48 protein-coding genes, 1 tRNA gene and 1 pseudogene are annotated in these 57,498 nt (G+C 66.7%); 18 read left to right on the top strand and 32 right to left on the bottom strand.

Features of this window, described 5'->3' with window-relative positions; translation table 11 throughout:
• Nucleotides 1–25: 25 nt before the first annotated feature.
• The 3 genes from C6P61_RS08420 to C6P61_RS08410 all read right to left on the bottom strand — a co-directional run bounded on the left by C6P61_RS08420 (nt 26) and on the right by C6P61_RS08410 (nt 5,856).
• Nucleotides 26–2,476 (bottom strand): UvrD-helicase domain-containing protein, encoded by a 2,451-nt coding sequence (locus tag C6P61_RS08420; protein WP_105729488.1) that lies wholly within the window; start codon nt 2,474–2,476, stop codon nt 26–28.
• A gap of 75 nt (nt 2,477–2,551) precedes the next feature.
• Nucleotides 2,552–3,727, bottom strand: a complete 1,176-nt coding sequence (locus C6P61_RS08415; protein ID WP_146115005.1) for an SGNH/GDSL hydrolase family protein — start codon at nt 3,725–3,727, stop codon at nt 2,552–2,554.
• Nucleotides 3,728–3,954: 227 nt separating this feature from the next.
• Complete coding sequence (locus tag C6P61_RS08410; RefSeq protein ID WP_105729486.1) at nt 3,955–5,856, bottom strand: DEAD/DEAH box helicase; 1,902 nt, start codon at nt 5,854–5,856, stop codon at nt 3,955–3,957.
• 432 nt (nt 5,857–6,288) lie between these two features.
• Here C6P61_RS08410 and C6P61_RS08405 point away from each other — a divergent pair, with 432 nt between their 5' ends.
• Both C6P61_RS08405 and C6P61_RS08400 read left to right on the top strand, forming a co-directional pair.
• On the top strand, nt 6,289–6,936 hold the full coding sequence (locus C6P61_RS08405; RefSeq protein WP_105729485.1) for a DUF47 domain-containing protein: 648 nt from the start codon (nt 6,289–6,291) through the stop codon (nt 6,934–6,936).
• A gap of 15 nt (nt 6,937–6,951) precedes the next feature.
• Nucleotides 6,952–7,965 (top strand): inorganic phosphate transporter, encoded by a 1,014-nt coding sequence (locus C6P61_RS08400; protein ID WP_105729484.1) that lies wholly within the window; start codon nt 6,952–6,954, stop codon nt 7,963–7,965.
• Between the two features lies 1 nt (nt 7,966).
• Here C6P61_RS08400 and orn read toward each other — a convergent pair whose 3' ends face one another.
• Nucleotides 7,967–8,578, bottom strand: coding sequence for an oligoribonuclease (orn, locus tag C6P61_RS08395; RefSeq protein WP_211296947.1), 612 nt, complete (start codon nt 8,576–8,578; stop codon nt 7,967–7,969).
• Between the two features lie 58 nt (nt 8,579–8,636).
• On the opposite strand from orn, the gene C6P61_RS08390 reads away from it, so the two are divergent.
• Together C6P61_RS08390 and rsgA are read left to right on the top strand one after the other, a co-directional pair.
• Entirely contained in the window at nt 8,637–9,908 is a 1,272-nt protein-coding gene (locus C6P61_RS08390) for a M48 family metallopeptidase (RefSeq protein ID WP_105729482.1), read from the top strand.
• A gap of 12 nt (nt 9,909–9,920) precedes the next feature.
• Nucleotides 9,921–10,835, top strand: coding sequence for a ribosome small subunit-dependent GTPase A (gene rsgA / locus C6P61_RS08385; RefSeq protein ID WP_105729481.1), 915 nt, complete (start codon nt 9,921–9,923; stop codon nt 10,833–10,835).
• Between the two features lie 15 nt (nt 10,836–10,850).
• Here rsgA and C6P61_RS08380 read toward each other — a convergent pair whose 3' ends face one another.
• Nucleotides 10,851–11,810: a CobD/CbiB family protein gene (locus tag C6P61_RS08380; RefSeq protein ID WP_105729480.1), complete on the bottom strand. Its 960-nt coding sequence runs from the start codon at nt 11,808–11,810 to the stop codon at nt 10,851–10,853.
• Nucleotides 11,811–11,853: 43 nt separating this feature from the next.
• Nucleotides 11,854–12,516 (bottom strand): CoA pyrophosphatase, encoded by a 663-nt coding sequence (locus C6P61_RS08375; protein ID WP_105729479.1) that lies wholly within the window; start codon nt 12,514–12,516, stop codon nt 11,854–11,856.
• Between the two features lie 222 nt (nt 12,517–12,738).
• Here C6P61_RS08375 and C6P61_RS08370 point away from each other — a divergent pair, with 222 nt between their 5' ends.
• Entirely contained in the window at nt 12,739–14,025 is a 1,287-nt protein-coding gene (locus C6P61_RS08370) for a Glu/Leu/Phe/Val family dehydrogenase (protein WP_105729478.1), read from the top strand.
• Between the two features lie 12 nt (nt 14,026–14,037).
• Here the strand turns inward: C6P61_RS08370 and C6P61_RS08365 are convergent, their stop codons facing one another.
• From C6P61_RS08365 to tsaD, 24 genes are all read right to left on the bottom strand, one after another.
• On the bottom strand, nt 14,038–14,646 hold the full coding sequence (locus C6P61_RS08365) for an NUDIX domain-containing protein (RefSeq protein WP_105729477.1): 609 nt from the start codon (nt 14,644–14,646) through the stop codon (nt 14,038–14,040).
• 96 nt (nt 14,647–14,742) lie between these two features.
• On the bottom strand, nt 14,743–15,042 hold the full coding sequence (locus C6P61_RS08360) for a DUF2818 family protein (RefSeq protein WP_105729476.1): 300 nt from the start codon (nt 15,040–15,042) through the stop codon (nt 14,743–14,745).
• Between the two features lie 13 nt (nt 15,043–15,055).
• On the bottom strand, nt 15,056–16,540 hold the full coding sequence (gene nuoN, locus C6P61_RS08355) for an NADH-quinone oxidoreductase subunit NuoN (protein ID WP_105729475.1): 1,485 nt from the start codon (nt 16,538–16,540) through the stop codon (nt 15,056–15,058).
• Between the two features lie 36 nt (nt 16,541–16,576).
• Nucleotides 16,577–18,055 carry an NADH-quinone oxidoreductase subunit M gene (locus C6P61_RS08350; protein ID WP_105729474.1) on the bottom strand — a complete coding sequence of 493 codons (1,479 nt, stop codon included), beginning with the start codon at nt 18,053–18,055 and terminating at the stop codon, nt 16,577–16,579.
• 13 nt (nt 18,056–18,068) lie between these two features.
• Nucleotides 18,069–20,129: an NADH-quinone oxidoreductase subunit L gene (nuoL, locus tag C6P61_RS08345; protein WP_105729473.1), complete on the bottom strand. Its 2,061-nt coding sequence runs from the start codon at nt 20,127–20,129 to the stop codon at nt 18,069–18,071.
• Nucleotides 20,130–20,159: 30 nt separating this feature from the next.
• On the bottom strand, nt 20,160–20,468 hold the full coding sequence (gene nuoK, locus C6P61_RS08340; RefSeq protein WP_105729472.1) for an NADH-quinone oxidoreductase subunit NuoK: 309 nt from the start codon (nt 20,466–20,468) through the stop codon (nt 20,160–20,162).
• Nucleotides 20,465–21,100, bottom strand: coding sequence for an NADH-quinone oxidoreductase subunit J (locus C6P61_RS08335; protein ID WP_105729471.1), 636 nt, complete (start codon nt 21,098–21,100; stop codon nt 20,465–20,467). Before C6P61_RS08335 ends, nuoK begins: the two co-directional genes overlap by 4 nt.
• A 14-nt stretch (nt 21,101–21,114) precedes the next feature.
• Entirely contained in the window at nt 21,115–21,639 is a 525-nt protein-coding gene (nuoI, locus tag C6P61_RS08330) for an NADH-quinone oxidoreductase subunit NuoI (RefSeq protein ID WP_105729470.1), read from the bottom strand.
• A gap of 15 nt (nt 21,640–21,654) precedes the next feature.
• Entirely contained in the window at nt 21,655–22,731 is a 1,077-nt protein-coding gene (gene nuoH, locus C6P61_RS08325; RefSeq protein ID WP_105729469.1) for an NADH-quinone oxidoreductase subunit NuoH, read from the bottom strand.
• Nucleotides 22,728–24,851 (bottom strand): NADH-quinone oxidoreductase subunit NuoG, encoded by a 2,124-nt coding sequence (gene nuoG / locus C6P61_RS08320; protein ID WP_105729468.1) that lies wholly within the window; start codon nt 24,849–24,851, stop codon nt 22,728–22,730. The genes nuoH and nuoG overlap by 4 nt, the downstream gene beginning before the upstream one ends.
• A gap of 12 nt (nt 24,852–24,863) precedes the next feature.
• The gene (gene nuoF, locus C6P61_RS08315; protein WP_105729467.1) at nt 24,864–26,216 is read right to left on the bottom strand and encodes an NADH-quinone oxidoreductase subunit NuoF; all 1,353 of its coding nucleotides are present in this window, start codon (nt 26,214–26,216) and stop codon (nt 24,864–24,866) included.
• Nucleotides 26,213–26,737, bottom strand: coding sequence for an NADH-quinone oxidoreductase subunit NuoE (gene nuoE, locus C6P61_RS08310; protein WP_105729466.1), 525 nt, complete (start codon nt 26,735–26,737; stop codon nt 26,213–26,215). Before nuoE ends, nuoF begins: the two co-directional genes overlap by 4 nt.
• On the bottom strand, nt 26,734–27,987 hold the full coding sequence (locus tag C6P61_RS08305; RefSeq protein ID WP_105729465.1) for an NADH-quinone oxidoreductase subunit D: 1,254 nt from the start codon (nt 27,985–27,987) through the stop codon (nt 26,734–26,736). The genes nuoE and C6P61_RS08305 overlap by 4 nt, the downstream gene beginning before the upstream one ends.
• Nucleotides 27,988–28,013: 26 nt before the next feature.
• Complete coding sequence (locus C6P61_RS08300; protein ID WP_105729464.1) at nt 28,014–28,637, bottom strand: NADH-quinone oxidoreductase subunit C; 624 nt, start codon at nt 28,635–28,637, stop codon at nt 28,014–28,016.
• A 19-nt stretch (nt 28,638–28,656) separates the two neighbouring features.
• Nucleotides 28,657–29,136: a NuoB/complex I 20 kDa subunit family protein gene (locus tag C6P61_RS08295; RefSeq protein ID WP_105729463.1), complete on the bottom strand. Its 480-nt coding sequence runs from the start codon at nt 29,134–29,136 to the stop codon at nt 28,657–28,659.
• A 25-nt stretch (nt 29,137–29,161) separates the two neighbouring features.
• Nucleotides 29,162–29,521 carry an NADH-quinone oxidoreductase subunit A gene (locus tag C6P61_RS08290; protein ID WP_105729462.1) on the bottom strand — a complete coding sequence of 120 codons (360 nt, stop codon included), beginning with the start codon at nt 29,519–29,521 and terminating at the stop codon, nt 29,162–29,164.
• Nucleotides 29,522–29,561: 40 nt separating this feature from the next.
• A tRNA-Leu gene (locus C6P61_RS08285) sits at nt 29,562–29,646 on the bottom strand.
• Nucleotides 29,647–29,771: 125 nt separating this feature from the next.
• On the bottom strand, nt 29,772–30,107 hold the full coding sequence (secG, locus tag C6P61_RS08280; protein WP_105729461.1) for a preprotein translocase subunit SecG: 336 nt from the start codon (nt 30,105–30,107) through the stop codon (nt 29,772–29,774).
• Between the two features lie 11 nt (nt 30,108–30,118).
• Nucleotides 30,119–30,889 carry a triose-phosphate isomerase gene (tpiA, locus tag C6P61_RS08275; RefSeq protein ID WP_105729460.1) on the bottom strand — a complete coding sequence of 257 codons (771 nt, stop codon included), beginning with the start codon at nt 30,887–30,889 and terminating at the stop codon, nt 30,119–30,121.
• Nucleotides 30,890–30,917: 28 nt separating this feature from the next.
• Nucleotides 30,918–31,913 (bottom strand): NAD(P)H-quinone oxidoreductase, encoded by a 996-nt coding sequence (locus tag C6P61_RS08270; RefSeq protein ID WP_105729459.1) that lies wholly within the window; start codon nt 31,911–31,913, stop codon nt 30,918–30,920.
• A 7-nt stretch (nt 31,914–31,920) separates the two neighbouring features.
• Nucleotides 31,921–34,050, bottom strand: coding sequence for a polyribonucleotide nucleotidyltransferase (gene pnp / locus C6P61_RS08265; RefSeq protein WP_105729458.1), 2,130 nt, complete (start codon nt 34,048–34,050; stop codon nt 31,921–31,923).
• A 223-nt stretch (nt 34,051–34,273) separates the two neighbouring features.
• Complete coding sequence (gene rpsO, locus C6P61_RS08260) at nt 34,274–34,540, bottom strand: 30S ribosomal protein S15 (protein ID WP_105729457.1); 267 nt, start codon at nt 34,538–34,540, stop codon at nt 34,274–34,276.
• Nucleotides 34,541–34,670: 130 nt separating this feature from the next.
• A complete protein-coding gene (locus tag C6P61_RS08255) occupies nt 34,671–35,990 on the bottom strand; it encodes a branched-chain amino acid ABC transporter substrate-binding protein (protein ID WP_105729456.1) in 1,320 nt (439 codons plus the stop codon).
• Between the two features lie 68 nt (nt 35,991–36,058).
• A complete protein-coding gene (tsaD, locus tag C6P61_RS08250) occupies nt 36,059–37,102 on the bottom strand; it encodes a tRNA (adenosine(37)-N6)-threonylcarbamoyltransferase complex transferase subunit TsaD (protein WP_105729455.1) in 1,044 nt (347 codons plus the stop codon).
• Between the two features lie 82 nt (nt 37,103–37,184).
• On the opposite strand from tsaD, the gene C6P61_RS08245 reads away from it, so the two are divergent.
• From C6P61_RS08245 to C6P61_RS08225, 5 genes are all read left to right on the top strand, one after another.
• Entirely contained in the window at nt 37,185–38,198 is a 1,014-nt protein-coding gene (locus C6P61_RS08245; RefSeq protein WP_105729454.1) for a nitrate- and nitrite sensing domain-containing protein, read from the top strand.
• The gene (locus C6P61_RS08240; RefSeq protein WP_105729453.1) at nt 38,195–38,818 is read left to right on the top strand and encodes an ANTAR domain-containing response regulator; all 624 of its coding nucleotides are present in this window, start codon (nt 38,195–38,197) and stop codon (nt 38,816–38,818) included. The genes C6P61_RS08245 and C6P61_RS08240 overlap by 4 nt, the downstream gene beginning before the upstream one ends.
• 183 nt (nt 38,819–39,001) lie before the next feature.
• Nucleotides 39,002–40,246: a CmpA/NrtA family ABC transporter substrate-binding protein gene (locus tag C6P61_RS08235; RefSeq protein WP_105729452.1), complete on the top strand. Its 1,245-nt coding sequence runs from the start codon at nt 39,002–39,004 to the stop codon at nt 40,244–40,246.
• 25 nt (nt 40,247–40,271) lie between these two features.
• Entirely contained in the window at nt 40,272–41,201 is a 930-nt protein-coding gene (ntrB, locus tag C6P61_RS08230) for a nitrate ABC transporter permease (RefSeq protein WP_105729451.1), read from the top strand.
• Nucleotides 41,202–41,221: 20 nt separating this feature from the next.
• On the top strand, nt 41,222–42,028 hold the full coding sequence (locus C6P61_RS08225) for an ABC transporter ATP-binding protein (protein ID WP_105729450.1): 807 nt from the start codon (nt 41,222–41,224) through the stop codon (nt 42,026–42,028).
• 22 nt (nt 42,029–42,050) lie between these two features.
• Here the strand turns inward: C6P61_RS08225 and C6P61_RS08220 are convergent, their stop codons facing one another.
• Nucleotides 42,051–42,683: a TetR family transcriptional regulator gene (locus tag C6P61_RS08220; RefSeq protein ID WP_105729449.1), complete on the bottom strand. Its 633-nt coding sequence runs from the start codon at nt 42,681–42,683 to the stop codon at nt 42,051–42,053.
• 134 nt (nt 42,684–42,817) lie between these two features.
• Between C6P61_RS08220 and C6P61_RS08215 the strand changes: the two genes are divergently transcribed.
• The 4 genes from C6P61_RS08215 (at nt 42,818) to C6P61_RS08200 (ending at nt 49,436) form a co-directional block, all read left to right on the top strand.
• Nucleotides 42,818–44,104 (top strand): efflux RND transporter periplasmic adaptor subunit, encoded by a 1,287-nt coding sequence (locus C6P61_RS08215; protein ID WP_105729448.1) that lies wholly within the window; start codon nt 42,818–42,820, stop codon nt 44,102–44,104.
• Between the two features lie 12 nt (nt 44,105–44,116).
• Entirely contained in the window at nt 44,117–47,272 is a 3,156-nt protein-coding gene (locus C6P61_RS08210) for an efflux RND transporter permease subunit (protein WP_105729447.1), read from the top strand.
• Nucleotides 47,265–48,668: an efflux transporter outer membrane subunit gene (locus tag C6P61_RS08205; protein ID WP_105729446.1), complete on the top strand. Its 1,404-nt coding sequence runs from the start codon at nt 47,265–47,267 to the stop codon at nt 48,666–48,668. Before C6P61_RS08210 ends, C6P61_RS08205 begins: the two co-directional genes overlap by 8 nt.
• A gap of 75 nt (nt 48,669–48,743) precedes the next feature.
• Nucleotides 48,744–49,436, top strand: a complete 693-nt coding sequence (locus C6P61_RS08200; RefSeq protein ID WP_105729445.1) for a substrate-binding domain-containing protein — start codon at nt 48,744–48,746, stop codon at nt 49,434–49,436.
• A gap of 94 nt (nt 49,437–49,530) precedes the next feature.
• On the opposite strand, the gene C6P61_RS08195 is transcribed toward C6P61_RS08200, so the two are convergent.
• Nucleotides 49,531–50,793 (bottom strand): nitronate monooxygenase, encoded by a 1,263-nt coding sequence (locus C6P61_RS08195; RefSeq protein ID WP_105729511.1) that lies wholly within the window; start codon nt 50,791–50,793, stop codon nt 49,531–49,533.
• A 502-nt stretch (nt 50,794–51,295) separates the two neighbouring features.
• Between C6P61_RS08195 and nirB the strand changes: the two genes are divergently transcribed.
• The 4 genes and pseudogenes from nirB to C6P61_RS08175 all read left to right on the top strand — a co-directional run.
• Nucleotides 51,296–53,755, top strand: a complete 2,460-nt coding sequence (gene nirB, locus C6P61_RS08190) for a nitrite reductase large subunit NirB (RefSeq protein WP_105729444.1) — start codon at nt 51,296–51,298, stop codon at nt 53,753–53,755.
• A gap of 23 nt (nt 53,756–53,778) precedes the next feature.
• A pseudogene (nirD, locus tag C6P61_RS08185) lies at nt 53,779–54,154 on the top strand (nitrite reductase small subunit NirD).
• Nucleotides 54,103–56,877: a nitrate reductase gene (locus C6P61_RS08180; protein WP_105729442.1), complete on the top strand. Its 2,775-nt coding sequence runs from the start codon at nt 54,103–54,105 to the stop codon at nt 56,875–56,877. Before nirD ends, C6P61_RS08180 begins: the two are co-directional and overlap by 52 nt.
• Before the next feature lie 155 nt (nt 56,878–57,032).
• Nucleotides 57,033–57,498 (top strand): chromate transporter (locus C6P61_RS08175; protein WP_146115004.1); only part of this gene is annotated, 466 nt, incomplete at its 3' end.

Here is a 57,498-nt window from a genome sequence, read left to right as displayed (position 1 = left end):
GCCAGCCGCCCCTGCTGCCCGCCACTCAGACCGGGGTCAGCTTGGCGATCGCCAGCGCCAGCCACTTGGCTCCATGGCGCGGGAAATTGACCTGGGCCCGCGCGTCGTCGCCCTGGCCCTCGACCGTCAACACCTTGCCTTCGCCGAACTTGTTGTGAAACACCTGCATGCCGACCCGGATGCCGTGCGCAGGCGCGGACTTCTGCGCCGGCACGCTGCCAGCGCCACTGTAGGCCGCCTCCTTGCCGCCACGGCCTGAGTCACCGAGCCCGCTGCGGCCCCAGGCCGGCTGCGCCGCAGCCGCAGCCTGACCGGACCCGCTGCGCCCGAGTCCCGTACCCCAGCCACCCTGCTTCGGGCTGATCCATTTCAGGCAGGATTCGGGCAGTTCGTCGAGGAAGCGACTGCTCAGGTTGTAGCGGGTCTGGCCATGCAGCATGCGAGTCTGCGCGTGGCTCAGGTAGAGACGCTTCCTGGCGCGCGTGATCGCGACATACATCAGGCGGCGCTCCTCCTCCAGCCCGTCGCGGTCGCTCTGGCTGTTCTCGTGCGGGAACAGGCCTTCTTCGAGTCCGGTGATGAAGACCGCGTCGAACTCGAGCCCCTTGGCCGCATGCACCGTCATCAGCTGGACCGCGTCCTGGCCGGCCTGGGCCTGGTTGTCGCCGGACTCGAGCGCCGCATGGGTCAGAAAGGCCGCCAGCGGGCTCAGCGTCTCGCCGCTGTCAGGCTGGACAGACCAGGCACCCAGCGACCCGACGGCTGATGCCGCATCGAAGCCTGGCGCCTGCGGGTCCAGCCCCTGGCTGGCGGGCGACTGGGTCAGGCCCGGGCCGGCCGGCGCGGTCTCGTCGAGCGGCAACGCCACCGCATCGCGGCCAAATCCCTGCTGCAGCACGAAGCTTTCGGCCGCGTTGACCAGTTCCTCCAGGTTCTCGACCCGGTCGGCGCCCTCGCGGTCGGCGCGGTAATGCTCGAGCAGGCCGCTGTGCTGCAGCACCAGCTCGATGATCTCGCGCAACGTCCGGCCCTCGGTCTGCTCGCGCAGCACATCGATCTTGGCGACGAAGGCCGACAGCTTGGTGCCGGCTGCGCCGCCCAGGCTGCTGGCCGCATCATGCAGCGAACAGCCCAGGGCGCGCGCGGCATCCTGCAGCTGCTCGACCGAACGCGCGCCAATGCCGCGCGGCGGAAAATTGACCACGCGCAGCAAGCTGGTGTCGTCGTTCGGGTTGTCGAGCAGGCGCAGATAGGCCAGCGCATGCTTGATCTCGGCGCGCTCGAAGAAGCGCAGCCCGCCGTAGACGCGGTACGGCAGGCCGGCGCGAAACAGCGCGGTCTCGATAACCCGGCTTTGCGCGTTGCTGCGATACAGCAGCGCGATCTCCTGGCGCGACCAGCCTTCGGCCAGCAGGCTCTTGATCTCGTCGATCAGCCAGTCGGCCTCGGCGAAGTCGCTGGCCGCTTCAAAGACCCGGATCGGCTCGCCCGCGCCCTGCTCGGTGCGCAGGTTCTTGCCCAGGCGGCCGCTGTTGTGCTCGATCAGCTGGTTGGCCGCTTCCAGGATATTGCCGTGGCTGCGGTAGTTCTGCTCGAGCTTGATCTGGTGCTGGACCTCGAACTCGCGCACGAAGTCGGCCATGTTGCCGACGCGCGCGCCGCGAAAGGCGTAGATGCTCTGATCGTCGTCACCGACCGCGAGCACGGCGTTGCCGGCCGGCACGAAGCGGCCGTTCTCGTCATGGCCCGCCAGCAGCTTGAGCCAGGCATATTGCAGCTTGTTGGTGTCCTGGAACTCGTCGACCAGGATATGGCGAAAGCGCCGCTGGTAATGCTCGCGCACGGCGTCCTGGTCGCGCAGCAGCTCGTAGCAGCGCAGCATCAGCTCGCCGAAGTCGACCACGCCCTCGCGCTGGCATTGCGCCTCGTAGAGCTGGTAGAAATCGATCTTGCGCCGCTGATCCTCGTCGCGCGGGCTCATCTGGTGCGCGCGCAGTCCGTCCTCCTTGCAGCCGGCGATGAACCACTGCAGCTGCTTCGGGGGATAGCGCTCCTCGTCGATCTGGTGCTGCTTGCACAGGCGCTTGATCGCGCTGAGCTGGTCCTGCATGTCGAGGATCTGGAAGCTCTGCGGCAGGTTGGCCAGCTTCCAGTGCGCGCGCAGCAGCCGATGGCACAGGCCGTGGAAGGTGCCGATCCACATGCCACGCACATTGACCGGCAGCATGGCCGACAGGCGGGTCAGCATCTCCTTGGCCGCCTTGTTGGTGAAGGTCACGGCCAGCAGGCCGCCCGGCGTGACCTGGCCGGTCTGCAGCAGCCAGGCAATGCGCGTGGTCAGCACGCGCGTCTTGCCGGAGCCGGCGCCAGCCAGGATCAGCGCGGGCTCGGGCGGCAGCGTGACGGCAGCCAGCTGCTCGGCGTTGAGGCCTTGCAGCAGCGGCGACTCAGCAAATAGGGATTGAGTTTCAAACATGGACCGATTGTAGGAAGGCGCGCTGCATTCGCGCCTTGCTGCGATCCGATCGAGCTGACAGACCCGACCGAGCGCTCAATACCAGCCGCGGCTGCGCAGGGTGTCGAGCACCAGCTCGGCCATCAGCTGGTTGGTCCTCGGGCTGCCGTGGAAGTCGTCGGCGAAGACATGGCCGCTCCACCAACCGGGGTTGAGTGCTGCCTGCGGCAGCTGGCGCGACAGATCGGCGGCGAAGCAGCTGCCGAGGAAATAGGACGGCAGCCCCATCGCATCAGTCCCGGTGGGGGCACAGGCCGGATCGGTGGTGTTGGTGAAGCCGTAGGGGTTGGGCTGGCCGGCAACGGCCGCCGGCGTGACCCACAGCCGCAAGGCGGCATGGAAATCAACCACCGCCACCCGCGCTTCAGTGGCAAAACTGGCCTTGAGGCGGGCGTTGAAGGCCTGGATCCAGCCGTCGGCCATGGCCTGTACCTGCAGTGCGGCGGCCTGGCCGGCATTGCCGCCGCCGTTGGCCTGGGCCACCGCCGCCAGCATGGCCTGGAAGTAAGGCGTGCGAGTCAGGTCGGGCATGGTCAGCAGCACGACGCGCTGCGCGCCACGATCCAGGGCCTGGGCCCGGATCTGGGCGCTGAAGCGGTCGGCCAGGGCCAACATGTACTGGCCGCCAGCCTGGGCCAGATCGGTCGCAGCAGTGCTCGCCGGGACGATGCCGAGTTCGCCCAGCAGCTTGACGAAGCGGGTGTCGGCGAAAGGCAGCGGCGCCTGCAGCTCGGAGCCCAGCGTCAGGAAGCCGCGCATCAGGTCGGCCAGGTCGTTGCCACCCCCATCGAGCAGCAGCAGCTCCTCGGGGTCGTAGCGGGTAACGGACAGGTCCTCAAGCTGCTGCAGGATCGAGAACGGGCTGTCGTCGCCGGCCGCCATGTCGGGCGGCACGTTGATGCGGGCCCGCACCACCGCATGCGAGCTGCAGGCGGCAAAGGCAGGATTCGTGTTGAGCGCCACCTGATTGGCATCGGCCGCCAGGTAGCGCGGGCAAAGTGCCCCGACCCCGAGCGCGCTGGACACATGATCGGTCCAGATCCAGGTATCGGCCAGGGTGCTGCCCTGCACGGTCGCCTTGAAGCCGAAAGTGCCGCTGTCGCTCAGGCTGTCGCCCGCGACTCGCACCGCACGGGTGTCGGGCCCACCATCACCGCAAGCGGCCAGCCAGGCCACGAGAGCGAGCGAAACCAGTCGCATCCTGTATTGCATTCTTGTTCTCCCTTGTAGCGGTCACGCCGACCGTGCCCATCATGCCAATGGCGTCCACGGCAGCGATCACGCCGCCGGTGTCGCCTGTGCACGCCATCGGTCCGCTTCGATGCTGGGGCTGCGATGACAGGCTGTCAAGGCTGATGAGAGGCAAGCAACGATGCAGGCCAGACGTGAAAAACCCGACCAAGGCCGGGTTCTTTCGGGAGTGGGCCTAGGCCCAGTGCTCAGCGCTTGACGAAGCGCGGCTTGCCGGCGCCGCTTTCAGGGCGCGGACGACGGTCACCGAACGACGGTGCGCCGCCGCCATGGCCGCGCGACTCGTTGCCGCGGCGCTCGAAGGCCGGACGGTCACCGAAGCTGCGCTCGCCGCCGGCCGGACGGCCGAAGGACTCACGGCGCTGCTCGCCACCGAAACCACCCTGCGGGCGCTGCTCGCGGCCAGCAAAACCGCGCGACTCGCCGCGGAAATCACCACGCGGCTCGGAACGGTCGCCACCACGGAACTCGCCGCGACCTTCCGGACGGGCATCGCCACGCGACTCGAAGCGCACGTCACCGCGCGGCTCGGAGCGGAACTCGCCACGGGGCTGGAAGTCACCACGGCTGGCCGGACGACCGGAATTGCCGCCGAAGCCGCCTTCGCTGCGACCACCCCAGCCGCCGCCGCCAGCGCCACCGCGGGAGTTGCCACCGCGCGGGGGAGCACCGCGACCGTTGCCGCCACGGCCAGCCGGGCGACGGTCGTTGAATTCGTAGACCTGCTTCTTGGGCTCCAGGCCCGGAATGGTGGCGGTCTTGATGACCTGCTGGCTGTAGGCCTCGATCTCGCCGATCTTGCGACGGTCACGGAACTCGGCCATGGTCACGGCCAGACCCTTGCGACCGGCACGGCCGGTACGGCCGATGCGGTGGGTGTAGTCCTCGGCCTTGAGCGGCAGGCCGTAGTTGAACACGTGGGTGATCGTCGGCACGTCGATGCCGCGGGCGGCGACGTCGGTCGCGACCAGGATCTGCACCTGGCCGTTGCGCAGCGCCATCAGGCGGCGGGTACGCAGACCCTGGCTCAGGGCACCGTGCAGCGCCACGGCCGAGAAACCGACTTGCTGCAGCTCTTCAGCCAGCGAATCGCACTCGATCTGGGTGCTGGCGAAGACGATCGCCTGGTCGATGGTCGCGTCGCGCAGCCAATGGTCAAGCAGCTGGCGCTTGTGTTCCTGGCTGTCACACCAGAACAGCTGCTGCTCGATGCTGCTGTGCTTGTCCTGCGGCGAGTCGATCTGCACCTTTTGCGGCGCACGCATCACGCGCTGGGCCAGGCTCTGGATGCGCGGCGCGAAGGTGGCGCTGAACATCATGGTCTGGTGGCGCTGGATGGTCAGCTGGTTGATCTCGGCCAGGTCGTCCGAGAAACCCAGGTCGAGCATGCGGTCGGCTTCGTCAACGACCAGGAACTGGACCTTGTCGAGCTTGATCTGGCCGTTGCGTTGCAGGTCGAGCAGGCGGCCCGGGGTCGCGACCACCAGGTCGGCGTTCTGCAGCTTGGCGATCTGGACCGGGTAGGGAATGCCACCGACCACGTTGGCGATGCGCATGCCGCGGCAATGCTTGACCAGCTCGATCGCATCCTGGGCGACTTGCTGCGCGAGTTCGCGCGTAGGGCACAGGATCAGGGCGCCGGGCACGGCCGGGGTGAAATGACGCGCCAGCAGCGGGTTCTTGCGCTTGGGCTTCTTCGGTGCCGGCTGGCCGGCAGCTTCGGCTTCGGCGACCTGGCGGTCCCAGTCGGCGCGCTCGGCGGCCTCGGCGGCAGCCTGCTGCTCGAGCAGGGTGTGCAGCACCGGCAGCAGGAAGGCGGCGGTCTTGCCGCTACCGGTCTGGCTCGACACCATCAGGTCGGTGAAGCCTTCGCTATGGCCACCGTTCATGGCCTTGGGGATGGTGGCGTTCTGCACCAGGGTCGGCTGGGTGAAGCCGAGGTCGGCGACGGCCTGCACCAGCTCGGGCGCCAGGCCCAGGGCGGCAAAGGCGTTCGGCAGTGCAGCGGCTTGCGGCGCAGCTTCAGCAACGTCGGTGGTGATGGAGGAATCGAAACCGGTTTCGACCGGGAATTGCAAAGAGTCAGTCATGTCTATCGTCCAGGCGCCAAAACAGCGCGCAATGAGCAAAGCAGGACGAGCCGGACTAAAGAGTCCGGGCAGCGTGCCCGATCCGATCATGGTCAACAAGAAACATCAACCATCAAACAGATCGGCATGCCGCGTGCCCATGAGTGGGCCGACTGGTATGCGTGGGGCCCTGAATTCAAACCCTGTGAAGGGTCGCCGGTTTACACCGTGAGGGGCCAGAGTGAGGCAGATGCACGTAAAAGTCGCCGCTCATGCGGCCGACTGATTTCAATTATTGCACAGTTGCGGGTTTTCCCCAAGCTTTTTTTATTTCGACGCCATGGAGCGCGTCAAGCCGCGCCACAGACACAAGGCATGGCGGGCGCCTACAATCCGCGCCTACATCATTATTGTGTCAATTTTTTGACATTTTCACCCACCACAGGAGCCGACATGATTTTTGGGAAACTGCTGCCCCGAGAGGGCAACTTCTTCGAACTCTTCAACCTGCATGCCAAGCACATGGTCGAGGCCTCGCACGCCTTCGCCGAGCTGGTCAAGAACTACGCCGATCCGGTGCTGCGCGACAAGTACAACCAGGAAGTCGATCGCGCCGAGCATGCCGCCGACCGCGTGACGATGGAAGTCAACCGCCTGCTGCACAAGACCTTCATCACGCCGATCGACCGCGAGCAGATCCATTCGCTGATCAACACCATGGACGATGTCGCCGACCTGATCCAGGACTCGGCCGAGACCATGGCGCTGTACGACGTGCATCACATGACCGAAGAGATCAGCCGCCTGACCGATCTGGGCGTCAAGTGCTGCGAGCGCCTGCAGGCCGCGGTCGCCCTGCTCGACAAGATCGCCGATGCCAAGACCGCCGAAGCCGCGCTCAAGACCTGCGAGGAAATCGACCGCCTCGAGTCCGACGCCGACCGCGTGCTGCGCAACGCGATGAGCAAGCTGTTCCGCGAGGAAACCGATGTGCGCGAGCTGATCAAGCTCAAGGCCATCTACGAGCTGCTCGAGACCATCACCGACCGCTGCGAGGACGTGGCCAACCTGATCGAGGGCGTGATCCTCGAGAACTCCTGATCCGGGAGATCCACCATGACTTCAATGCAGACGGCCTTCTGGGTCATCGCCATGCTGGTGGCCATGGCGCTGCTGTTCGACTTCATGAACGGCTTCCATGATGCCGCCAACTCGATCGCGACCGTGGTCTCGACCGGCGTGCTCAAGCCGACGCAGGCCGTGGCCTTCGCGGCCTTCTTCAACTTCGTCGCCATCTTCATCTTCCACCTGAGCGTGGCGGCCACCGTCGGCAAGGGCATCGCCCAGCCCGGTGTGGTCGATACCCATGTAGTGTTCGGCGCCCTGGCCGGCGCGATCACCTGGAACGTGATCACCTGGTACTACGGCATCCCGAGCAGCTCCTCGCACGCGCTGATCGGCGGCATCGTCGGAGCCGTGATCGCCAAGGCCGGGGCCGGCGCGCTGGTCTCGACCGGCCTGATCCGCACCGTGACCTTCATCTTCGTCTCGCCGCTGCTGGGCTTCCTGTTCGGCTCGCTGATGATGGTGCTGGTGGCCTGGGTCTGCCGGCGCATGACGCCGTCCAAGGTCGACCGCTGGTTCCGCCGGCTGCAGCTGGTGTCGGCCGGGGCCTACAGCCTGGGCCATGGCGGCAACGACGCGCAAAAGACCATCGGCATCATCTGGATGCTGCTGATCGCGACCGGCTACGCAGCGGCCGAGGACAAGTCACCGGCGGGCTGGGTCATCGTGGCCTGCTACGCGGCAATCGGCGCCGGCACGATGTTTGGCGGCTGGCGCATCGTCAAGACCATGGGTCAGAAGATCACCAAGCTCAAGCCGGTCGGCGGCTTCTGCGCCGAGACCGGCGGCGCGATCACGCTGTTCCTGGCCACGGCGCTCGGCGTGCCGGTCTCGACTACTCACACCATCACCGGCGCCATCGTCGGCGTCGGCTCGGTGCAGCGCCTGAGCGCGGTGCGCTGGGGCGTGGCGGGCAACATCGTCTGGGCCTGGGTGCTGACGATTCCCGCCTCGGCCTTCGTCGCGGCGATCGGCTACTGGATCAGCCTGCAGCTATTCGCCTGATTCAGCGCAGGAAATGCTCGCGGTAGTGCACGAGTTCGTCGATCGACTCGTGCACGTCGGCCAGCGCGGTGTGGCGCTGGTGCTTCTTGAAGGCCTTGTAGACCTCGGGCCGCCAGCGCTTGGCCAGCTCCTTCAGGGTGCTGACGTCGAGGTTGCGGTAGTGGAAATAGGCCTCGAGCCTGGGCATGTACTTGACCAGGAAGCGCCGGTCCTGGCCGATCGAGTTGCCGCACATCGGCGAGGAGCCCTTGGGCAGGTATTTGCGGATGAACTCGATCACCTGGGCCTCGGCATCGGCCTCGGAAGTCGCGCTGGCCTTGACCCGGTTGATCAGGCCGCTGCGGCCGTGGGTGCCCTTGTTCCAGGCGTCCATTGCGTCGAGCGCGGCATCGCTCTGGTGAATCGCCAGCACCGGGCCTTCGACGCGCGGCAGCAGGTCGGGGCCGGTGATGACGACCGCGATCTCGATCAGGCGGTCGGTCTCGGGATTGAGACCGGTCATCTCGCAATCGAGCCAGATCAGGTTCTGGTCGCTCTTGACCAGGTGCTGGACGGTTTCTGGGCTGTGGCTGCTCTGGGCAACCGGAGCGGAGGGGCTGGGATTCTGGCTCATGCCCCGATTTTCACCGATCGCGCGACGGCATTGGCCGGCATTCGCTAGACTCGCAGCCATGGATTCCCCCTACTCTTCCCTTGCCACCCTCTGGACGCTGGGCTTTTGCGCCCTGCTGATCGCGGGCCTGCTGACCCGGCTCTGGCTGTCGAGCCGGCAGATTCGCCATGTCGCGCGCCACAGACAGGCGGTGCCGGCGCCGTTCGCGGCCCGCGTGAGCCTGGCAGCACACCAGAAGGCGGCCGACTACACGCTGGCCAAGCTCAGGCTCGAACTGGTCGAGATGGCCTGGAGCGCGGCCCTGCTGCTGGGCTGGACCCTGCTGGGCGGACTCGACCTGCTCAACCAGCTGCTGCGCAGTCAGCTCGGCGACGGCTTGCTGCAACAGGTCGCCTTGCTGGCGGGCTTCTTCGCGATCACGGCCTTGCTCGAGCTGCCCTGGGCCTGGGTGCGCACCTTCCGGGTCGAACAGGCCCATGGCTTCAACCGCATGACCCTGGGGTTGTGGCTGGCCGATGGGCTCAAGTCGGCCACCGTCGGCGCCGCGATCGGCCTGCCGTTTGCCGCCCTGCTGCTGTGGCTCATGGAAGCGGCGGGTTCGCTCTGGTGGGCCTGGTCCTGGGCCGCCTGGCTGAGTCTGAGCCTGCTGACGCTGCTGCTGTATCCGACCCTGATCGCGCCGCTGTTCAACCGCTTCGAACCGCTGGCCGATGCCGCGTTGCGCCAGCGCATCGAGACCCTGATGGCGCGCTGCGGCTTTCGCTCGCGCGGCCTGTTCGTGATGGACGGCAGCAAGCGCAGCGCGCATGCCAACGCCTACTTCACCGGCTTCGGCCCGGCCAAGCGGGTGGTGTTCTTCGACACCCTGCTGCAGCGACTCGCCCCGAGCGAGATCGATGCCGTGCTGGCACACGAACTCGGCCATTTCAGCCGGCGCCACCTGCCCAAGCGGCTGTTCCTGATGGGCAGCATCAGCCTGCTCGGCTTCGCGCTGCTGGGCGAGCTGTCGGGTCAGCTCTGGTTCTACAGCGGCCTGGGCGTGCGGCCCAACCTGGTCGCGCCGAGCAGCGCGTTGGCGCTGCTGCTGTTCATCAACGTCGCGCCGCTGGCCAGCTTCTTCCTGACGCCGCTGCTGAGCCAGCTGTCGCGCCGGCAGGAGTTCGAGGCCGATGCCTATGCCTGCGCCCATGCCGACGGCCAGGACCTGGCCAGCGCGCTGGTCAAGCTGTACCAGGACAATGCCAGCACGCTGACCCCCGACCCGCTCTATGCGCGTTTCTATTACTCCCACCCCCCTGCAGCCGAGCGCCTCGAGCGACTGCCCGCCTGAGACCCTCCCGACATGAATGATTCCCTACGCCCCGGACTGGTCATCGCCGCCTACGGCCGCCACTGCCTGGTCGAGACCGAGACGGGCGAGCGCCTGATCTGCCATCCGCGCGGCAAGAAGAGCCAGGCCGTGGTCGGCGACCGCGTCTGGTGGCAGGCCAGCGCCGACGAAGGCACGATCGAGAAACTGCAGCCACGGCGCAACCTGCTGTATCGCCAGGACGAGATCCGGACCAAGTCCTTTGCCGCCAACCTGGACCAGGTGCTGGTGCTGCTGGCCGCCGAGCCCGAGTTCTCCGAGAGCCAGCTCACGCGCGCGCTGATCGCGGCCCAGGCCGAATCGATCGCGGTGCTGATCGTGCTCAACAAGAGCGACCTCGGCGCCCTGTTCGAGCGCGCCTGGCAGCGGCTCGAACCCTACCGCGCGATGGGCCAGACCGTGCTGGCGCTGTCGCTGCAAGACGGCGCGCAAGCCGGGGTGGAAGCGCTCGAGCAGCAGCTGCAGGGCAAGACCACGCTGGTGCTGGGCCCCTCGGGCGCGGGCAAGAGCACGCTGATCAACCGGCTGGTGCCGGCGGCTCGCGCCCAGACCAACGAGATCTCGCGCGCGCTCAACAGCGGCAAGCACACCACCACCAGCACCACCTGGTACTGGGTCGATGGCGTTGATGGACCCAAGACCACCGCGCTAATCGATTCACCCGGTTTCCAGGAATTCGGCTTGCACCATATCGAGCCGACCCGGCTCGCGCAGCTGATGCCCGACTTCTCGGTCCGGCTTGGTCACTGCCGCTTCTACAACTGCAGCCACCTGCACGAGCCGGGCTGCGCGGTGCGCGATGCGGTCGGCGTCGAAGGCGGCATCAGCGAGAACCGCTACCGCCTCTACGGCGAGCTGTTCGCCGAGCTGTCACAGCCGCGCTACTGAAGCGCTCGACCCAGCTCAGCCGACGCTGCGTGCCAGCGTCATCAGCGCGAGCAGCAGCAGCCACAGCACCACCGAGCGCCAGACCAGCCCGACCAGGCTGGTCAGATGGGCGTTCTGCGGTTCGCGGCCTTCGCTCCAGACATTAGACAGCTCGGGGCCTCCGACCTCGTTGGCACCGAGATTGGCGCCCAACCCGAGGCCGCCGAGCCGGACGTTGATGGCGCCGGCGGTGGCGGCCAGCACGATGCCGTCATTGCTCTGGGCGGCGCGGGTAGCGTCCGAGCGCCAGGCCGCAATCGCCTCCTCGAAGTTGCCGACCACGGCAAAGGCCAGCGCGGTCGCGCGTGCCGGCACATGGTCGATCCAGCGCCAACCCTGGGCGGCCGCCTGCTGCACCGCGCTGCTGGGCGCATCCTGCAGGCGCGGCTGCCAGCGCCGCGCCAGCGACTCGGCCATGCGGTAGAGCACCGCACCGGCCGGCCCGAAACCGAACGCGGCAAAGACCGAATAGGCGAACAGGACGCCGAAGACATGGTGGTGCGCCGCCAGCGCCGAATGCTCGATCACATGGCGCAGCAGCTCCTGGCGCGGCAGCTCGCCGACCTCGACCTGCTGCCATTCGGCCAGCTGGGCACGCGCGGTGGCCTCGTCGTTGGACTCGAGCGCCTGCCGGATCGCGGTGAAGTAATGGCTGAACTGGCGAAACCCGAGCGTCAGGTACAGCACGCCGACCGTCCAGGCAAACACCAGCAGGTCGCTGAAGGGCAACAGCAGCCAGTGCACCAGCGCCGCGAGCAGGGCCGGCACCAGCGCCGCCGCGCTCCAGGCCATCCAGCCATGCGGCGCCTGGCCCGCATCGAGGCTGCGCCTGACCCAGCGCCGCCAGGCCGTTGCCAGGCGATGCGCGGTATTGTCCCGGCCCAGCGGCCGGGCCTGCTCGAGCAGGAGAGCAAGGAAGATGGCGAAGAAACTCATGCCCTGATGATAGCGGCGCGCGGGCCCGGCGGCGCAGCCCGGCTCAGGCGGCCAGGAAATGGTAGAGGTTGCGCAGCATGCCGGCCGTAGCACCCCAGATATAGCGCTCTGCGCCGTCTTGTTGGTAAGGCATCGCGAACCACTCGTGGCGCCGCCCTTCCCAGTCAAGCCCCTGGCGGCGATGGTGCGCCGGGTCCATCAGGAAGGCCAGCGGCACCTCGAACAGGTCAGCCACTTCATGCGGATTGGGCCGGGGTTCGTAGTCGGGCCGCACCAGCGCGACCACCGGCGTGATGCGAAAGGCGCTGCCGGTCAGGTAGTCGGGCAGCAGGCCCAGCACCTCGACCAGATCGGGAGCCAGGCCCACCTCCTCCTCGGCCTCGCGCAGCGCGGCGGCGACCGCATCGGCGTCAGTAGGATCGACCTTGCCGCCCGGAAAGGCAATCTGCCCTTGATGGCTCGGCAGGTGATCGCTGCGGCGCGTCAGCAGCACGGTGGGCAGGTCGCGCAGCACGATCGGCAGCAGGACCGCGGCATGACGCAGCCGCTGGTCTGCGGGCAGGTGCGGGTCGCGCACCGACTCGGGCTGCCAGACCAGCGGGGTGGCAAAGCGCTGGCGCAGCGCGGGGCCAAGCAGGCGCTGGGCCGGCAAGGCGGGCAGCTGGCGGTCGGTGCCGATCAGCGGGGCGGTCCGGGGGTCGAGCATGGGTAGGAGTTTTTCGCTGGCGCGCCGAAACAGGGCTGTGGAGACTCGGGCAATTGTGCCTTGCTGTGCCGCGCTGTGCCGGCCTGAGTGCAGGCCGATCGCGCCCACCCTTTGCAGCCGCCCCTTCCATGCATTTTTTGCATAAAGCATAAAACAATCGGCCTTGGACAGGCAACAGCAGGCTGCTTATGCTCGGCAACTCATTCAACTCGGGTACTGTCCATGAGCCAAGTCCTCAACTCCCTGCCCTCCTACCTGCAAGCCGACCATCTCGGTCCCTGGGGCATCTTCCTGCAGCAGGTCGACCGCGTCACGCCCTATCTGGGCGATCTGTCCCGCTGGGTCGAGACCCTGACCCGGCCCAAGCGCATCCTGATCGTCGACGTGCCGATCCAGATGGATGACGGTCGCATCGCGCATTTCGAGGGCTACCGGGTGCAGCACAACACCTCGCGCGGACCGGGCAAGGGCGGCGTGCGTTTTCACCAGGATGTGACGCTGTCCGAGGTGATGGCGCTGTCGGCCTGGATGTCGATCAAGAACGCGGCGGTCAACGTGCCGTTTGGCGGTGCCAAGGGCGGTATCCGGGTCGATCCGCGCCAGCTCTCGCGCGGCGAGCTCGAGCGGGTGACGCGGCGCTACACCAGCGAGATCGGCCTGATCATCGGCCCGACCAAGGACATCCCGGCGCCCGATGTCAACACCAACGAGCAGGTGATGGCCTGGATGATGGACACCTACTCGATGAACGTCGGCGAGAACGCGACCGGCGTCGTCACCGGCAAGCCGATCGACCTCGGCGGCTCGCTGGGCCGGCGCGAGGCGACCGGGCGCGGCGTGTTCACGGTCGGCCAGGAAGCGGCGGCGCGCATCGGGCTTGAGCTCAAGGGGGCGCGGGTCGCGGTGCAGGGCTTTGGCAACGTCGGCGGCGTCGCGGCACGGCTGTTTGCCGAAGCGGGCGCGCGCGTGGTAGCAGTGCAGGACCATGCCGGCACGGTCTACCAGGACAGCGGGCTGGACCTGGCGGCCCTGCAGGCCCATGTACAACGCCAGGGCTCGGTGCTGGATTTTCCAGGCGCGCAGGCAGTAAGCCAGGACAGCTTCTGGGATGTCGACTGCGACATCCTGATCCCGGCGGCGCTCGAGCAGCAGATCACCGCGGCCAATGCGCACCGGATCAGGGCCAAGCTGGTGATCGAGGGCGCCAACGGCCCGACCACGCCGCAGGCCGACGACATCCTGCATGAGCGTGGCGTGCTGGTGCTGCCCGACGTGATTGCCAACGCCGGTGGCGTGACGGTCAGCTACTTCGAATGGGTGCAGGACTTCTCGAGCTTTTTCTGGAGCGAGGACGAGATCAATGCGCGCCTGATCAAGATCATGCGCGACGCCTTCGCCGCCGTCTGGCAGGTCGCCAGCGAGCACCAGGTCAGCCTGCGCACGGCGACCTTCATCATCGCCTGCCAGCGCATCCTGCGCGCACGCGACCTGCGCGGTCTCTACCCGTGATCTGCCGCTGATCTAGTCCTGGGCCGGTGCGGGCTGCCAGTCCAGCGTCCAGGCGCCCGACCGGGTGTTCTGCAGCCAGAGCAGTCCGGTCAGCGTCTTGCTGTCGGTCAACACGCCGTCACGGCAGGCCGCCAACAGTTCCTCGGGCGTGGCGGCCAGCACGTCGAGGAACTCGCCCTGGTCGAGCTCGCGCTCACCCAGGCTCAGTCCGCGCGCGAACCAGATCTCGATGAACTCGTCGGCATAGGCCAGCACCGGATGCAGCACGCCGGCCTTGGCCCATTCGCGCGCGCTGTAGCCGGTCTCCTCGCGCAGCTCACGCCGGGCACAGGCGAAATGGTCCTCGCCCGGGTCGATCTTGCCGGCCGGGAACTCGAGCAAGGCGCGCTGCAGCGGATAGCGGTACTGGCGCTCGAGCACGACCCGGCCGTCGTCGAGCAGCGGGATCACCATGACGGCGCCGGGATGCTTGATGTATTCGCGCACCGCGCTCGAGCCGTCGGGCAGGCGCACGGTGTCGCGCAGCGCGTGCAGGAAATGGCCTTGGAAGACGGTTGCGCTGTCGACGCAGACCTCGCGCAGATGGGCCGGTTGCAACTCGGGCAGCAGGGGATGGGTCATGTCAGTTCACGCAGGTCAGTTGACAGGGGGTGGGCGCAGAAACGACGAAGCCCCATGACGGGGCTGCGGATGGGGAAACTTCGGGGGCACAGGGGCTCAATGCCGCACCAGATAGCGCCAGACGAAGCCCGGGAAGGCCAGCGTCAGGAACAGGGTGGCGGTGATGGCATAGAACTCCCAGCCCTGGGGGTAGATCTGGCCCAGCGCCTGCTCAAGCGCCAGACCCAGGCCACCGACCAGCAGGTAAAGCAGGGCCAGCTCAAGCAGCCGCAGCGCCAGGCCCTTGTCGCCCGAGCGTGTCGGCCAGCAACCCAGCAGACGCTGGCTCAGGAAAGGCAGGTTGGCGGCTGCCAGGGCAGCCAGCAAGACCAGCCAGACCGACGAAGTCTGGTTCATGCCAATGCGCCGCTCAGTGCCACAGTGCCAGGATGGCCCGGTCGCACAGCATCATCAGGCCGCCCGGCATCAGGCCCAGGCCCAGCACCAGCGCGCCGTTGAGTGCCAGCACGATGCGCTGGTCGGCAGCGGCCTCGATCGCGGCGGTCTGCACCGGAGCGTCGAAGTACATGACCTTGACCACGCGCAGGTAGTAGAAGGCGCCGATCAGCGACATCATGACCGCGAACACCGTCAGGCCGATGTAGATGCCGCCGCCGGCATTGAGCAGCGACTGCAGCACCGAGAACTTGGCCATGAAGCCGACCAGGGGCGGCACGCCCGCGAGCGAGAACATGCAGGCGGTCATGACACCGGCAAACAGCGGGTTGCGCTGGTTCAGGCCGGCCAGGTCCGAGATTTCCTCGGACTCGAAGCCGTCACGCGCCAGCAGCAGGATCACGCCGAAGGTCGCGAGCGTGGTCAACACGTAGGTGATCATGTAGAACATGGCCGAGCTGTAGGCCGCGTTCATGTTGGTACCGTCCTGATCGACGACGCCCGAGGCGAAGGACAGCAGCACGAAGCCCATCTGCGCGATGGTCGAGAAGGCCAGCATGCGCTTGAGGTTGGTCTGCGCCACAGCCGCCAGGTTGCCGATCAGCAGCGAGGCCACGGCCAGCACGATCAGCATCTGCTGCCAATGCCAGACCAGCGGCAGCATGCCTTCGACCAGCAGTCGCATCACGATCGCGAAGGCGGCCAGCTTGGGCGCGCCACCGATCATCAACGTGACGGCAGTCGGAGCGCCGTGGTAGACGTCGGGCACCCACATGTGGAACGGCACGGCGCCCAGCTTGAAGGCCAGGCCGGCGACCACGAACACCAGACCCAGCATCAGCACGGTCTTGTCGATCAAGCCGCTGGAGATCGCTTCCTGCACGCCGGCGAGGTCGAGCGAACCGGTGGCGCCATAGACCAGCGACAGGCCGTAGAGCAGGAAACCGCTGGCCAGCGAGCCGAGCACGAAATACTTCATGGCGGCTTCGGTCGAGCGCAGCTCGTCGCGGCGCAGCGCGACCAGGGCATAACCCGGCAGCGTCAGCAGCTCCAGACCCAGGTACAGGGTCAGGAAATGATGACCCGAGATCATCACGAACATGCCCAGCAGCGAGTAGAGCGACAGCGTGAACAGGTCGCCCGCGCGCAGCATGTCGCGCGCACCGGCATAAGGCCGGCTGTAGACCAGGGTCACCAGCACCGCGAGGGAGGCGAAACCCTTGAGCAGCGAGGCCATGGTGTCGACCACGATCATGTTGCTGAAGGCGTAGACGGTCTCGCCGCTGCCGGCCTGCACGAAATGCAGGGCCGCCACCACCGCGAGCGTCAGCAGCGTCAGGCGGTAGGTCGCGCCGCGCAGCGGGGTCTTGACCGCCAGATCGAACAGGGCGATCAGGCTGGTCATGCCCAGGAGCAGCAGCTCCGGCGCAACCGCCGCCCAGTTGTTACTGTCTATCATTATTGTGCTCTTTCGATACGTTGAGAGGGGTGGGCCTCAGGGCAGCTTGGAGACGGCCACATGCTTGAGCAGCTCGGCCACCGAAGCGTCCATCACGTCGGTGAAGGGCTTGGGATGAATACCCATGTACAGCACCATCACAGCCAGCAGGGCCATGACCAGGAATTCGCGACCGTTGATGTCCTGCAGCGCCTTGACGTCGTCATTGGCAACCGGACCCAGGTAGACGCGCTTGAACATCCAGAGCGAATAGGCGGCGCCGAAGATCAGCGCGCTGGCGGCGACCAGGCCGACCCAGAAGTTGACCTTGATCGCACCCAGGATCACCATCCACTCGCCGACGAAGCCGGCCGTTCCCGGCAGACCGCAGTTGGCCATCGTGAACAGCAGCGCGAAGGCGGCGAACTTGGGCATGGTGTTGACCACGCCGCCGTAGGAAGCGATCTCGCGCGAGTGAACGCGGTCATACAGCACGCCGATGCCGAGGAACATCGCAGCCGAGACGAAGCCGTGCGCAATCATCTGCACGATGGCGCCCGAGACCGCCAGATCGTTGAACAGGAAGAAGCCCAGCGAGACGAAGCCCATGTGGGCGACCGACGAATAGGCCACCAGCTTCTTCATGTCCTGCTGCACCATCGCGACCAGGCCGACATAGACCACGGCCACCAGCGACAGACCGACCATCAGGCCCGACCACTCGTGGGCGGCATCAGGCGTGATCGGCAGCGAGAAGCGCAGGAAGCCGTAGGCACCCAGTTTCAGCATGATCGCGGCCAGCACGGCCGAGCCGCCGGTGGGCGCTTCGACGTGCACGTCAGGCAGCCAGGTGTGGACCGGCCACATCGGGATCTTGACCGCGAAGGCGGCAAAGAAGGCGAAGAACAGCAGGGTCTGCGGCTTGGCGCCCAGCGGCAGCTGGTACCAGACCTGCAGGTCGAAGCTGCCACCCGAGACGTTGTACAGGTAGATCAGCGCCACCAGCATCAGCAGCGAGCCAAGCAAGGTGTAGAGGAAGAACTTGAACGCGGCGTAGATCTTGTTCGGGCCGCCCCAGACGCCGATGATCAGGTACATCGGGATCAGGGTGGCTTCGAAGAAGATGTAGAACAGCATCGCATCCTGCGCGCTGAAGACACCGATCATCAGGCCCGACAGGATCAGGAAGGCGCCCATGTACTGGTTCACGCGCTCCTGGATCACTTCCCAGCTGGCCAGCACCACGATCACGTTGATGAAGGCGGTCAGCAGCACCAGCCACAGCGAGATGCCGTCGATGGCCAGGTGATAGTGGATGTTGAAGGCAGGCACCCACAACACCCGCTCGGCGAACTGCATCGCGGCAGAACCGGTTTCGAAGCCGGTGTAGAGCGGCACCGTCACGGCCAGGCCGGCGACGGAACCGAGCAGCGCGAGCCAGCGCACGGCGCCCACATCACGCTTGTCGCCACCCATGGCGAGTAGAAGGACACCAAACAGGACTGGCGTCCAGATCGCAAGGCTCAGCAAACCCATCTTGTTCTTCTCCTTATTTGGCGAGCTGCACGAAATAGATCATGAAGGCCAGCACGCCTGCGATCATCCAGAACGCGTAGGTATACAGGTAACCGGTCTGGAAGCGGCGCACGAGGCCCGCGACCGCGCCGACGATCTTCCAGCTCAGGTTGACGACGGCGCCTTCGATGATGCCGCGGTCGCCGCCCTTCCAGAGACCCAGGCCCAGGCCACGAGCCGCCTTGGCCAGGATGTTCTCGTTGATCCAGTCCATGAAGTACTTGTTCTCCAGGATCACGATCAGCGGACGCAGGACGCGGGCGAAGAAGGCAGGCACGGCAGGGTTGATCAGGTACATGTACCAGGCCGAGACGGCACCGGCCAGGGCCAGCCAGAACGGCGGCGTGGTCAGGCCGTGCTGGGCCATGGCCAGCGGACCGTGGAATTCGGCGGCGAACTCGGCCAGCGACGGATGCTTGACGGCATCGATCGTGATCGCGTCCTTCAGGAACTCGCCAAACAACATCGGCTCGATCGTGAAGTAGCCGATCAGCACCGAGGGAATCGCCAGCAGCACCAGCGGCAGGGTCACGACCCAGGGCGACTCGTGCGGCTTGCCGTCACCATGGTGGCCATGGTCGTCATGCGGGGCGTGGTCGTCATGGTGATCGTCGTGATGGCCGTGGTGCGCGTCCGGGTTCTGCTCGTAGCGCTCCTGGCCGTGGAAGACCAGGAAGTAGAGGCGGAACGAGTAGAACGAGGTCACGAACACGCCGGCCAGCACCGCGAAGTGGGCGAAACCGGCCGCCGGCAGGTGGCTGAAATGCACCGCCTCGATGATGCTGTCCTTCGAGTAGAAGCCCGAGAACAGCGGCGTGCCGATCAGTGCCAGCGTGCCGAGCACGAAGGTGATCCAGGTGATCGGCATGTACTTGCGCACATTGCCCATCCAGCGGATGTCCTGGTTGTGGTGCAGACCCATGATGACAGAGCCGGCACCGAGGAACAGCAGCGCCTTGAAGAAGGCGTGCGTCATCAGGTGGAACACCGCGACCGAGTAGGCCGAGGCGCCCAGCGCGACCGTCATGTAGCCCAGCTGCGACAGCGTCGAGTAGGCAATCACGCGCTTGATGTCGTTCTGGATGATGCCCAGGAAACCCATGAACAGCGCGGTGATCGAGCCGATCACGAGGATGAAGTTCAGCGCGGTGTCCGACAGCTCATAGATCGGCGACATGCGCGCGACCATGAAGATGCCGGCCGTCACCATGGTGGCGGCGTGGATCAGCGCCGAGATCGGGGTCGGGCCTTCCATCGAGTCCGGCAGCCAGACATGCAGCGGGAACTGGGCCGACTTGCCCATCGCGCCGATGAACAGGCAGATGCCGATCACGGTCACCAGCATCGCGTCCTGCCCCATGATGTACCACGGGAACTCGATCGCGGCCAGCTCAGGCGCCTTGGCGAAGATCTCGGTGTAGTTCAGCGAGCCGGTGTAGGCCGCCAGCAGACCGATGCCGAGGATGAAGCCGAAGTCACCGACACGGTTGACCAGGAAGGCCTTCATGTTGGCGAAGATCGCGGTCGGCTTGTTGAACCAGAAACCGATCAGCAGGTAGGACACCAGGCCGACGGCTTCCCAGCCGAAGAACAGCTGCAGCAGGTTGTTGCTCATGACGAGCATCAGCATGCTGAAGGTGAACAGCGAGATGTAGGCGAAGAAGCGGTTGTAGCCCTCGTCCTCGTGCATGTAGCCGATGGTGTAGAGGTGGACCATCAGCGAGACGAAGGTCACCACGCACATCATCATCGCGGTCAGGCCGTCGACCATGAAGCCGATTTCCATCTTCATGCCGCCGACGACCATCCATTCGTAGATGGTGGCGTTGAAGCGGGCGCCGCCGATCACGTCGTTGAAGGTCATGACCGAGATCACGAGGGCGATGAACACGCCCAGGATGGTCAGGCAGTGGGCGGCACGACGGCCCAACAGGTTACCGCCGAACCGGGTGCCGAGGACGCCGGCCAGCGCGGAGCCGACCAGCGGGGCCATCGGCACCGCCAGCAAGGTGCTTGCAGAGAGGCTTGTACTCATTTTTTGACTTGGCGTTGAACCCTCGAGCCCTTAGCCCTTGAGCGAGTTGAGCTCATCCACGTTGATGGACGACTTGTTGCGGAACAGCAGCACCAGGATGGCGAGGCCGATGGCCGACTCCGCGGCTGCAACGGTCAGGATGAAGAACACGAAAATCTGGCCGTTGAGGTCACCCAGGTAATGGGCGAAGGCCACGAAGTTCATGTTCACCGCCAGCAGCATCAACTCGATCGCCATCAGCAGCACGATCAGGTTCTTGCGGTTCAGGTAGATGCCGACCACCGACAGCGCGAACAGGATCGCGCCCAGCGAGAGGAAATGTCCCAGGGTCAGACTCATGCTTGGCTCTCCGGCTGTTGTGCGGGGCGGGTCACAGGCAGCGACACGACCTGGAGGCGGTCGGCGGCGCGCACCTTGACTTGGATCGAGGGATCGATCGCCTTGCTGTCCTTGCGCGCACGCAGGGTCAGGGCAATCGCGGCAAACATGCCGACCAGCAGGATCACGGCGGCAATCTCGACCGCACCGATGTATTGCGAGTACATCAGCTTGCCGATCTCACGCGTGTTGTTGTGGTCGGCCAAGTGCATCGCGGTCTGTGCGACCTCGGGCGCCACGACCATGTCGGGGAAGCCGACCCACAGCACGCTGATCAGCTCGAAGCCGATGCCCACGCCCATGATGGCCGCGAGCGGGAAGTTCTTCCAGAAGCCTTCGCGCATCTGCTCGACGTTGATGTCGAGCATCATGACCACGAACAGGAACAGCACCATCACGGCGCCCAGGTAGACCAGCACCAGCGTGATGCCGAGGAACTCGGCCTTGAGCAGCAGCCAGATGGCAGCGGCCTGCGAGAAGGCCAGCATCAGGTAGAGCACCGCATGCACGGGACTGCGCGCGGTAACGGTCCGGAAGGCTGCGAACAGCAGCACCGCCGAGAACAGGTAGAAAAATCCGGTCTGGAATTCCATGGTGATCCTTAGCCTCAGCGGTACTTGGCGTCCGCAGCCTTGGCGGCAGCGATCTCGGTTTCGAACTTGTCGCCGACAGCCAGCAGCATGTCCTTGGTGAAGTACAGGTCACCGCGCTTCTCGCCGTGGTACTCCAGGATCTGGGTCTCGACGATGGCATCGACCGGGCAGGCTTCTTCGCAGAAACCGCAGAAGATGCACTTGGTCAGGTCGATGTCGTAGCGGGTGGTGCGGCGCGAACCGTCATCCTGGCGCGGACCAGCTTCGATGGTGATGGCCATCGCCGGGCAGATCGCCTCGCACAGCTTGCAGGCAATGCAGCGCTCCTCGCCGTTGTCGTAACGGCGCTGGGCATGCAGGCCGCGAAAGCGCGGCGACAGCGGAGTCTTTTCTTCGGGGAACTGCACCGTGACCTTGCGGCGGAAGGTGTAGCGGCCGGTCAGGGCCATGCCCTTGAAGAGCTCCGCCAGCATGAAGCTCTTGAAAAAGTCCTTCAGCGAGAAGGGCGCAACGGCGGTGGTCGTCGTGTTAGCAGACATCTTGTTTGGCCCCAATTACTTCCAGATATTCCAGGAAGACTGCATCAGGAAGCCGACCAGCAGCAACCAGACCAGGGTCACGGGAATGAAGATCTTCCAGCCCAGACGCATGATCTGGTCGTAGCGGTAGCGCGGGAAGGTGGCGCGAATCCAGATGAAGGCCGACATGATCAGGAAGGACTTGAGGCCCAGCCAGATCCAGCCCGGGATGAAGTCGAGCGCGGAGATCGGCGACAGCCAGCCACCCAGGAACATCAGCACGGCCAGCATCGAGATCAGCCACATGCTGGCGTATTCGGCCAGGAAGAAGATCGCGAAGCCCATGCCCGAGTACTCGACCATGTGACCGGCGACGATCTCAGCCTCGCCCTCGACCACGTCGAACGGGTGACGGTTGGTTTCAGCCACGCCCGAGATCAGGTAGACGAAGAACACCGGCAGCAGCGGCAGCCAGTTCCAGGACAGGAAGTTCACGCCGTTGTCGGCCGCGAAGCCGCGCGCCTGCGAGGCGACGATCTCGGCCAGGTTCAGGCTGCCGGCCGTCATGACGACGATCAGGAAGCAGAAACCGATCGCGATCTCGTAGCTCACCATCTGGGCCGAGGCGCGCAGCGCACCCAGGAAGGCGTACTTGGAGTTCGATGCCCAGCCGGCGATGATGACGCCGTAGACCTCGATCGAGGTGATCGCGAGGATCACCAGCAGACCGGCGTTGACATTGGCCAGCACCGCTTCGGGGCCGAACGGCACCACCACCCAGGCGGCCAGCGCCGGCATGATGGCCATGACCGGACCGAGGCGGAACAGGCCCTTGGCGGCAGCCGTCGGGTTGATCAGTTCCTTGGACAGCAGCTTGACCGCGTCGGCGATCGGCTGCAGCAGGCCCTTGGGGCCGACCCGGTTCGGGCCGATACGGACCTGCATGAAACTGAGCAGCTTGCGCTCCCACAGCGTCATGTAGGCCACGGCGCCCATCAGCGGAGCCAGCACGGCGACGATCTTGAGCAAGATCCACAGGACCGGCCAGGCCATCGTGGCCCACCATTGAGCGGCGACCAGGTTCAGGCCGCCGTTGTACAGAGCATCGATCATGCGCTCACCTCCGAGGCAGCAAGGGCGTCAGCCGTCAGTTGCAGGGAACCGGCGCGACGCACCAGCGCGTCCAGTTGGTAAATCGACGCCACGCAAGGCTTGGCCGCGGCAGTGGCGGTGTCGATCGCGGCGCTGGTCCGGTTGGACAGGCGCGCAGCCGACACAAACTCGCCGTGCGCGACGCCAGGCAGCACCTGGGCCAGCATGTCCTGCGAGGACTCCTGGGCGAAACCACCCAGGCCGAGCAGGTTGCCCAGCACGCGCAGCACCTTCCAGGCCGGACGGGTCTCGGCCAGCGGCTTGACCACGGCATGGAAGCTCTGCAGGCGGCCTTCGGCGTTGACGAAGCTGCCCGAGGTCTCGCTGAACGGCGCGATCGGCAACAGCACGTCGCTGATGTCGAGGTTGGTCTTGAACGGACTCAGCGTGACGACCATCTCGGCGTTGGCCAGGGCCTTGCCGTCGATGGCGGTATCCGCGCCGGGTTCGACATTGAGCAGCAGCGCAGCCTTGACGCCACCGGCCAGCATCTGGCCGGCGTTGAGACCGCCCTGCCCCGGCAACGCACGCACCAGCTGGGCGCCAACGGTGTTGGCGGCCTCGGTCAGGTAGCCGAAGCTGGCACCGGTTTCCTGGGCAATCCACTGCGCCAGGGCCAGCAGGCTGGAAGCCTGGGCATGGTGCGCAGCGGCGTTGCCGAGCAACACGGCCTTCTTGTCGCCGCCAATCAGCGAAGCCGCGATGGCGCGGGCCGCGTCGTCGGCCTGGGCCGCGACCGGAGCCGCCACGCTCTTGAATTCAGCCACGGCGGCTGCGATGCCAGCCAGGGCCTGGGTCCAGCTGGTGGCATCGGCCACCAGGGTGTTGGCGACCGGCAGCGCCCAGTCCTGCACCGATTCGTTCAGCGCATTGACCTGGGCACCCTTGCGGGCGGCCTGGCGAATGCGTTGGGCAAACAGCGGGTGATCCTTGCGCAGGTTCGAGCCGACCACCAGCACGCGCTGCAGGTCGCTCAAGGCGGCGATCGGCAGGCCGAGCCAGCGCGCTTCACCATCAGCGGCAGCGTTGTCGAAATCGGCGGCACGCAGGCGGCTGTCAATGTTCTGGCTGCCGAGGCCGCGCACCAAGGCGCCGGCCAGGGCCAGTTCCTCGACCGTGCTGTGCGGGCTGGCCAGCAGGCCGATGGCCTGGGCGCCCTGCTCGGCCTTGATGGTCTTGAGGCCATTGGCGACATATTCGAGCGCGGTCTGCCAGTCGACCGACTTCCACTGGCCGCCCTGCTTGATCATCGGCTGGGTCAGGCGCTCGGCACCGTTGAGCGCCTCGTAGGAGAAGCGGTCGCGGTCGGCAATCCAGCATTCGTTGATATCCTCGTTCTCGAACGGGACGACACGCATGACCTGGTTGTTCTTGACCTGGACGATCAGGTTGGCGCCGGCCGAGTCGTGCGGGCTGACGCTCTTGCGCCGGCCCAGCTCCCAGCTGCGGGCGTTGTAGCGGAACGGCTTGCTGGTCAGCGCGCCGACCGGGCAGATGTCGATCATGTTGCCCGACAGCTCGGAGTCGACGGACTGGCCGACGAAGGTCTCGATCTCGGCGTGCTCGCCGCGATGCGACATGCCGAGCTCCATCACGCCGGCAATTTCCTGGCCGAAGCGCACGCAGCGGGTGCACTGGATGCAGCGGCTCATCTCCTGCATCGAGACCAGCGGGCCGACGTCCTTCGGCATCACGACGCGCTTTTCTTCCTCGTAGCGCGAGGCACCGCCGCCGTAGCCGACCGCGATGTCCTGCAGCTGGCATTCACCGCCCTGGTCGCAGATCGGGCAATCCAGCGGGTGGTTGATCAGCAGGAACTCCATGACCGACTGCTGGGCCTTGATGGCCTTGTCGGACTTGGTGCGCACGACCATGCCCATCGTGACGGGCGTGGCGCAGGCCGGCATGGCCTTGGGCGCCTTTTCGACGTCAACCAGGCACATGCGACAGCTGGCCGCGATGGAGAGTTTCTTGTGATAGCAGAAGTGCGGGATATAGGTACCCACCTTTTCGGCTGCATGCATGACCATGCTGCCGGGGGGTACTTGCACTTTCTTGCCGTCGAGTTCGATTTCAACCATGGTTCAAAGACCTCAGACGTATGCCGGGACCGCGCAGGTCTTGTGTTCGATATGGTGCTCGAACTCGTGCCGGAAATGTTTGATCATGCCGCGCACCGGCATCGCCGCTGCGTCGCCCAGGGCGCAGATGGTGCGCCCCATGATGTTCTCGGCCACGTTGTCGAGCAGCGCCAGATCGCTGGGTTTGCCCTCGCCGCGTTCGATGCGGTCGACCATGCGCCAGAGCCAGCCCGTGCCTTCGCGGCAAGGCGTGCACTGGCCGCAGGACTCGTGCATGTAGAAGTAGGACAGACGCTGCAGCGACTTGACCATGCAGCGCGTGTCGTCGATCACGATCACTGCGCCCGAGCCCAGCATCGAGCCGGCCTTGGCAATGGAGTCGTAGTCCATCGTGCAGTTCATGATGATGTCGGCCGGCAGCACCGGCGACGAGGAGCCGCCCGGGATCACGGCCTTGAGCTTGCGGCCCTGGCGCACGCCACCGGCGAGCTCGAGCAGCTTGGCAAACGGAGTGCCGAGCGGGATCTCGTAGTTGCCCGGACGCTCGACGTCACCGCTGACCGAGAAGATCTTGGTGCCGCCGTTGTTGGGCTTGCCGCACTCGAGGTAGGCCAGGCCGCCGTTGCGGATGATCCAGGGCACCGCCGCGAAGGTCTCGGTGTTGTTGATGGTGGTCGGCTTGCCGTAGAGGCCGAAGCTGGCCGGGAACGGCGGCTTGAAGCGCGGCTGGCCCTTCTTGCCTTCGAGCGACTCAAGCAGCGCGGTTTCCTCGCCGCAGATGTAGGCGCCAAAACCGTGGGCGGCGTGCAGCTGGAAGCTGAAGCTGCTGCCCATGATGTTGTCACCCAGGTAGCCGGCAGCGCGGGCTTCCTCGAGGGCCGCCTCGAAGCGCTCGTAGACCTCGAAGATCTCGCCGTGGATGTAGTTGTAGCCGAGCGGAATGCCCATCGCGTAGGCGGCGATGATCATGCCCTCGATCACGATATGCGGGTTGTGCATCAGGATCTCGCGATCCTTGCAGGTACCCGGCTCGCCTTCGTCCGAGTTGCAGACCAGGTGCTTGACACCCGGGAACTGGCGCGGCATGAAGCTCCACTTCAGGCCGGTCGGGAAACCGGCGCCGCCACGGCCGCGCAGGCCGGATTCCTTGACGGTCGCGATGACCTGGTCCTGGCTCAGGCCTTCGCTGCCGTCCTGGCCCAGGATCTTGCGCAGCGCGCTGTAGCCGCCACGGGCTTCGTAGTCCTTGATCGACCAGTTCTTGCCGTCCAGGCCCGCATAGATCTGCGGGTTGATGTGGCGGTCGTGGAAGCAGGTCTCAACGCCGGAAGCGGCGAATTGTTGCAGCACTTGATTGGCGTTCATGCCTTGCCCTCCGCGGCGCGCAGGTCGTCGATCAGCTGGTCGAGCCGGCTGTTGCTCATGAAGCTGCACATGTGGCGGTCGTTGACCAGCATCACCGGCGAGTCGGCGCAGGCGCCCAGGCACTCGGACTGCTGCAGCGTGAACAGGCCGTCGGCCGAGGTCTCGCCCATCTGGATGCCGAGCTTGTGCTCGAGATGGGCCAGCGCCTTCTGGCCGTCGCGCAGCACGCAAGGCAGGTTGGTGCAGACGTTGAGCTTGTACTTGCCCACCGGCCGCTGGTTGTACATGTTGTAGAAGGTCGTGACCTCATGCACGGCCATCGCCGGCATGCCGAGATATTCGGCGATGCCCTGCTCGGCCTCGGGGCTGAGCCAGCCCTGTTCCTGCTGGACGATGGACAGGATGGCCATGACGGCCGACTGCTTCTGTTCGGCCGGGTACTTGGCCACTTCGCGTGCGAAACGGGACAGAGTCGCTTCGGAGAAGGACTGCGCCTGCACGCCTTGCTTGATGGAGCTCATCGGTCAATTTCTCCAAACACGATATCCATGGTGCCGATGATGGCGACCGCGTCGGCCAGCATGTGACCCCTGGCCATCTCGTCGAGACCGGCCAGGTGGGCAAAGCCCGGGGCGCGGATCTTGAGTCGATACGGCTTGTTGGCGCCGTCGCTGACCAGGTAGATGCCGAACTCGCCCTTCGGGTGCTCGACGGCGGCGTAGGCCTCGCCCTCGGGGACGTGGAAGCCTTCGGTGAAGAGCTTGAAATGGTGGATCAGCTCCTCCATGTTCGACTTCATCGCTTCGCGCGAAGGCGGTGCCACCTTGTGGTTGTCGGTGATGACCGGGCCCGGGTTGGCACGCAGCCAGTCGACGCACTGCTTGATGATGCGGTTCGACTGCTTGAGCTCTTCCATCCGGACCAGGTAGCGGTCGTAGGTGTCGCCGGTCTTGCCGACCGGGATGTCGAACTCGACCTTGTCGTAGGCGTCGTAGGGCTGCTTCTTGCGCAGGTCCCAGGCAAAGCCGGAGCCACGCAGCATCGGGCCGGTCAGGCCCATGTTGAGCGCGCGCTCGGGCTCGACCACGCCGATGCCGACCGTACGCTGCTTCCAGATCCGGTTGTCGGTCAGCAGGGTGTGGTATTCGGCCAGGTAGGTCGGGAAGCGCTGGGTGAAGTCGTCGATGAAGTCGAGCAGCGAACCCTGACGGTTCGTGTTCATCTCGGCCATGGCACGCGCGTTGCGGATCTTGCTGTGCTTGTACTGCGGCATGCTGTCGGGCAGGTCGCGGTAGACGCCGCCCGGACGGAAATAGGCCGCGTGCATGCGCGCACCCGAGACCGCCTCGTACATGTCGAACAGATCCTCGCGCTCGCGGAAGGCGTAGATCAGGATGGTCGAGCTGCCGATGTCGTTGCCGTGCGAGCCCAGCCACATCAGGTGGTTGAGCATGCGGGTGATCTCGCTGAACATCACGCGGATGTACTGGGCGCGGATCGGCACGTCGATGCCGAGCAGCTTCTCGATTGCCAGGCAGTAGGCGTGCTCGTTGCACATCATCGACACGTAATCCAGTCGGTCCATGTAGGGCAGCGACTGGATGAAGGTCTTGGTTTCGGCCAGCTTTTCGGTGGCACGGTGCAGCAGGCCGATATGCGGGTCGGCGCGTTGCACCACTTCGCCGTCGAGCTCGAGCACGAGGCGCAGCACGCCGTGCGCGGCCGGGTGCTGCGGACCGAAGTTGAGGGTGTAGTTCTTGATTTCAGCCATGATTTCGCCTAAGGGGCATCAGCCCTTCAGTGCAGGCCCCCGTAGTTGTCTTCGCGGATGATGCGCGGCGTGACTTCACGCGCCTCGATGGAAACCGGCTCATAGACCACGCGACGGCGCTCGGCGTCGTAACGCATCTCGACATGGCCGGTGACCGGGAAGTCCTTGCGGAAGGGGTGGCCAATGAAGCCGTAGTCGGTCAGGATGCGGCGCAGGTCCTCGTGACCTTCGAACACGATGCCGTAGAGGTCGAAGGCCTCGCGCTCGTACCAGTTGGCGACCGACCAGAGCGGGCACAGCGTGGCGACGACCGGGAAGTCGTCGTCGGCGCAGAACACCCGCACGCGCAGGCGCTGGTTGAGCTCGACCGACAGCAGATGCACGACGACCGCGAAGCGCTGGCCTTCCCAGGCGCCGTCACGGTAGGCAGAATAGTCGAGGCCGCAGATGTCGAGCAGCTGGTCGAAGCGGCAGCCCGGCGCATCGCGCAGCAGCTGCATGGCGTCAAAGTAGTCGGCGGGAGCGACTTCAACGGTGACTTCACCGTGCTCGAGCTTGGTTTTCTTGATCTTGTCGCCGAGCACCTCGGCGACGGTTTGCTGCAGCGCCTCAGGGGCGATCGCCACAGCTTGTGCGGTTGCGTTCGTCATCGGGGATGGTCTCCGGCGCTCAAGCGCGCGCAATGGTGTTGGTGCGGCGGATCTTGTTCTGCAGCTGGATGATGCCGTAGATCAGCGCTTCGGCCGTCGGCGGGCAGCCGGGCACGTAGACGTCAACCGGAACGATGCGGTCGCAGCCACGCACCACCGAATAACTGTAGTGGTAGTAGCCGCCGCCGTTGGCACAGGAACCCATCGACAGGACCCAGCGCGGCTCGGCCATCTGGTCGTAGACCTTGCGCAGCGCAGGCGCCATCTTGTTGCAAAGGGTACCGGCCACGATCATGAGGTCGGACTGACGCGGACTGGCACGGAAGACTTCGGCGCCGAAACGGGCGATGTCATAACGTGCCGTGGCCGCGTGCATCATCTCGACCGCGCAACAGGCCAGACCAAAGGTCATGGGCCAGAGCGAACCGGTTTTGGCCCAGTTCACCACCGAGTCGTAACTGGTGGTGATGAAACCTTCCTTGAAGACGCCTTCGATCATTTGTACTCCTGAGCGCTAGCGCGCTTCATTCCCAGTCCAGCGCACCGATCTTCCAGGCGTAGACAAAGCCCACCACCAGGTCGATCAGGAACACGACGCCGGTCCAGAAACCGGTCGAACCGATGTCGGTCAAGGCGACCGCCCATGGGATCAGGAACGCGATTTCCAGGTCGAACAGTATGAAGAGGATGGCGACCAGGTAGTAGCGCACATCGAACTTCATGCGGGCGTCTTCGAAAGCCTCGAAGCCGCATTCGTAAGGGGAGTTTTTCGCCGCATCAGGGCGATTGGGGCCTAGTATGTAGCCCAGGACTTGCGGCAGCACACCCACCGCAAGACCGACCAAAACAAACAAGAGTACCGGAAGGTATTGTGCTATGTCCATTTGCTTGTTCCGCGGACGCATTGCGCATCCATTGAATTTTTGGTGCCGACGGCGAGACTCGAACTCGCACAGCTTTCGCCACTACCCCCTCAAGATAGCGTGTCTACCAATTTCACCACGTCGGCTATTGTCTTGATACAACTTATTGCAAATACCGGGGTACTGCGCTGCACCAATCCGTGTATTCTAGCTGGAAAAAACCGCTTTTCCGGCCAGCCCGCAGCTTTTTATGCAGCGGGCGTTTTCGGCATTACTGGCCCGGAATCTGGCCTGCGGCCGGCTGGGTCGGCGCTGCCGGTGCGGTGACGGGAGCAGCGCTCTCGAGCACGCTGCCGCTGCTGGCCGGCTTGGAGTGGCCAAAGTAGGCCAGCGCCAGCGTGCAGACAAAGAACACGGTCGCCAGCACGCCGGTGCTGCGCGACAGGAAGTTGGCGCCACCGGTGGCGCCAAACAGGCTGGCCGAGCCGCCGCCGCCGAAGGCGGCACCGGCATCGGCGCCCTTGCCGTGCTGCATCAGGATCAGGCCGATCATGGCCAGCGCAGACACAATTTGAAGGATCAGAAGCAGGTTGAAGAGAATGGTCATGATCTGGGACTTCAGATGACAGCCGCCGCAAGCGGACAGCTGGCAATGATGGAGAGGAATTCGTCGGCCTTGAGCGAGGCACCGCCGATCAGGCCGCCGTCGATGTCAGGCTGGCTCAGCAGTTCGGCGGCATTGGCCGCGTTCATGCTGCCGCCATAGAGGATGCGGTTGCGGCTGGAATGCGCCGACGCCGCCTTGAGCTGGGAGCGCAGCACCGCATGCACCGCCTGCGCCTGTTCGGGCGTCGCGGTGCGGCCGGTGCCGATGGCCCAGACCGGCTCGTAGGCCACCACGATCTCGCTGGCGCAATGGCCGACCGCGTGGATCACGGCCGACAGCTGGCGCTTGACCACGAACTCGGTGCGGCCGGCTTCGCGGTCAGCCAGCGTCTCGCCGACGCAGACGATCGGCGTGATGCCGGCAGCCAGCGCGCGCTGCGCCTTCTGCGCCACCAGATCATCGTTTTCGCCATGGTATTGGCGACGCTCCGAATGACCGAGGATCACATAGCGGCAGGCGAAGTCGCGCAGCATCGCAGCAGCAACCTCGCCGGTGTAGGCACCCGAGTCGTGCGCCGAGCAATCCTGGGCACCCCAGCCGAGCGCCGTACCCTGCAGCAGGGTCTGCAGCTGCGCCAGATAGGGCGAGCTGGCACAGAGGGCGACATCGGCCACGGCGATCGCGTCGTCGTTGAGTCCGGCCAGCAGGGCCTGCAGCAGTCCGGCGTTGGTCGCCAGGCTGCCGTTCATCTTCCAGTTACCGACAATCAGTTTCTTCGTCATGCGTGAGAAGGACAGTTGGGTTGCGGGTTCAGGCGGGCGCCCAGTCGAGCAGGAGCTTGCCGATATGCTGGTTGGACTCCATCAGCGTGTGCGCCTGTGCGGCCTGCGCCGCCGGGAACACCTGATGGATCACGGGCTTGATCTGGCCGGACTCGATCAGCGGCCAGACCACATGGCGCAGCGAGCGCGCGATCGCGGCCTTGAAGGCCAGCGGGCGCGGACGCAGCGTGGAGCCGGTCACCGTCAGGCGCCGACGCAGCACCTTGCCGGCATTGATCTCGGCCTTGGCGCCGCCTTGCACCGCGATGATGACCAGGCGGCCGTCCTCGGCCAGGCAGTCGATCTCGCGCGCCACATAGGAGCCGGCCACCATGTCGAGGATGACATCAACGCCGCGCCCACCCGTGATACGGGCGACCTCGGCGACGAAGTCCTGCGACTTGTAGTCGATCGCATGATCGGCGCCCAGCGCGAGGCAGGCCTGCGCCTTGTCGGCGCTACCCACCGTCACGATGACCTGGGCGCCGCGCGCCTTGGCCAGCTGGATCGCGGTGACGCCAATGCCGCTCGAACCGCCCTGCACCAGCAGGGTCTCGCCGGGCTGCAGTTGGCCGCGCTCGAAGACATTGCTCCAGACCGTAAAGAAGGTCTCGGGCAGTCCCGCGGCCTCCAGCTCGGTCCAGCCCTTGGGTACTGGCAGGCATTGCGCCACCGGAGCGACGCAGTATTCGGCATAGCCGCCGCCAGCGACCAGCGCGCAGACGCTGTCGCCGAGGTGCAAGCCCTCGGCCGCCAGCGCCGCCGCGTCGCCCTCGACGATCACGCCGGCCACTTCGAGGCCGGGGATGTCGGAGGCGCCTGGCGGCACCGGATAGTTGCCGGTGCGCTGCAGCACGTCGGGACGGTTGACGCCCGAGGCGCTGACGCGGATCAGCAGCTCGCCCGCGCCCGGAACCGGACGCTCGCGCTGCACGAGCTTGAGCACCTCGGGGGCGCCAGGGGTCGTGATCTCGACGGCCTGCATGGCTGGCTTACTGCTGTTGCTGTTGTTGCTGCTGGAACGCTTCTTCGCGATCGATCAGCGCCTTCATCGACAGCTTGACGCGACCCTTCTCGTCGGTCTCGAGCACCTTGACCTTGACGATCTGGCCTTCGGTCAGGAAGTCGGTGACCTTCTCGACGCGCTGGTGCGCGATCTGGCTGATGTGCAGCAGGCCGTCCTTGCCCGGCAGCAGGTTGATCAGGGCACCGAAGTCCAGGATCTTGGTGACCGGGCCTTCGTAGACCTTGCCGACTTCGACTTCGGCGGTGATCTGCTCGATGCGGCGCTTGGCCTCGTCGGCCTTGGCCGACTCGGTGGCGGCGATGGTGATGGTGCCGTCTTCCTCGATATTGATCTGGCAGCCGGTCTCTTCGGTCAGCGCGCGGATGGTGGCGCCGCCCTTGCCGATCACGTCACGGATCTTCTCGGGGTTGATCTTCATGGTGAACAGCTTGGGCGCGAAGTCGGAGACTTCGGTCTTGGCTTCGCCCATGGCGCTTTGCATCTTGTCGAGGATGTGCAGGCGTGCTTCCTTGGCCTGGGCCAGCGCGACCTGCATGATTTCCTTGGTGATGCCCTGGATCTTGATGTCCATCTGCAGGGCGGTCACGCCAGCGGTGGTGCCGGCGACCTTGAAGTCCATGTCGCCGAGGTGGTCCTCGTCACCCAGGATGTCGGTCAGCACCGCGAAGCGGTTGCCGTCCTTGATCAGGCCCATGGCGATGCCGGCCACATGGGCCTTCATCGGCACGCCGGCATCCATCAGCGCCAGGCAGCCGCCGCAGACCGAAGCCATCGACGAGGAGCCGTTGGACTCGGTGATCTCGGACACCACGCGCAGGGTGTAGGGGAACTCTTCCTTGCTCGGCAGCGCGGCGACCAGGGCGCGCTTGGCCAGACGGCCGTGACCGATCTCGCGGCGCTTGGGGCTGCCGACGCGACCGGTTTCGCCGGTGGCGAAGGGAGGCATGTTGTAGTGCAGCATGAAGCGGTCTTCGAACTCGCCGGCCAGCGCGTCGATGCGCTGGGCGTCGCGGTCGGTACCCAGGGTCGCGACGACCAGGGCTTGCGTTTCGCCACGGGTGAACAGGGCCGAGCCGTGGGTGCGCGGCAGCACGCTGCTGCGGATCTCGATCGGACGCACGGTGCGGGTGTCGCGACCGTCGATGCGCGGCTCGCCGGCCAGGATCTGGCCGCGCACGATGCGCGCTTCGATGTCGAACAGCAGGCCTTCGACCTTGACGCCGTCGAACTCGACGCCGTCGGCCTTCAGGCCGACCATGACGTCGGCGTAGGCGCTGCGGCAGGCCTGGGTACGGGCCTGCTTGTTGCGGATCTGGTAGGCAGCGGCCAGCTTGTCGGCGCCCAGGGCCTCGACCTTGGCGATCAGCGCTTCGTCGCGCGCCGGGGCCTGCCAGCTCCATTCCGGCTTGCCAGCTTCGCGCACCAGGTCGTTGATCGCGGCGACGGCAATGTTGCCCTGCTCGTGACCGAACACGATGGCGGCCAGCATCAGGTCCTCGGACAACTGCTGCGCCTCGGACTCGACCATCAGCACGGCGGCTTCGGTGCCGGCGACGATCAGGTCCATCTGGCTGTTCTTGCGCGCGGTCTGGCCCGGGTTGAGCACGAACTCGCCGTTGACATAACCGACGCGGGCGGCGCCGATCGGGCCGTTGAACGGGATACCGGAGACCGACAGCGCAGCGCTGGTGGCGATCATGGCGGCGATGTCGGCATCGACTTCAGGGTTCAGCGACAGGGTGTGGATCACGACCTGCACTTCGTTGAAGAAGCCTTCCGGGAACAGCGGGCGGATCGGACGGTCGATCAGGCGGCTGGTCAGGGTCTCGAACTCGGACGGACGGCCTTCGCGCTTGAAGAAGCTGCCCGGGATCTTGCCGGCGGCGTACGACTTCTCGAGGTAGTCGACGGTCAGCGGGAAGAAGTCCTGGCCGGCCTTGGCATCGGACTTGGCGACCACGGTGGCCAGCACGACGGTGCCGTCCATGTCGAGCAGCACGGCGCCGCTGGACTGACGGGCGATCTCGCCGGTTTCCATGCGGACGGTGTTCTGACCCCATTGGAAGGTCTTGGTGACTTTGTTGAACAGGCTCATAGATTTCCTAGGATGTTGTGCGCTAAAGGGCAGCGCACGGTGCCTGGAGTCAGGCCATCAGAACACGATGCCATTCCAGCGCAGACCCAGTGCAGGGGCCTCGTTGGAATGACACAGCTTCGCTCTGAAAGGGCAAAACTCCGGTTTTTCGGGGTTTAGAAAGCGCAAAACGCCTGAGTGGCCAAGCAACCCAGGCGTTTCGGTCAGCAAGACAGCGTCAAGTTTACTTGCGCAGGCCCAGCTTCTGGATCAGGGCGACGTAACGCGAAGCGTCCTTGGCCTTCAGGTAGTCCAGCAGCTTGCGGCGGCGGCTGACCATCTTGAGCAGACCGCGACGGCCATGGTGGTCCTTGGCGTGGGTCTTGAAGTGCGGCATCAGTTCGTTGATGCGCGCGGTCATGATGGCGACCTGGACTTCCGGGCTACCAGTGTCGGTGGCGCTGCGGGCGTTGGCGGCAATGACTTGCGCCTTGTTTTCGAAAGAGATCATCGGGTGTCCTTATATGACTTGCATCCCGCCGCAGCCCCCTCTTCGGGGCAGCCGCAACGGGCGTGAAACCACTCGCCGAAATGGCGGGGGTCGTTGATTATAGCGCGGCGCCGGCCGGCTGGCCAGGGGTTCAGGGCCGTACCATGCGGCAGCTGTGGGCGTGCGAGGCGGCCTCGGCGTTGAGCTGGTGCACGACGCGGAAACCATAGCCCGAGCCCTCGACATCAAACGGCACGCCTCGTGAGCCCTTGCGGTCCATGATCGCGACCATCAGCGGCTGCTGGGCCTGGTGGTCGCCGGCACGCATCTGCAGCCGCTGGCCGGCCAGGCTGACATCGGCCTGCTCAAGGGCACGCGCGACGGCCAGCGCGGCCGGTACGACCGACCCGCCCTGCCCAGCTCCCTGGGCAGCGGCGCGCTCGAGCGCCTGCGCCAGCGCCTCGATCATCAGCTGCATGCGCAGGTGCACGTAATCGTCCTCGGGCTTGGGGAAGCGCTGGCGGAATGCCTGGTAGAAGGCCTTGCCGGCCTGGCCCGGCGCGTTCGGGAACCATTCGGCCACTGCCAGCACCTGGCCGACGCCGGCCTCGCCGATCGCCGCCGGCGCGCCGAGCGCGTTGCCGTAGAAGGTGTAGAACTTGCCCTCGTAGCCGACTTCGCGCGCGGCCTTGACCAGCAGCGTGAGGTCATTGCCCCAGTTGCCGGTGATGACGGCCTGGGCGCCGCTGGCCTTGATCTTGGTCGCGTAGGGCAGGAAGTCCTTGACGCGCGCCATCGGATGCAGTTCCTCGCCGACGATCTTCACGTCGGGGCGGCGCATCGACAACTGGCGCTTGGCCTCGCGCAGCACCGACTGGCCGAAGCTGTAGTCCTGGCCGATCAGGTAGACGCTGGCGACCTGGCGATCGTTCTTCAGCACGTCCATCAGCGCGGCCATGCGCATGTCGGCATGGGCATCGAAGCGGAAATGCCAGAAGCTGCAGCGCTCGTTGGTCAGCGCCGGATCGACCGCCGAATAGTTCAGGAACAGCACCTGCTGCGCCGGATTGCGCTCGTTGTGCTTGGCGATCGCATCGATCAACGCGCCAGCGACTGCAGAAGAATTGCCCTGGGCGACGATGCGGATGCCGGCATCGATGGCCGAGCGCAGGGCGGCCAGCGCTTCCTCGATCTGGCCCTTGCTGTCGTAGCGCTCGATCGCCAGCGGCGCCCGGCCACCAGCGAGCTTGATGCCGCCGCGCGCGTTGACCCGCTCGGTGGCCAGCACCAGGTTGCGGTGCACGGCCTCGCCGGTGTTGGCGATCGGGCCCGACAGGCTTTCGATCAGCGCAATACGGATCGGTGCCTGGGCCGGGCTGGCGGCCAGTGCCGGCAGCGCCGCGGCGCCCAGCAGACTGGCCAGCGCCAGCAGCGAATGACGGCGGTTGAACGAGCTCGTGCGAAGGTTCATGATTTCTCCAGTGAAAAGCCGCATCCCGGCTGAGCCGCGGGCCCGCCGGATGCAGGAAGCGGACGATTTCAGGTCGGCGGCGACAGCTCGGCCAGCGGCCAGCGCGGGCGAACGTCGAAGGCATAACCGGTACCGGCCGCATCGGTCAGGCCGGCCTGGACCCGCATGCCGGCGGCCAGCGCGATCATGGCACCGTTGTCGGTGCACAGGTGCAGCTCGGGGTAGTGCACGCGCCAGCCGCGCTTGACACAGGCCAGATTGAGTTGCTCGCGCAAGCTGGCATTGGCGCCGACGCCACCGGCCACGACCAGGCGTTTCAGGCCCGACTGCTTGAGCGCGGCGACGGATTTCTTGACCAGCACCTCGACGATGGCGGCCTGGGTCGAGGCCGCCAGGTCGGCCTTGCGCGCGGCCAGCTCATCGCCGAGCTTCTTGGCCTGGGTCAGCACGGCGGTCTTGAGCCCGGCAAACGAGAAGTCGAGGTCGCCGCTGTGCAGCAGCGGGCGCGGCAGCTTGAAGGCTTCGGGGTCGCCCTGCTGGGCCAGGCGCGACAGCGCGGGACCGCCGGGGTAGCCCAGGCCGAGCAGCTTGGCCGACTTGTCGAAGGCCTCGCCGGCCGCGTCGTCGATGGTCTCGCCGAGCAACTCGTAGCGGCCGACACCGTCGACGCGCATGAGCTGGGTATGGCCGCCCGAGACCAGCAGCGCGATGAAGGGAAATTCGGGCGGATCGATGCTCAGGAAGGGCGACAGCAGATGGCCTTCGAGGTGGTGCACACCGAGCGTGGGCTTATTCAAAGCCGCCGCGATCGCACAGGCGACGCCAGCGCCGACCAGCAGCGCGCCGGCCAGACCCGGGCCGCGAGTGTAGGCCACCAGATCGACCGCGTCGAGCGCCAGCCCGGCCTGCTGCAGGGCGGCTTCGGTCAGCGGCAGCACGCGGCGAATATGGTCGCGACTGGCGAGTTCGGGCACCACGCCGCCGTAGGCCTGGTGCATCTCGATCTGGCTGTGCAGCGCGTGGCCGAGCAGGCGCGGCACGGCGCTGCCGCTGGCATCGACCAGCGCCACGCCGGTTTCGTCGCAAGAGGATTCGATTCCGAGGATCAACATGGGGCGAGTGTAAGCGCGTCGCAATGGCGCGGAACTTGCTTGATGAAACCGACAGTTTTGTCGCAATCGGGGGGGAGCAAGCATGAGGCAAGAGACCGGGTATCTGGCGCCCCTGCGCCAGCAGACAGCCAACGCACTGGAGTGGCCGCTGTCATGCATCGAACTGGTGCAGCGCTGCACCGATTTGATCGACGAACTGCAGCGCGAGCGCGGCCTGGGCCAGCTGCTGCTGAGCAGCGTGGGCGAAAGCTACGCGGCGGCCTTGCGCGAACAGTTGCGCCTGAGCGACGAAGCCGAACAGGCGCTGCGCCGCCAGTTGCTGCGACTCGCTGCCCTGCCACCGACGGCGGACCCGGGCCAGGTCGAGCTAGCGCGGCTCGGCCTGGCGCTGCTGAATTCGCCCGGCCTGGCCGACCTGCTGCCGATGCGGCGCTGCCTGCTGCTGCTGCGCTGCACCCGCGAGCAGATGTTCGACGCCTACTGCGCCTTGCTGGCGCAACTGCTCGAGTTGGTCGAGGCCGCGGCCCAGGCCCTGCCCGAACCCGCTCTGACTCAAGAGCTCACCACCTTGCTGCAGCTGATGTGGGGCAAGGAATACAGCGGTCAGGAGCGCGCCAGCGGTGCCGGCCTGTACGCCTCGGGCCGTCACGATGCGCGGGTCTGGCAGCGCATCGTCCAGTTGATCGATGCCCAGCATCGCTGCGCCTCGGCCTTCATCAGCCGCGCCCGACCCGGCGCGCGCAAGCGCCTCAGTGACTCGCTGCAGCACGAGACCCAGGCCGAACTCGAGCGGCTGCGCCAGCAGCTGGCCGACAGCCCGGACCAGGCGCCGCTGGGGCAGGGAATGGGCGAGCTCTGGTTTCGCAGCTGCAGCCGGCGCATGAACGAGTTGCGCGAGGTCGAGCGCCACCTGCTGCAGGAAATGCAGCAGGAGCTGACACAACGGCAGGCCTACGCCGTCACGAGCACGCCTGCCGCTGCGCCACGCACGACCCGGCTGGCGCCCGGCACGGTCGAGACGGTGCTGCGCACGGCCACAGCCTGGCTGGCGGCGGCCAGCCCTGGCAACGCCACGCAGAGCGGTACGCCGGCATGAGCGAATCGCTGCGCATTGTCGTCGTGGCACCCGACCTCAGCGTCGCTGACGACGATCCGCAGGCACTGCAACAGGCCGAGCGCTCGCGTGCGCTGCGCATCGGCCTGCTGGAAAACGGCTACAACCTGATCGCGGTGCTGCCGGCCGACCCGTTCCTGACCGAGCGACTGGCGCAGCTGCGCCCCGATCTGGTGATCGTCGATGCCGAGAGCGAGGCGCGCGATGCGCTCGAGCATGTGGTGATGGCCACGCGCGAGGCGCCGCGCCCGATCGTGCTGTTCACCAACGACAGCGATACCTCGCATGTGCGCGACGCGGTGGCGGCCGGTGTCACGGCCTATATCGTCGCCGGGCTCGAGACCGCGCGCATACGCCCCATTCTGGACGTCGCGCTGGCGCGCTTCGAGCATGAGCAGACCTTGCGCGCCGAGCTCGACAGCGCGCGCACCGAGCTCAAGGAGCGCAAGACGATCGAGCGGGCCAAGGGCCTGCTGATGCAGCGCCAGGGCCTGAGCGAGCCCGAGGCCTATGCCCGCCTGCGCAAGACCGCGATGGACAAGGGCCTGCGGCTGTACGAGGTCGCGCAGCGCATGCTCGACGTGATCGACCTGCTGGGCTGAAAGCTGGCACGCATCCTGCTTCACTGATTGCAAGACCAAGGAAGGTCGACGGATCGACGGCACCCAAGGGCGGGTGCAACAGATCCAAACCGGACAAAGACGTCCCCATCTGCAGCCATGGCCTCTGGCCGACTGCAGCATGAGGACGTCTTTTTTGTTTTTCTTGTCTACAGGAGTGTTGCCATGATCCACCTCGCCAACCACCCGCTGAGCCGCCGCACCGTGCTGCAAGCCGCCACCGTGGGGGCTGCGGGCATCTCGCCCGCACTGCGCGCCTTGGTGCACGCCGCCGGCTCCGATGCACCAGAAAAGAAGGAAGTGCGCATCGGCTTCATTCCGCTGACCGACTGCGCCAGCGTGGTGATGGCCAGCGTGCTGGGCTTCGACCAGAAGCACGGGGTCAAGATCATCCCGACCAAGGAATCGAGCTGGGCCGGCGTGCGTGACAAGCTGGTCAACGGCGAGCTCGACTTCGCCCATGTGCTGTACGGCCTGATCTACGGCGTGCACCTGGGGCTCGGCGGCCCGAAGAAGGACATGGCGGTACTGATGAACCTGAACCAGAACGGCCAGGCCATCACGCTGAGCAAGAAGCTGGCCGACAAGGGTGCCGTCAACGGCGCCGGCCTGGCCAAGCTGATGGCGGCCGAACCGCGCGAATACACCTTCGCCCAGACCTTCCCGACCGGCACCCACGCGATGTGGCTCTACTACTGGATGGCCGCGCATGGCATCGACCCGATCAAGGGCGCCAAGGTCATCACGGTGCCGCCGCCGCAGATGGTCGCCAACATGCGCATCGGCAACATGGACGGCTTCTGTGTCGGCGAGCCCTGGAACCACCGCGCCATCATCGACGGCATCGGTGTCACGGCAGCCACCAGCCAGGAGATCTGGAAGGACCACCCCGAGAAGGTGCTCGGCACGACCGGCGATTTCGTCAAGAAGTACCCCAATACCGCGCGCGCGGTGACCGCCGCCATCATCGAGGCCGGCCAGTGGATCGATGCCAGCCTGTCGAACAAGACGCGCATGGCCGAGACCATTGCCGACAAGAGCTATGTCAACACCAGCGTGGACGCGATCAACCAGCGCATCCTGGGTCGCTACCAGAACGGCATGGGCAAGTCCTGGGACGATCCGAACCACATGAAGTTCTACAACGAGGGCGCGGCCAACTTCCCCTACCTGAGCGACGGCATGTGGTTCCTGACCCAGCACAAGCGCTGGGGCCTGCTCAAGGACCATCCCGACTACCTGGGCGTGGCCAAGCAGATCAACCAGGTCGAGCTCTACAAGCAGGCCGCGACCGCCGCCAAGGCTGCGCTGCCCAAGAGCGAGCTGCGCAGCAGCAAGCTGATCGACGGCGTGGTCTGGGACGGCAAGAACCCCAAGCAGTACGCCGATTCCTTCAAGATCAAGGCCTGAAAGCCGCCCACCGAGGAGCATCACCATGGTCAGCGCAGTCTTCCATTCCCCGCTCGAGGCTTCGGCCGCTTCGACCGCCTCCCCCTCCAGCCTGCCCGGCACCCTTGCGGCGGTGACGGCCGCGCCGGCACCGGTCCGCGCCGAGCCCAAGCCGGGGCGCGACTGGCGCGGCCACGGACGCAGCCTGGCGCTCGCGGTGCTGCCACCCCTGTTCGGCCTGGGCCTGCTGGTGCTGGTCTGGATGCTGGTGGCGCAGTCCACCGGCAGCGGCATCCCGGGTCCGCTCGAGACCTGGCGCCAGGCGGTCGAGCTGTTCAGCGATCCGTTCTACCGCAAGGGTCCGAACGACCAGGGCGTGGGCTGGAACCTGCTGGCCTCGCTGGAGCGGGTCGCGCTGGGCTTTGGCCTGGCGGCGGCGGTCGGCATCCCGGCCGGCTTCGCGCTCGGGCGCTCGGTGCTGCTGGGCCGGATGTTCAACCCGCTGATCAGCCTGCTGCGTCCGGTCTCGCCGCTGGCCTGGCTGCCGATCGGCCTGCTGGTGTTCAAGGGCGCCAATCCGGCCGCGATCTGGACCATCTTCATCTGCTCGATCTGGCCGATGATCATCAACACCGCGGTCGGCGTGCAGCGCGTGCCGCAGGACTACCTGAACGTGGCGCGCGTGCTCAACCTGTCGGAGTGGAAGATCCTGACCACCATCCTGCTGCCCTCGGTGCTGCCCTATATGCTGACCGGCGTGCGGCTGGCGGTGGGCACGGCCTGGCTGGTGATCGTCGCGGCCGAGATGCTGACCGGCGGCGTCGGCATCGGCTTCTGGGTCTGGGACGAGTGGAACAACCTCAACGTCAAGAACATCATCATCGCCATCTTCGTGATCGGTATCGTCGGCCTGCTGCTCGAAGCGGCGCTGATCAAGCTGGCCAGCGCCTTCAGCTACGAGGACGTCAAGTCCTGACCCCCCTAGGAGCCTCCACCATGAACAATGACGCCAAATTCATCGACATCAGCGGCGTGGCGCAGACCTTCAAGACTGCCAAGGGCCTGTTTCCGGCGCTGCGCGACATCGACCTGCAGATCGCCAAGGGCGAGTTCGTCGCGCTGATCGGGCATTCGGGCTGCGGCAAGTCGACGCTGCTGAACCTGATCGCCGGCCTGACCACGCCGACCGAGGGCGGCCTGCTGTGCGCCAACAAGGAGATCAAGGGTCCGGGACCCGAGCGCGCGATGGTGTTCCAGAACCATTCGCTGCTGCCCTGGCTGAGCTGTTTCGACAACGTCTACCTCGGCGTCGAACGCGTCTTTGGCAAGACCGAGAAGAAGGAGCAGCTCAAAAGCCGCACCGCCGCCGCACTCGAACTGGTGAGCCTGGGACACGCGGCGCACAAGCGCCCGGGCGAGATCTCGGGCGGCATGAAGCAGCGCGTCGGCATCGCGCGCGCGCTGGCGATGGAGCCGCAGGTGCTGCTGATGGACGAGCCCTTCGGCGCGCTCGACGCGCTGACGCGCGCCCGGCTGCAGGACGAGCTGCTCGAGATCGTCGCGCGCACCCGCAGCACCGTGGTGATGGTCACGCACGATGTCGACGAGGCGGTACTGCTGTCCGACAAGATCGTGATGATGACCAACGGCCCGGCCGCGACCATCGGCGAGGTGCTGCCGGTGCCGCTGCCGCGGCCGCGCAACCGGGTCGCGCTGGCCGACGACCCGGACTACCAGCGCTGCCGCAAGGCCGTGATCGACTTCCTCTACACGCGCCAGGGCCATGTCGAGAAGGCGGCCTGAGGCAGCCGAGGCGGGTTGAGGCTCAGCCGGCCAGCGCCGGCAGCAGCCCCCATCCGCTCAGATAGGCCCGGACCGAGGCCTCGGCCGTGGCCTCGAGCTCGAAGGTCTCGGGCGCCAGCAGCCAGGTATGGATCAGCCCGACCAGCAGGGCATAGAGTCCCTGCGCAAGCGTGGCCACCGGCAGCGGCAGCGACAGCGCGCGCTGGACCAGGGCCTCTTGCAGGCTGCGCTCCATCTGGCTCACGTTGTCGGCCTGCACGCGCCGATGGCGCGCCCGCACCGCCATCAGTTCATCGACATATTCGACCTTGAGCGTGGCGACCTCGAACACGCGACGGGTGCGCTCGTCATGCGCGATGCGGTGCATGGCGTCGGCGATCGAGCGCCGCAGCTCGGCCAGCGGATCCTGGCCCGGCTCATGCCCGACCTGCTGCAGCGCCTGCTCCATCGGCAAGGTGGTGCGCTCCATCATGGCGTTGAACAAGTCGGCCTTGTTCTTGAAATGCCAGTAGATCGCACCCCGGCTGGCGCCGGCCGCCAGCGCGATGTCGTTGAGCGAGGTACGCGACACCCCTTTTTCGGCGAACAGGCACTCGGCCGCATCGAGCAGCTGGTGTCGGGTCTCGAGGGCATCGGCTTTGGTGCGGCGGGCCATGGGGTGAGGTCACTTTCGATCGGGTTTCAGGAACAGCCAGCTGGCCTTATACATTCACAATTGTATGTATACTGGCCTGCGTTGCCCTGGCCGCATGGCCGGTGTGCCCTTCCACGCTCATTCCGGACCTCGACATGCCAGTGATCCACCCTGCCTCCCCCCGTCGCCCTGCGCAATGGCGCGCCACCCTCAGCGCCCTCGGCCTGGCCGCCCTGCTCGCCGCCTGCGGCGACAAGGCCGCTGCCCCGGCCGCCCCCGGCGCCGGCATGCCGCCACCCGAAGTCGGCGTGCTGACCGTGACGCCGGGCGAGGTCGGCCTGGTCACCGAGCTGCCGGGCCGGCTCGAGGCCTCGCGCGTGGCCCAGGTGCGGGCGCGTGCCGCCGGCATCCTGCAGCAGCGGCTGTTCAGCGAAGGCAGCGAAGTCAAGGCCGGTCAGGCCCTGTTTGCCATCGATGCCAGCCCCTACCAGGCCAGCCACGACAGCGCCCAGGCCAGCCTGGCCAAGGCCGAGGCCAACCTGATGCAGGCCAGCGCGCTGGCCGAGCGCTACCAGCCGCTGGTCGAAGCCAAGGCGATCAGCCAGCAGGAATTCGTCAGCGCACAGGCGGCCAGGAAACAGGCCCAGGCTGATGTGGCCGTGGCCAAGGCGGCCTTGCAGACCGCGCGCATCAACCTCGGCTACACCCGGGTCACGGCCCCGATCGCGGGCCGGATCGGCCGCGCGCTGGTGACCGAAGGCGCCCTGGTCGGCCAGGGCGAGGCCACGCCGCTGGCGGTGGTGCAGCAGATCGATCCGATCTATGTCAACTTCACCCAGTCGGCCGACGAGGCGATGCGGCTGCGGCGTGCGCTCGAGAGCGGCCAGCTCAAGCGCGCCGGCTCGGACGGCGCCAGCGTGCGCCTGCTGCTGCCCGACGGCAGCGAGCATGGGCGCGCCGGCAAGCTGCTGTTTTCCGACCTGACGGTGGACGGCAGCAGCGGCCAGGTCACGCTGCGCGCCGAGGTGCCGAACCCGGGCGGCCAGCTGCTGCCGGGCCTGTATGTGCGGGTGCGGCTGGAACAGGCCAAGGCCGGCGCTGCGATCGCGCTGCCGCAGCAGGCGGTCACGCGCTCGACCCAGGGCGACAGCGTGATGGTGGTGGCCGAGGACGGCAGCTTCGGTCCGCGTCCGGTCAAGATCGGCGCCCAGCAGGGCGGGCGCTGGATCGTGCTCGACGGGCTCAAGGCCGGCGAGCAGGTCATGATCGACGGCTTCCAGAAGCTGCGCGGCGCCAAGGTGGTCAAGCCGGTGCCGTGGCAGGAGAAGGCAGGCGCCCCAGGCCAGCCGGACGGCAAGGCAGCAGCACCAGCCGAAGCCGCAGGCAATGCAGCCAAGGCCCCGGCCGAGCCCGCCAAGGCCGGCGCTGGCGCGGCACGCTGAGGAGTCACTGACATGGCGAAATTCTTTATCGAGCGACCCATCTTTGCCTGGGTGATCGCGCTGTTCGTGATGGTGCTGGGCTCAGTGGCCATCACACAGTTGCCGATCGCCCAGTATCCGCCGGTGGCACCGCCATCGATCGTGGTCTCGACCGCCTATCCGGGCGCCTCGGCGCAGACGCTGGAAGACAGCGTGCTGTCGGTGATCGAGCGCGAGATGAACGGCTCGCCCGGCCTGATCTACATGGAGTCGGTGGCACAGGCCGACGGCTCGGGCAACATCACCCTGAGCTTCCAGCCCGGTACCAACCCGGAGCTGGCCCAGGTCGATGTGCAGAACCGGCTGGCGCGCGCGACACCGCGCCTGCCGGCGGCGGTCACACAGCAAGGCGTGCGGGTCGACAAGTCGCGCAACAACTTCCTGCTGTTCGCGATCCTGTCCTCGGACGACCCGGCCTGGGACCCGGTGGCACTCGGTGACTATGCCTCGCGCAACGTGGTGCCTGAGTTGCAGCGCCTGCCCGGCGTCGGCCAGGCCCAGCTGTTCGGCACCGAACGCGCGATGCGGATCTGGATCGATCCGGCCAAGCTGCTGAGCTACAAGCTCGGCGCGGCCGATGTCAACGCGGCGATCCGGGCCCAGAACGCCCAGGTCTCGGCTGGCGAGATCGGCAGCCTGCCCAACGTCGCCGGCCAGGGCATCGCCGCGACCGTGGTGGTCAACGGCCAGCTCAGCAGCGTCGAGCAGTTCGGCCGCATCCTGCTGCGCGCCAACCCCGACGGCTCGGCGGTGCGGCTGAAGGATGTCGCGCGCATCGAGCTCGGCGGCCAGGCCTACGCGACCTCGGCGCGGCTGAACGGCAAGCCCTCGACCGGCATCGGCGTCCAGCTCTCGCCGAGCGGCAACGCGCTGGCCACGGCCGAGGCCGTGCGCGCCAAGATGCACGAGCTCGAGAAGTTCTTCCCGGCCGGCATGCAGTGGAAGATCCCCTACGACAGCTCGCGCTTCATCAAGATCTCGATCGAGCAGGTGGCCAAGACCCTGCTGGAAGCGGTGGCGCTGGTGTTCCTGGTGATGTTCCTGTTCCTGCAGAACTGGCGCTACACGCTGATCCCGACCATCGTGGTGCCGGTGGCGCTGCTGGGCACCTTTGCCGCACTGCTGGCGCTGGGCTTCTCGATCAACGTGCTGACCATGTTCGGCATGGTGCTGGTGATCGGCATCGTGGTCGATGACGCGATCGTGGTGGTCGAGAACGTCGAGCGCATCATGAGCGAGGAAGGCCTGTCGCCGCAGCAGGCGACGCGCAAGGCAATGCGCCAGATCTCGGGCGCCATCGTCGGCATCACGGTGGTGCTGATTTCGGTGTTCGTGCCGCTGGCCTTCTTCAGCGGCTCGGTCGGCAACATCTACCGCCAGTTCGCCACCGTGATGGGGGTGTCGATCGCGTTCTCGGCCTTCTTCGCGCTGTCGCTGACACCGGCGCTGTGCGCCACCCTGCTGAAGCCGGTCGAGGCCGGCCACCAGCATGCCAAGACCGGCTTCTTCGGCTGGTTCAACCGCGGCTTTGCCAGCGGCGCCAAGCGCTACGAGGGCTGGGTCGGCCGGCTGCTGCCGCGCGCCGGTCGCTCGCTGCTGCTCTACGGCGTCATCGTCGGCGTGGCGGCGGTGGTCTATCTGCGACTGCCGACCTCCTTCCTGCCCAACGAGGACCAGGGCACGCTGCTGGTCAACGTGCAGCTGCCGCCAGGCGCCACGCGCGAGCGCACCAGCGCCGTGATGGAGCAGGTCGAGGACTTCATGCTGAAGCAGCCCGAGGTCCAGAGCATGGTCGGCGTGCTGGGCTTTTCCTTCTCGGGCCAGGGCCAGAACGCCGCGCTCGCCTTCGTGACGCTGAAGGACTGGTCCGAGCGCCACGCGCCGGGCAGCTCGGCGCAGGACCTGGCCGGCCGCGCCTTCGGTGCGCTGTCGGGCATCCGTGACGCCTTCATCTTCCCGTTAAGCCCGCCGCCGATCCCCGAGCTGGGCTCGGCCTCGGGCTTCTCGTTCCGGCTGCAGGACCGCGCCGGCCTGGGCCGCGAGGTGCTGCTGGGCGCGCGCAACCAGCTGCTGGGCATGGCGAGCCAGAGCAAGGTGCTGACCCAGGTCCGCCCCGACGGTCTGGAGGACGCGCCGCAGCTGCAGCTCGACATCGACCGCGACAAGGCGCAGGCGCTCGGCGTGGGCTTCGATGCGATCAACGCGACGATCTCGACCACGCTGGGTTCGAGCTACATCAACGACTTCCCGAACGCCGGCCGCCTGCAGCGCGTGGTGGTACAGGCCGATGCGCCGGCCCGCATGCAGCCCGACGACCTGCTCAAGCTGCATGTGATCAACAGCAGCGGCCAGACCGTGCCGCTGTCGGCCTTCGCCAGCACGCGCTGGATCTCGGGCGCGATGCAGACCGTGCGCTACAACGGCTATCCGGCCATGCGCATCAGCGGCAGCGCCGCACCGGGCTACAGCACCGGCGCGGCGATGGCCGAGATGGAACAGCTCGCGGCCCAGCTGCCGCCGGGCCTGGGCTTCGAGTGGACCGGCCAGTCGCGCGAGGAAAAGCTCGCCGGCGCGCAGGCCATCATCGTCTACGGCTTCGCGATCCTGGCGGTGTTCCTGTGCCTGGCAGCGCTCTATGAGAGCTGGTCGATCCCGCTGTCGGTGATCCTGGTAGTGCCGCTGGGCGTGCTCGGCGTGCTGCTGGCGACGCTGCTGCGCGGCTATGCCAACGACGTCTACTTCCAGGTCGGACTGATCACGATCATCGGCCTGTCGGCCAAGAACGCGATCCTGATCATCGAGTTTGCCAAGGACCTGCAGGCCCAGGGCAAGACCGTGATCGAGGCCGCGCTCGAAGCAGCTCACCTGCGCTTCCGTCCCATCATCATGACCTCGCTGGCCTTCATGCTCGGCGTGCTGCCGCTGGCGCTGTCGAGTGGCGCGGGCTCGGCCAGCCAGCGCGCGATCGGCACTGGCGTGATCGGCGGCATGATCACGGGCACGCTGCTGGCGGTGGTGTTCGTGCCGGTGTTCTTCGTGGTCGTGCGCAGCCTGTTCAAGGGCAGCGAGCGCCAGCACCAATTCGACATGGCCCATGGCCAGCAAGCCGGAATCCACAGCCATGAATAAGACTTCATCCACCCTGCTCGCCCCGCTGGCGGCGGCCCTGCTGCTGGGCGGCTGCAGCCTTATGCCAGCCTACGAGCGACCCAGCGCGCCGGTGCCGACGCAATGGCCGACCAGCGCCGGCGCGGCGGCCCAGCCTGCCGCGTCCAGCACGGCGACCGACCAGCTGCCGGACTGGCAGGGCTTTTTCAGCGATGCGGCGCTGCGCCAGCTGATCGAGACCGCGCTGGCGCAGAACCGCGACTTGCGCGTGGCCGCGCTCAACCTGGAGCAGGCCCGGGCCCAGCTCGGCCTGCGGCGCGCCGAGCAGTGGCCCGGCGTCGGCCTGGCCATCAACGGCTCGCGCACACCGAACAACTCGGGCGACATCACGAGCAACTACAGCGGCGGCCTGCTGGTCAGCGCCTACGAACTCGACTTCTTCGGCCGCGTGGCCAGCCTGAAGGAACAGGCGCTGGCCCAGTACCTGGCCAGCGAGGCCGGCCGCCAGAGCGTGCGCATCAGCCTGGTCGCCGCGGTGGCGCAGAGCTGGCTGGCCCTGCTGGCTGACCAGGCCCAGCTTGAGCTGGCACAGCAGACCCTGCGCACGCGCGAAGCCTCGCTCGGACTGATCAAGCTGCGCTTCGAGCATGGCGCGACCTCGGAGCTCGAGCTGAGCCAGGCCGAGTCGCTGGTGGAAAACGCCCGCGTCACGCTGGCGCAGTTCGAGCGCCAGCGCGCGCAGGACGAGAACGCGCTGACGCTGCTGCTGGGCCAGCCGCTGGATGGCGCGCTGCGCGCCGAGCTGGCGCCCGGACGGCTGACCGGGCTGCAGCTGCCGACCCTGGCCGCCGGCCTGCCGTCGCAGCTGCTGACGCGCCGGCCCGACATCGTGCAGGCCGAGCAGCAGCTGATCGCGGCCAACGCCAATATCGGTGCGGCGCGTGCGGCCTTCTTCCCGCGCATCTCGCTGACGACCGGCATCGGCTCGGCCAGCGGCGAGCTGTCGGGCCTGTTCAAGGACGGCAGTTGGGGCTTCACGCTGGCGCCGCAGCTGCTGTTGCCGATCTTCGACGCCGGGCGCAACCAGGCCGGGCTCGATTCGGCACGGGCCGGGCGCGAGGCTGCATTGGCCCAGTACGAAAAGGCGATCCAGGTTGCATTCCGCGAAGTGGCCGATGCGCTGGCCGGACGCGAGACGCTGGCACGCCAGCTGCAAGCCCAGCAGGCGCAGACCGCCGCCGACGCGCGCCGGTTCGAGCTGACCGAGCGGCGCTTGCAGCATGGCGTGGCGAGCCAGCTCGACTGGCTCGATGCCCAGCGCTCGCTGTTCGCCAGCCAGCAGGCGTTGACGCAGACCCGGCTGGCCTACTGGCAGAACCAGGTCACGCTCTACAAGGTGCTGGGCGGCGGCGCCTGATCCGCTAGGATCGAGCTTTTGTCCTGAGTCCCGCCTGACGGCGGGGCTCCAGTCCTTTTACTGCCCACTCACACCATGACTTCTGCCCTGCGCGTCATCTCCTCCATGGCGACCAAGTCCCTGCTCGCCGATCTCGTCGCCCTCCATGCCCAGGCCAGTCCCGGCGCAGAAGTCAACGTGGAATCGGTCGGCGGCGTCGATGCGGCCAAGCGGGTGCAGGCCGGCGAGGCCTTCGACGCCGTGGCGCTGGCCGCCAACGCGATCGACAAGCTGATCGCCGACGGCCATGTGCTGGCTGGCAGCCGGGTCGATCTGGTGCATTCGGGCGTGGCGGTGGCGGTGCGCGCCGGTGCGGCCCAACCCGATATCTCGAACGAGGCCGCGCTCAAGGCCGCGGTGCTGGCCGCGCGCACCCTGGGCTACTCGACCGGCCCGAGCGGCGTGCAACTGGCCAAGCTGTTCGAGCGCTGGGGCATTGCCGAGCAGATCGCCGACCGCATCGTGACCGCGCCGCCCGGGGTGCCGGTCGGCGCGCTGGTGGCCCAGGGCGCGGTCGAGCTCGGTTTCCAACAACTCAGCGAACTCATGAACCTCGAGGGCATCACCCTGCTCGGCCCGCTGCCGCCCGAGGTCCAGATCACCACCACCTTCTCGGCCGGCATCGCCGCGACCTCGACCCGGCCCGAAGCCGTGCGCGAGCTGCTCGACTTCCTGGCCTCGCCGGCCACGGCCGAGGCCAAGCGCCGCAACGGCATGGACCCGGCCTGAGCCCTGGCGCCGGCACGGACGTGAAAAAACCGCCGCGGCTTTACGCCAAGGCGGTTTTTTTCAGGTCGGACCCCGGTCGGGGCCGGCGGCAGGATCAGTCGACGTCGAACTCGGATTCCGGCAGCGCGATCTTGTCATCGACGCTGAACTGGTAGTCCTCGAACACATGCTGGGCGCTCAGCAGCTGGTAGCTGCCGTCGTCATGGCGCAACGTGGTGTCCTTCAGGCGCCAGGTCAGCTGGCCGCAGGTCCAGATCGCGAAGTTGCGCATGTGGGTGCACAGGCAGGTCTTGTCCCAGACCTGGATCTTGCGCTCGCCCGGATGTTCCAGCACGACGCGGTTGTAGGCGTCGATGTAGGCGCATTTGCCCTTGGCGTCGAGCAGGTAGCCGTAGGCCTCGCAGTTCGGGCGGATGCCGTCGCCGATGCCCGGGCTGGACTTGATCATGCGCATCGGGTAGCCGGTCGGCGAGATCTCGTTGACCTCGATGTCGTCCTCGTCGGCCTTGAAGTATTCCTGCTTGGAATCGTCGGGCAGGCCGCATTCGCGCGTGACGGTGAAACGGGTCGCGACCTGGACGGCAGAGGCGCCCATCTCCATGAAGCGCACCGCATCGCTGCCGGTGAAGATGCCGCCAGCCGGGATCAGCGGGATCTCGAGCTGCTCGGTCTTGAGCCAGGCGGCGATCTCGGCGACGATGGTCGCGAGGTCGTACTGGGCCCAGTCCATGCCGAAGCCCAGGTGACCGCCGGCCAGCGGACCTTCGACCACGACATAGTCGGGCAGGCGGTTCAGGCGCGCGTTCTTCTTGAGGAACAGCTGCAGCGCGCGCAGCGAGGAGACGATGATGCCGAGTTTGGCATGGCGAAAGCGCGGATGGTCCTCGATCAGCGCGAAGCTGCTCAGGTGCAGGCCGGCGGCCAGCGTGATGCCGTCGATGCCGGCGTCGAGCGCGGCCGACAGGCGGACCTTGAGGGTCTCGCGCGGCGCGTTCATGGTCAGCTTCTCCATGCAGTTGATGAAGATCTGACCACTGCCCTGCTTGCGCGTCATGCTGTGCTCGACATGCAGCTTGGTCGCTTCGGCCAGGTGACCGAGGTCGAACTTGACGTCCGACTTGTCGGTATTGTCGACGTTGTACTTGTACTGGGCCTGCTTGGCCTTGACGTACTTGGTCTTGTAGCGACGGTCGGTCACCGTCTTGATCATCGCATCCGAGATATGGCCCACGCCGCCCAGACGCGCGGCTTCGAGCGCGAGGTCGGAGGAGGAAATGTCCACGCCCATGCCGCCGATCATGATCGGCACCAGCTCGTCGCCACCCAGGCGCAAGCGGAAATCGTCCAAACGTTTCACTGTCATCTTTCGTGTGTGCTTTGCCGGACCACCCCGCTGCTTGCGGTCAAAAATCCGTAATAGCCGATTTTCGGACTTTTTTGCAGGATTCGCCCGACCAAGGTCAAGTTATCGCTAGATAAAAGCTATCACCAGCATCATTCGATAGAACAAAACTAGCACTACCGACAAAAATAATCTGCCCGCGCCATGCCTGCAGCGGCTCCATGCGCACCATAGCGGGCCAACTGACGACAGCCTGACGGGCGCCATGCACCAGATCGAGGCCCAGTGAACCCGACCTGACCACGCAGCAACCCGCCGCCACGCCGCCGTTGGACAGGCAGCGACTGGCACGGCTATTGCTTGAATCCGGCAACGGTCAATGCTGACCGGCTCGGCAGCTTACCCAAGGACGGGTCGGGTGCCAACAGGACAAAGGCGTCCCTGCAACTCTACCCCGCAACGGGTGGACCTTGCATGGATGCCTTTTTTGTTTTCTGCAGCAAGCGACGGAGTCAAGATGGAAAAGCCCAAGTTGGTGTTGATCGGCAACGGCATGGCCGGCGTGCGCACGCTGGAGGAACTGCTCAGAATAGCGCCCGACCAGTACGAGATCACGGTATTCGGCGCCGAGCCGCACCCGAACTACAACCGCATCCTGCTATCGCCGGTGCTCGCGGGCGAGATGCAGATCCAGGACATCATCCTCAACGAGCTCGACTGGTATGCCGAGCACGGCATCCGGCTGCACACCGGCAAGACCGTCACGCAGATCGACCGCGTGCGCCGACTCGTGATCGCCGACGACGGCACCGCAGCGCCCTACGACCGGCTGCTGATCGCGACCGGCTCGACCCCGTTCCGGCTGCCGATACCGGGCAACCAGCTGCCCGGCGTGATCGGCTACCGCGATATCCAGGACACCGATGAGATGATCGCGGCGGCCAGCCAGTACCGGCATGCGGTCGTGATCGGCGGCGGCCTGCTCGGGCTGGAAGCCGCCAACGGCCTCAAGCTGCGCGGCATGGACGTGACGGTGGTGCATAACGGCGCCTGGTTGCTCGAGCGCCAGCTCGACGAGGTAGCCGGGCGCATGCTGCAGCAGTCGCTCGAGCACAAGGGCCTGAAGTTCCTGCTGCAAAAGCAGACCGAGGCGCTGCTGCAGGCCCCAGAAGGCGGCAGCGCAGGCCGGGTCGGCGCGGTGCGCTTCAAGGACGGCATGCAGATTCCGGCCGACCTGGTGGTGATGGCTGCCGGCATCCGGCCCAACTATGCGCTGGCCGAGGCCGCCGGCATCCACTGCAACCGCGGCATCGTGGTCAGCGACACGCTGCAGACCTATGACCCGCGCATCTACGCAGTCGGCGAATGCGTGAGCCACCGCGGCATCGCCTACGGCCTGGTCGCACCGCTGTTCGAGCAGGCCAAGGTCGCGGCCAATCACCTGGCCAGCTACGGCATCGGGCGCTACAGTGGCTCGGTGACCTCGACCAAGCTCAAGGTGACCGGCATCGACCTGTTCTCGGGCGGCGACTTCACGGGCAGCCAGGCCGACAGCGAGGAAATCATCCTGAACGACCCGCATGGCGGCGTCTACAAGAAGCTGGTGGTCAAGGACAACAAGCTGATCGGCGGCGTGCTGTACGGCGACACGGCCGACGGCCCCTGGTATTTCCAGCTGATCAAGGACGGGCGCGACATCCACGACATCCGCGACCAGCTGATCTTCGGCCAGAGCCTGGTCGGCGATGTCGGCCACGCTGGCAACAGCCGGGCCGCCGAGATGCCCGACAGCGCCGAGGTCTGCGGCTGCAACGGCGTCAGCAAGGGCGCGATCTGCCAGGCGATCAAGGAAAAGGGCCTGTTCAGCCTCGACGAGGTCAAGAAGCACACCAAGGCGGCCTCGTCCTGCGGTTCCTGCGCCGGCCTGGTCGAGCAGATCCTGGCCAGCACCCTGGGCGGCGCCTACAGCCCGGCGGCGTCCGACCGCAAGCCGGTCTGCGGCTGCACCGAGCATTCGCACCAGGTCGTGCGCGAGGCGATCGTCACCCAGCGCCTGACCCGCAAGGAAGCGGTGTTCGACTTCATGCAGTGGCAGACGCCCAACGGCTGCGACAAATGCCGTCCGGCCATCAACTACTACCTGATCTCGAGCTGGCCGCAGCTGGCCCGGGACGACCCGCAAAGCCGCCTGATCAACGAGCGCGCGCACGCCAACATCCAGAAGGACGGCAGCTATTCGGTGGTGCCGCGCATGTGGGGCGGCCTGACGACGCCAGCCGAGCTGCGCGCCATCGCCGACGCGGCCGAGAAATACCAGGTGCCGACCGTCAAGGTCACCGGCGGCCAGCGCATCGACCTGCTGGGCATCAAGAAGGAAGATCTGCCGGCGATCTGGGCCGACCTCAACGCGGCCGGCATGGTGTCGGGCCATGCCTACGGCAAGTCGATCCGCACCGTCAAGACCTGCGTCGGCGCCGAGCATTGCCGCTTCGGCACCCAGCGCGCGATGGACATGGGCATCAAGCTCGAGAAGATGCTGTTCGACATGTACGCGCCGCACAAGGTCAAGCTGGCGGTGTCGGGCTGCCCGCGCAACTGCGCCGAGGCCGGCATCAAGGATGTCGGCGTGATCGGGGTCGATTCGGGCTACGAGCTCTATGTCGGCGGCAACGGCGGCATCAAGACCGAGGTCGCGCAATTCCTCTGCAAGGTCAAGACCGACGAGGAAGTCATGGAGTACGCCGGCGCCTTCCTGCAGCTGTACCGCGAACAGGGCTGGTACCTCGAGCGCACCTGCCACTACCTGGATCGCGTCGGCCTGGACGCGGTCAAGCGCCAGGTGGTCGAGGACGAGGCCAATCGCCGGGCCCTGCACGGACGCCTGCTCGATGCGCTGAAGGACGCCAAGGACCCGTGGCAGACCTCGCGCGAGGCCGGCGCCATCCAGCAGTTCATCCCGATCCGGCTCGAAGCCTGAACCCCACCCAAGGACGACAAGACATGACGACCTGGAACTTCATCTGCCCGCTCGACGACATCCCGCGGCTGGGTGCGCGCGTGGTGCAACGCGCCAGCGGCGGCGACATCGCGATCTTCCGCACCGCCGCCGACGAGGTGTTCGCGCTGCTTGACCAATGCCCGCACAAGGGCGGCCCGCTGTCGCAGGGCCTGGTGCATGGCCGGCGCGTGACCTGTCCGCTGCACGGCTGGAACTTCACGCTCGAGGACGGGCAGGCGCTCGCGCCCGACCACGGCTCCTGCGCCCGCTTCGAGGTCAAGGTCGAGCACGGCCAGGTCTTGCTGGCACTGAACTGAAAGCGCAACATGGCCGAAACCCGATCCACCTGCCCCTACTGCGGCGTCGGCTGCGGCGTGATCATCGAGTCGCAGCACGACCGGATCACCGGCGTGCGCGGCGACCCCGAGCACCCGGCCAACTTCGGCCGGCTCTGCACCAAGGGCTCGACCCTGCACCTGACGGCGACCGAAGCCGTCACGCGCCAGGCCCGGCTGCTGCAGCCGATGCAGCGCCTGCAACGCGGCGCGCCAGCGCAGCCTGTGGGATGGGACGATGCCATCGGGCTGGCAGCCGATCGACTGGGCGACATCATCGAACAGCACGGGCCCGATGCGGTCGGCTTCTACCTGTCGGGCCAGCTGCTGACCGAGGACTACCATGTCTTCAACAAGCTCGCGCGCGGCCTGGTCGGCACGAACCAGATCGACAGCAACTCGCGCCTGTGCATGAGCAGTGCGGTGGTGGGCTACAAGCGCACGCTGGGCTCGGACGCGCCGCCGACCTGCTATGACGACCTGGCGCAAACCGACTGCCTGTTCATCAGCGGCAGCAACACGGCCTGGGCACACCCGATCCTGTTTCGCCGCATCGAGGACGCGCGCGCCGGCATGAAGATCATCGTGGTTGATCCGCGCCGCACCGAGACCGCCGAGCAGGCCGACCTGCATCTGCAGATCCAGCCCGGCACCGATGTGCTGCTCTGCCACGGCCTGCTGCACATCATGCTGTGGGAGGGCTGGACCCGGCCCGACTACATCGCGCGCCACACCAGCGGCTTCGAGACGCTGAAAGATCTGGTGCGCCAGGCCACGCCCGAGCGCGTCGCGCGCGGCTGCGGCGTCAGCGTCGAGGACCTGCATACCGCGGCGCGCTGGTTCGCGCAGTCCAACGCCACGCTGAGCCTCTACTGCATGGGCCTGAACCAGAGCAGCAGCGGCAGCGACAAGAACGCCGCGCTGATCAACCTGCACCTGGCGACGGGCCAGATCGGCAAGCCCGGCGCCGGCCCCTTCTCGCTGACCGGTCAGCCCAATGCCATGGGCGGGCGCGAGGTCGGCGCCATGGCCACGCTGCTGCCCGGCCACCGCGACCCGGCCGATGCCGCGCACCGGGCCGAGATCGCCCGCCTGTGGGGCGTCGATCAGCTGCCCGCGCAGGCCGGCAAGACCGCGACCGAGCTGTTCCAGGCCGTGGCCGATGGCCAGATCAAGGCGCTGTGGATCGCCTGCACCAACCCGGCGCAATCAATGCCAGATCAGGCCCTGGTGCGGCGCGCGCTCGAGCGGGCCGAATTCGTGATCGTGCAGGAGGCGTTTGCCACTGCCGCCACCTGCGACTATGCCGACTTGCTGCTGCCGGCAGCCAGCTGGGGCGAGAAGGAAGGCACGGTGACCAACAGCGAGCGCCGCATCACGCGGGTGCGCGCGGCGATTGCACCGGCCGGCCAGGCCAGGCCCGACTGGGCCATCGCGCGCGATGTCGCGCGCCGGCTCGAAGCCCGGCTGCGCCCCGGACAGCCCACGCTATTCGGCTTCGAGACCCCCGAACAGGCCTGGCTCGAACACCGCGAGAGCACGCGCGGGCGCGACCTCGACATCACGGGCCTGAGCTACGACCTGCTCGACCAGATCGGCCCGCAGCAGTGGCCGCTGCCGCAAGGCGCAACACAGGGCCAGGCGCGGCTGTATTCCTACGGCATGTTCGCCACGCCTGACGGCAAGGCGCGCTTCGCGGCCGATGCCTGGCGCCCGGTGGCCGAGCCGCGCTCGCCGCGCTACCCGTTCTCGCTCTCGACCGGACGGCTGCGCGACCAGTGGCATGGCATGACGCGCACCGGCACGCTGGGCCGGCTGTTCGGCCACGTCCCCGAGCCGGCAGTCGGCCTGCATCCCGACGACCTGCTGGCGCTGGGACTGCAGGCCGGCGAGCTGGTGCGGGTCAGCAGCGCGCGCGGCGCCATCGTGCTGCCGGTGCAGCCCGCCGCCGAACTCGGTCAGCAGCAGGCCTTCATCCCGATGCACTGGGGCTCGGAGGCGCTCAGCGGGCGCGATGCCGCGGGCCAGCCGCTGGCCGGCGTCAACGCGCTGACCACCCCGGCCAGCTGCCCGCTGTCCAAGCAGCCCGAGCTCAAGCATTGCGCGGTCCGGATCGAGAAGGCAGCGCTGCCCTGGACGCTGCTGGGACTGGCCTGGCTGCCGCAGGAGCGCGCGATCGAGGTCCAGCGCGAGCTACGGGCCTTAATGCCCGAGTTCGATTTCGCCAGCTGCGTGCCGTTCGGACGCGAGCGCAGCGGCCTGCTGTTGCGCGCGGCCTGCGCCAAGCCGCCGCCAGCCGCGCTGGTCGAGCGCATCGCCGCCTGGCTCGGCCTCGATGGCGCCGAGGTGCTGCGCTACGCCGACCACAAGCGCCAGCACAGCCGGGCGATCCGCCTGAGCCAGGCCGGCAGCAGACAGCAGGTCGAGGCCTTCTTGCTGGCCGGCGACAGCCGGTCCGAACCCTGGCTCAGGACCCTGCTGCAGGACGAACTGCCAGCGCAGGACTACGGCCGCCTGCTGCTCAGGCCCGACGCCCAGGCGCCGGTGGCCTTGGCCGCGCGCAGCCCGCAGATCTGCACCTGCCTCGACGTCAGCGAGGATGCGATCCGGCGCGCCCTGCCCGACTGCGACGGCAACGGCGCCCAGCGCCTGCTGCAGCTACAGGACGGCCTGGGCTGCGGCACCCGCTGCGGCTCCTGCGTGCCGGCACTCAAGCGCCTGATCGCGGTCGTACCGGCCGGCGCAGCCCTGGTCGGGGCCGCCTGAGAAAAGCGGAAAATAGCATCCATCAAGGCGGCAGGCATTGAAAGCGTGCTGGCGGGCATGTGCGCGTGCGTCACCAACGACGGCCCACTGCTGAATGCCGCTGCGGCCGTATTCGACGGGTTGCCGACCAGCTTCGACCAGAAAACTCCGACCCGATGAACCCAGCCAACACTCAACAGACTGTGACAGCGGCAGCACCAGCGGTCAGCTTCTGGCAGGCCTTCGCCTTCTGGCTCAAGCTCGGCTGCATCAGCTTTGGCGGACCCGCCGGGCAGATCTCGATCATGCACCAGGAGCTGGTCGAGAACCGGCGCTGGATTTCCGAACGACGCTTCCTGCACGCGCTGAACTACTGCATGCTGCTGCCCGGCCCGGAAGCACAGCAGCTGGCCACCTACATCGGCTGGCTGATGCACCGGACCTGGGGCGGCATCGTCGCCGGGGCCTTGTTCGTGCTGCCGTCGCTGCTGCTCCTGATCGGTCTGTCCTGGGTCTACATCGCCTTTGGCGACATGCCGCTGGTAACAGGCCTGTTCTATGGCATCAAGCCCGCGGTAACCGCCATCGTGGTGCAGGCGGCACACCGCATCGGCTCCCCCCCCCCCCCAAAAACCCCCCCCC

The sequence above is a fragment of the Malikia spinosa genome (assembly GCF_002980625.1).
GTDB classification, from domain to species: Bacteria; Pseudomonadota; Gammaproteobacteria; order Burkholderiales; family Burkholderiaceae_C; genus Malikia; species Malikia spinosa.
The sequence above is the reverse complement of the archived record's forward strand: the minus strand, read 5'-3'. Positions and strand labels throughout refer to the sequence as shown.

Coding starts and splice junctions, on each gene's coding strand:
- nirB (WP_105729444.1), top strand. CDS start 51,296: ATGGAAAAGCCCAAGTTGGTGTTGATCGGCAACGGCATGGCCGGCGTG.
- C6P61_RS08225 (WP_105729450.1), top strand. CDS start 41,222: ATGAACAATGACGCCAAATTCATCGACATCAGCGGCGTGGCGCAGACC.
- nuoE (WP_105729466.1), bottom strand. CDS start 26,737: ATGAGCTCCATCAAGCAAGGCGTGCAGGCGCAGTCCTTCTCCGAAGCG.
- orn (WP_211296947.1), bottom strand. CDS start 8,578: ATGAGCCAGAATCCCAGCCCCTCCGCTCCGGTTGCCCAGAGCAGCCAC.
- nuoH (WP_105729469.1), bottom strand. CDS start 22,731: ATGATCGATGCTCTGTACAACGGCGGCCTGAACCTGGTCGCCGCTCAA.
- C6P61_RS08205 (WP_105729446.1), top strand. CDS start 47,265: ATGAATAAGACTTCATCCACCCTGCTCGCCCCGCTGGCGGCGGCCCTG.
- C6P61_RS08365 (WP_105729477.1), bottom strand. CDS start 14,646: ATGACCCATCCCCTGCTGCCCGAGTTGCAACCGGCCCATCTGCGCGAG.
- C6P61_RS08245 (WP_105729454.1), top strand. CDS start 37,185: ATGAGGCAAGAGACCGGGTATCTGGCGCCCCTGCGCCAGCAGACAGCC.
- C6P61_RS08180 (WP_105729442.1), top strand. CDS start 54,103: ATGGCCGAAACCCGATCCACCTGCCCCTACTGCGGCGTCGGCTGCGGC.
- C6P61_RS08200 (WP_105729445.1), top strand. CDS start 48,744: ATGACTTCTGCCCTGCGCGTCATCTCCTCCATGGCGACCAAGTCCCTG.
- C6P61_RS08350 (WP_105729474.1), bottom strand. CDS start 18,055: ATGGGTTTGCTGAGCCTTGCGATCTGGACGCCAGTCCTGTTTGGTGTC.
- nuoK (WP_105729472.1), bottom strand. CDS start 20,468: ATGAGTCTGACCCTGGGACATTTCCTCTCGCTGGGCGCGATCCTGTTC.
- C6P61_RS08415 (WP_146115005.1), bottom strand. CDS start 3,727: ATGCAATACAGGATGCGACTGGTTTCGCTCGCTCTCGTGGCCTGGCTG.
- nuoG (WP_105729468.1), bottom strand. CDS start 24,851: ATGGTTGAAATCGAACTCGACGGCAAGAAAGTGCAAGTACCCCCCGGC.
- nuoL (WP_105729473.1), bottom strand. CDS start 20,129: ATGAGTACAAGCCTCTCTGCAAGCACCTTGCTGGCGGTGCCGATGGCC.
- rpsO (WP_105729457.1), bottom strand. CDS start 34,540: ATGATCTCTTTCGAAAACAAGGCGCAAGTCATTGCCGCCAACGCCCGC.
- C6P61_RS08420 (WP_105729488.1), bottom strand. CDS start 2,476: ATGTTTGAAACTCAATCCCTATTTGCTGAGTCGCCGCTGCTGCAAGGC.
- nuoI (WP_105729470.1), bottom strand. CDS start 21,639: ATGTCTGCTAACACGACGACCACCGCCGTTGCGCCCTTCTCGCTGAAG.
- nuoF (WP_105729467.1), bottom strand. CDS start 26,216: ATGAACGCCAATCAAGTGCTGCAACAATTCGCCGCTTCCGGCGTTGAG.
- pnp (WP_105729458.1), bottom strand. CDS start 34,050: ATGAGCCTGTTCAACAAAGTCACCAAGACCTTCCAATGGGGTCAGAAC.
- tsaD (WP_105729455.1), bottom strand. CDS start 37,102: ATGTTGATCCTCGGAATCGAATCCTCTTGCGACGAAACCGGCGTGGCG.
- C6P61_RS08300 (WP_105729464.1), bottom strand. CDS start 28,637: ATGACGAACGCAACCGCACAAGCTGTGGCGATCGCCCCTGAGGCGCTG.
- C6P61_RS08390 (WP_105729482.1), top strand. CDS start 8,637: ATGGATTCCCCCTACTCTTCCCTTGCCACCCTCTGGACGCTGGGCTTT.
- ntrB (WP_105729451.1), top strand. CDS start 40,272: ATGGTCAGCGCAGTCTTCCATTCCCCGCTCGAGGCTTCGGCCGCTTCG.
- C6P61_RS08410 (WP_105729486.1), bottom strand. CDS start 5,856: ATGACTGACTCTTTGCAATTCCCGGTCGAAACCGGTTTCGATTCCTCC.
- C6P61_RS08255 (WP_105729456.1), bottom strand. CDS start 35,990: ATGAACCTTCGCACGAGCTCGTTCAACCGCCGTCATTCGCTGCTGGCG.
- tpiA (WP_105729460.1), bottom strand. CDS start 30,889: ATGACGAAGAAACTGATTGTCGGTAACTGGAAGATGAACGGCAGCCTG.
- C6P61_RS08375 (WP_105729479.1), bottom strand. CDS start 12,516: ATGCTCGACCCCCGGACCGCCCCGCTGATCGGCACCGACCGCCAGCTG.
- C6P61_RS08370 (WP_105729478.1), top strand. CDS start 12,739: ATGAGCCAAGTCCTCAACTCCCTGCCCTCCTACCTGCAAGCCGACCAT.
- C6P61_RS08305 (WP_105729465.1), bottom strand. CDS start 27,987: ATGGCTGAAATCAAGAACTACACCCTCAACTTCGGTCCGCAGCACCCG.
- secG (WP_105729461.1), bottom strand. CDS start 30,107: ATGACCATTCTCTTCAACCTGCTTCTGATCCTTCAAATTGTGTCTGCG.
- C6P61_RS08335 (WP_105729471.1), bottom strand. CDS start 21,100: ATGGAATTCCAGACCGGATTTTTCTACCTGTTCTCGGCGGTGCTGCTG.
- C6P61_RS08235 (WP_105729452.1), top strand. CDS start 39,002: ATGATCCACCTCGCCAACCACCCGCTGAGCCGCCGCACCGTGCTGCAA.
- rsgA (WP_105729481.1), top strand. CDS start 9,921: ATGAATGATTCCCTACGCCCCGGACTGGTCATCGCCGCCTACGGCCGC.
- C6P61_RS08215 (WP_105729448.1), top strand. CDS start 42,818: ATGCCAGTGATCCACCCTGCCTCCCCCCGTCGCCCTGCGCAATGGCGC.
- C6P61_RS08360 (WP_105729476.1), bottom strand. CDS start 15,042: ATGAACCAGACTTCGTCGGTCTGGCTGGTCTTGCTGGCTGCCCTGGCA.
- C6P61_RS08405 (WP_105729485.1), top strand. CDS start 6,289: ATGATTTTTGGGAAACTGCTGCCCCGAGAGGGCAACTTCTTCGAACTC.
- C6P61_RS08290 (WP_105729462.1), bottom strand. CDS start 29,521: ATGGACATAGCACAATACCTTCCGGTACTCTTGTTTGTTTTGGTCGGT.
- C6P61_RS08210 (WP_105729447.1), top strand. CDS start 44,117: ATGGCGAAATTCTTTATCGAGCGACCCATCTTTGCCTGGGTGATCGCG.
- nuoN (WP_105729475.1), bottom strand. CDS start 16,540: ATGATAGACAGTAACAACTGGGCGGCGGTTGCGCCGGAGCTGCTGCTC.
- C6P61_RS08295 (WP_105729463.1), bottom strand. CDS start 29,136: ATGATCGAAGGCGTCTTCAAGGAAGGTTTCATCACCACCAGTTACGAC.
- C6P61_RS08400 (WP_105729484.1), top strand. CDS start 6,952: ATGACTTCAATGCAGACGGCCTTCTGGGTCATCGCCATGCTGGTGGCC.
- C6P61_RS08220 (WP_105729449.1), bottom strand. CDS start 42,683: ATGGCCCGCCGCACCAAAGCCGATGCCCTCGAGACCCGACACCAGCTG.
- C6P61_RS08240 (WP_105729453.1), top strand. CDS start 38,195: ATGAGCGAATCGCTGCGCATTGTCGTCGTGGCACCCGACCTCAGCGTC.
- C6P61_RS08380 (WP_105729480.1), bottom strand. CDS start 11,810: ATGAGTTTCTTCGCCATCTTCCTTGCTCTCCTGCTCGAGCAGGCCCGG.
- C6P61_RS08270 (WP_105729459.1), bottom strand. CDS start 31,913: ATGCAGGCCGTCGAGATCACGACCCCTGGCGCCCCCGAGGTGCTCAAG.